Consider the following 57,329-nt stretch of genomic DNA (forward strand, 5'->3'; position numbering starts at 1 on the left):
TGGTGAACTCGGCATGATGGCGGTAAGGCGCGATATACAGCCGCTCGCCGCGACGGATGGACAGCCACTGTCTGATGGTCTCGACCACCGATGCACTGCGGAAATGCGCGTCGCGCAGCGCACGGCGTGCAAAGCGCAGCACCTCGGGCGTAAACCGTCCGCCCTGTCCGTCCTGCACCTGTGCTTCGATCGACAGGTACACACAGCTCGACTGCTCTTCCAGGCCGCCTGTAATAACATCATTGAGCGAGTGAATGCCCTCAATGATGACGATTTCGTCCTTGGAAAGGCGCATGGGGGTCACGTTCAGCGTCTGCCGTCCGGTCACAAAATCAAATGCCGGGACGAGGATCTCCTCACCCTTGGCCAGTCGGTGCAGATGATCGCTCAAAAGCTGCAAATCCATGCAGAGCGGCGATTCCAGGTCAACCACGTCGTTTTCCTCGTCGTAGGGCATGGAATAGCTGTCGCGACTGAGGTAGTAATCGTCCATGGAAATGCGCTGGCTGCGAATGCCCCGGCGCTCAATCGCACGGCACAGACGGTCAGCGGTCGTAGTCTTGCCAGCCGACGACGGGCCGTTGAGCAGCAGAATGGGACGATCGGCCAGCCGTTCCCCGAGCAGCTCGGCGGTGTCGTCGATCTGCTTTAAGTACGCGGCTTCGCTCTCCTCGATGAATCCCTTGGGGTCGTTCTTTGCGCGGGCATTCAGCGTCGCGAGGTCGTAGGTTTTCAGCATGTGTTAGTCCTCACTTTCGCGGAGTAACCGGCGTTTTCCGGCTTGGATGCGCTCGCCGGCTTCCAGATATTCCCGCGGGTACTTGGGCGGTGTAAATCGTGTGATGCGTCCGGTGTCCCGGTCTACGCGCTTGGATACCCCGCCTGCGCCGCAGGACAGGATGGTCTGGATTTCTTCCATCATCGCAATGTTGTAAAAGCTCTCGGTGTCCGGCTTGCACCAGCCCACGTTCTCAAATCCACCAGCCGAAAACTTTTGGCGGTAGAGGTAGTACGGGCCGTATCCTGCACGCGGCAGGTGCTCCATGGCAAAGTCCAGCATCTGGCGCACTGCGTCATGCTGTGCGGCATTGCCTGCCCGGTCGGACAGGTCTGCGCCGCGCTTGATTGCCAAAGTATGCACAGTGATGTTCTCCGGGTCGAGCGCGATCAGTTTGGTGATGGTCTCAGCAAAGCTCTCGGGTGTGTCGCCGTCCAGTCCGGCAATCGTATCCATATTGATGACCCGGAAACCAGCACTTCTCGCCTGCTCATAGGCGCGCACCACATCGTCCGCCGAGTGTCTGCGGCCAATGCGTGCAAGCACTTCGTCGTTCATGGTCTGGGGATTGATGGACACGCGATCTGCACCGCCTGCACGGATGGCGTGCAGCTTTTCCGGGGTGATGGTATCCGGACGTCCTGCTTCCACAGTATATTCACGCAGCGCGGAAAAATCCATTGCTTTTGCTGTCACGTCCATCAGACGCGCCAGCTGGTCGGCCGACAGCGTGGTGGGCGTGCCGCCGCCAATATAAATCGAGGTGACCTTCTTGCCCATCTCACGCAGCAGCGCACCGGTGCCCTGTACGTCGGCGCACAGCGCATCGACATAGGGTTCGATCAGTCCGGCAGACTTTTCGATCGAGCTGGACACGAACGAGCAATAGGCACAGCGCGACGGACAGAACGGAATGCCCAGATAGAGCGAGACCTCGTCCTCTCCCAGTCCGTCCAGCGCCTGTTCGGCATACGCGGCACAGCGTACCGCCAGTGCAGTACGCGCAGGCGAGACAAAATAGCGGTCACGGAACTGCTCTGCGACCTGTCCGCGGGTCATGCCGCGGTGCAGCAGCGAGCGCACCAGCTTAGCCGGTCGTACACCGGTCAATGCGCCCCAGTCGGGCGGTGTCTGCAAGCCGGGTGCGACCGTGTCGTAAATGCCCAGCTTGACGATCTCGGACAGCGCACGCTTACGCGCCATCTCGTCCAAGCCAGTGCTCTCAGCCGTGCGCGTGCTCGTGCGCGTCACGCCTGCCAGCCGGGTCTCTGTCTGCACGGTCATCACGCCGTCCCGCTCGGTCAGCGCCGAGCAGCAGAAATCGTCCGTGCCGTCATCCTCCTGACGGCGTAACAGCGCCGCCGGGAGCAGCTGAAAAAGCATCTCCTCAGCGGCGTGTATGAGGTCATGTCCGATCAGCGTGTAATTCATTTGCCGACCGCCTGACGCATATACGGGTTCATGCGGCGTTCTTCTTCCAGCGTGGAAGCGCCCTCGTGTCCGGGCAGCACATGCATGTCACCGGGCAGGTCATGCAGACGCTTGAGCGACTTGAGCATGAGCGAAAAGTCACCGCCCTCAAGGTCACAGCGTCCGCACTCGTGGCGGAACAGGGTGTCGCCGGTAAACAGCACGTCACCGACGCGCAGGCAGCTGGAACCTGGGGTATGACCGGGCGTGTGCAGCCAGGTGACGGTCAGGCCGCCCACCTGAATCTGGGTGCCCTCCTTGGCTAAGATGTCCGGTTTGATTCCCTCGTATGCAGTGCTGGGCAGGCCAAAGCGGCGCAGCGAGGCGGACAGCGCCTCCGGGGTGAGCATCCACAGGTCATCCTCATGGATGGCAAGCTTAGCGCCGGTCTCACGCAGAACGTCCTTAACGCCCAGAATATGGTCAAAATGACCGTGGGTGAGCAGCACCCAGGTGATCTTGACCCCATGTTCCTTGGCAGCGTTCACGATGGCCGGGCCGTTATCGCCCGGATCGACGACCGCACCCTCCATGGTGTTTTCATCGTAAAAAATATAGCAATTTGTGCCGACCATGCCGACACACAGTTGTAAAATCTTCATGTTTTCCTCCAGCTCGCGGGGTGTTCGATCAGCCGCGCATTTCAGCGGTATCCATCCAGATAGTGACCGGGCCGTCATTGATCAGGCTGACCTTCATATCTGCGCCGAACTCGCCGGTCTCGACCGGCAGCCCGCTCGCGCGGCAGCGCTCCAGAAAGCGCTCATAGAGCGGAATCGCGGTCTCCGGACGGGCTGCACGCATAAAGTTCGGGCGCTTGCCCTTGCGGCAGTCGCCGTACAGGGTAAACTGGGATACGACCAACAGTCCGCCGCCGACATTGGCACAGGAAAGGTTCATTTTATCGTTTTCATCGGTAAAGATACGCAGTCCGACACACTTGTCAGCCAGATAATCGGCCTCGGCCTCGGTGTCGCCCTCGCACACGCCCAGCAAAATCAGCAGGCCGTGCGAAATACTGCCGTGCACTGCGCCGTCAATCGTGACCGACGCGTCTTTTGCACGCTGAATGAGTGCTCGCATGGTATTTGGTTTCCTCCTCAGCGTCCGGTATCGCTCGCAATACGTGCGACATCAACGACGCCCTTTGTGTTCTTGATACGGGTCATAATGTGCTTGAGCTGACGCACGCCGCTGACGTCGATGACCGCATTGATCACGCCGTAGCCATCTTCCAGATCGCGTGCGTTGAGGTCACGTACATTGACCTTGGCCTGTGCCAGCAGCACGGCAATGTCAGCCAGCACGCCGGTGCGGCTGCGGGTAGAAATTTGCAGCGCGGTCGAGAACTTGTTGTTGCGCTCGAGCAAATCCTCATCCCACCAACAGTTGACCCAGCGGCTGCGGTCCTTGTCTTCCTCGTTGATGCGCACGTTGACGCAGTCACGGCGGTGAATGGACACGCCGTAGCCGCGCGTGATAAAGCCGATGATGTCATCGCCCGGAATCGGGGTACAGCAGCGAGCAAACTTAATCAGGCAGTTGTCAATGCCCTCAACGATAACGCCCGAATCGCTGTGCTTATTCTTCTTCTGCGGCTGCTGTTGGGTCTGGTTTGCCATCTGCTCGGCCTTCTCCAGACGTTCGGCAGCACGGCGTACCCGTCCGACCTCATCCTTGACCTTATTGAGCACCTTGGTCAGCGTGATACCGCCGTAGCCCAGCGCTGCATACATCTCGTCGATGGTCTGATAGCTGAACTTATTCAGGGTATTCTGAATGACTTCCTCATTCTCATAAAAACCGTTATACAGCAGGTTTGCGCGCAGTTCGCGGTCCAGGTCTTCCTTGCCCTTGATGATATTTTCCTCACGGCATTCCTTTTTGAACCACTGTTTAATCTTGTTACGTGCCTCGGTCGTGCGGACGATCTTGAGCCAGTCACGGCTGGGGCCGTGCGCTTCCTTGCTGGTCAGAATCTCGACGATATCGCCATTTTTAAGCTGGCTGTCGATAGGTGCAATGCGTCCGTTGACCTTGGCACCGGTCATACGATTGCCGACTGCCGAGTGGATGGCGTACGCCAGATCGATCGGGGTTGCACCGGCAGGCATGTTGACGACGTCACCCTTGGGCGTAAAGACGAATACCTCGTCAGCGAACAAATCGACCTTGATGGCCTTGATGAAGTCCTCTGCCTCGGTGTCCTGCTGGGCTTCGAGCAGCTGGCGAATCCACGAGAACGCCTGCTCGTTGCCTACCTTATCCAATCCCTGCTTGTACTTCCAGTGCGCCGCGACACCGTACTCTGCCATCTTGTGCATTTCCTCGGTGCGAATCTGGATTTCAAACGGGATACCATCGCGGCCAATAACCGTGGTGTGCAGCGACTGGTAGCCGTTGGGCTTGGGTGTGGAAATATAGTCCTTAAATCGTCCCGGAATGGGCTTATACAGGTCATGCACATAGCCCAGGACGTTATAGCAGTCGGCCACGGTATCTACGATGACGCGCACGGCGCAGATGTCGTAGATTTCGTTCATGGTCTTGTGCTGGGAGTACATCTTGCGATAAATCGAGTAGATATGCTTAACGCGCGCCGAGATATCATGACGGATACCAGCCTCGTTGAGCTTGAGCGAGATGCTCTCCTTGATGTGATCGAGGAAATCCTCGTATCGCTCGGACTGCTGTTCCAGTCCGTCCACAATTTCCTGATAGCCAATCGGGTCAAGGATACGCAGACACAGGTCTTCCAGCTCCCACTTGATGCGGCTCATGCCCAGTCGGTGCGCGATGGGCGCGTAGATCTCCATGGTTTCGAGTGCCTTGTCGCGCTGCTTGCGCTCGGGCAGATACTGGAAAGTGCGTGCATTGTGCAGGCGGTCGGCCAGCTTGATGAGGATGACGCGGATGTCCTTGGCCATCGCCATGAACATTTTGCGCAGATCTTCAAACTGCTCCTGCTCCTTGGAATAGCGCAGCATACCCAGTCGGGTAACGCCGTCTACCAACTCGGCAACCGAAGTGCCGAACTTATTCTCAATTTCACGATAGCCGAACTCGGTGTCCTCGATGCAGTCGTGCAGCAGGCCGGCACAGATCGAGTCGGTATCCAGTCCCATCTCCACGATGATCTCAGCCACCGCGACCGGATGGATGATGTAGGGTTCGCCGTTGCGGCGCTTCTGACCTTCATGCGCCTGTGCCGCGCACTCGTAGGCGGCACGGATCTTCTTGACATTGGCCGAGGGGTTCTGCTTTTCCACCCGCTCGATCAGAAAATCAATCCTGTTTTTCATCGGAGCGCTCATAACTTTGACACTTCCTTTATTCTCAAATCACACTGCCCTGCATCGTATTGCAGTCCTTGCTCATGGATTGCAGGGTCTTGAGGACAACCGACTTGGAAATATCGGCCTTGCCCTCGATATGTTTTAGCACAATATTCAGCTGTCCTTCCCGGAAGTGATAGCTGAGCAGACGGCTCTCGCTGAACACGTCCAGGCAGACCAGCAGCTTGCCGATGTTGATCTCGCGGCGGCTCTCCCACGATACCCGGCGCGACAGTGCACCGTCGGGCACCGACAGCCAGCCATCTTCGCTGCGGCTCAAAATATGTCTCCAGACCGCGACCAGATCACGACGCTCAGGCAGCAGCACGCGGGCTTCGCGTGCGGTCAGCGCACCGTCAGACATGAACCGATTGTACAGGTTCAAAATCTTCTGGTCGGCCATGACCTCGCAGGTGCTCAGCTGAATATCACGGATGACCAGCTGCACGCTGCACCGTCCGCGGTACTCATTGATCTCCAGACAGAATGCCGCGTCTACATAGTTGCCCTGTGCAAATCCGCATCCGCCCTGTCCGGTACCGAACAGCATGGCCGTGTAGGTCTGACCATCCTTGGACAGCGTCAGCCGCACATGGCGGTCGGACGAAATGGGCGTAATCTCCTCGACCAGCAGATCGCACATGGAAAAGACCGGCTGCGGGTTGCCCATGCCAAACGGCTCGAGCACATCCAGCCCACGGGTTGCCTCGGTTGAGATAAACTCAGGTGCAATCGGGCAGTCAATGTGCAAAATGGGCATGAGTTCCTGCGGGTTGACATGCTCCCGCGCCCAAGCCTCCATATTCTCATGGAACTGCTGAATATTTTCCTCGCGGATGGTCAGTCCGGCGGCCAATTCGTGTCCGCCGAAGCGCTCGAGCAGCGGTGCGCTGTCGCACAGCGCTTCGTACAGGTTAAAGCCCTTGACCGACCGTCCCGAACCCTTGCCGATGCCGTCTTCCAGTGCAATCAGCACGGTTGGGCAGGCGTAGCGATCACAGATGCGCGACGAGACAATGCCGATCACGCCATGATGCCAGTCCTCTCCGGCCAGCACGATGACCTGATCTTCCAGCGGGTCATACTCCAGGCGCAGCTTCTGCAAGGCCTGTTCCAAAATCTGGTTCTCGGTCGCCTGCCGCTGCTTGTTCTGCTCGCACAGCGCCATCGCCAAGGTCTGTGCACGGCGCGGATCGTCGGTCAGGAACAGCTCTGCGGCCATGTCCGCATGACCCAGACGGCCTGCGGCATTGATACGCGGCGCTAAAATAAAGCTGATGGTCGAAGCGGTCAGGCGCTTGCCCTGCTGTCCGGACTCGTGCAGCAGCATGGACAGACCAACGTTTTGCGTCTCTGCCATGCGGCGCAGACCTGCTGCGACAATAATACGATTTTCCCCGACCAGAAGCATGACATCAGCCACCGTGCCCAGTGCGACCAGGTCGGCGTACTGTTCGAGTACGGCGCGCTGCTGGCCGTCTCCCGCCAGTGCGCATGCCAGCTTGAACGCCACACCGACGCCTGCCAGTTCGGCAAACGGGTAGGTGCTGTCGGCACGCTTGGGGTTGACGACCGCGTTGGCGTCGGGCAGTTCTTCCCGGCATTCGTGATGATCGGTCACGACCACTTCCATGCCGAGTTCACGTGCGCGGGCGATCTCCTCGAACGCCGAAACGCCCGAGTCCACCGTGACAATCAGTCCGATGCCGTCCTGTGCCAGACGATCCATCGCACCCATGCTCAGGCCATAACCCTCGCTCAGGCGGTCGGGAATGTAATGGCGCACATCCGCGCCCAGACTGCGCAGCACACGCGTCATCACACAAGTGGAAGTCACGCCGTCCACGTCGTAGTCGCCGAATACTGCGATCTTCTTTCCCTGTTCGATCGCTCGGCGGATGGTATCCCGCGCTTTGGCCATATCAGGCAGCAGCATTGGATCATGCAGCTTTGCGGGATCGGTTTCCAGAAAGGCGCGGGCAGCCTCAGGGGTGTCAATCCCGCGCGCGCATAAAGCGGCGGCAGCAAGCGGCGTAAAACCACAGCTGCGTGCCAGTGACCGCACAGTTTCCAGGTTGGGTTTGGCGGTCACCCATCGTTTCATTTTCATGGTTATCCCTCGAAGTATTCTTATTCAGACTTATCATAGCAGAAAACACATGAAATCTCAACATATTTTGCCGTCCTTTCTTGCCCTGTATCCATGAAACGCAGAAAAGACGTCTGAAAGTCTGTCTTTATATGCTGTAAGCACGAACACGCAGTCCGCATGCGTTCCCGTAAACTGCACACATTTTTTAGAGCTTTTGGCACTCCAAAGAAAAAGACCGCTTCAAAAAGCGGTCTTTGACATAGAACTGATATTTTATTCGGCTTCGCGGCGTTTGCGGTCGCGTTCGAGTATCTTTTTGAGATATCTACCGGTGTAAGACGTTTCGCACGCGGCAACGTCCTCCGGTGTTCCGGCAACAACCACCTCACCGCCGCCGTCACCGCCCTCTGGGCCGAGGTCAATGATATAGTCAGCGGTCTTGATGACATCCAGATTGTGCTCGATGACCACAACCGTATTTCCAGTATCAACCAGCTTTTGCAGCACGTCTACCAGACGGTGCACATCGGCAATGTGCAGGCCGGTGGTCGGCTCGTCCAGAATGTAGATGGTCTTGCCGGTCGCACGCTTGGACAGCTCGGTCGCCAGCTTGGCACGCTGTGCCTCACCGCCCGACAGCGTGGTCGACGACTGGCCGAGCTTGATGTAGCCCAGACCAACGTCCTGCATGGTTTGCAGCCGACGTGCGATCTTGGGCACATTTTCAAAGAAGATCAGTGCCTCATCCACGGTCATATCCAGCACTTCATAGATGTTTTTGCCCTTGTAGCGCACTTCAAGGGTTTCCTTATTGTATCGCTTGCCCTTGCACACGTCACAGGGCACGTAGATATCGGGCAAAAAGTGCATCTCGATTTTGAGCAGGCCGTCGCCCGTGCACGCCTCGCATCGACCGCCCTTGACGTTAAACGAGAATCGTCCGGGGCCGTAGCCGCGCATCTTGGCATCCTGCGTCGAGGCGAACAGGTCACGGATGTCGTTGAATACGCCGGTATAGGTTGCCGGGTTGGAACGCGGCGTGCGTCCGATGGGCGACTGGTCGATATCGATGACCTTGTCCAGATTTTCCATGCCCTCAATGGAGTCGAATGCACCCGGTCGGGTCTTTGCACCGTTCAAATCAGCAGCCAGCTTCTTGTACAGAATCTCGTTGATGAACGACGACTTGCCCGAACCAGACACACCGGTCACACAGGTCAGCGTGCCGAGCGGGATGGAGAAATCGGTATGCTTTAAGTTGTTGACCGCCGCACCGCGCACGGTCAGCCACTTGCCGCTTCCCTTTCTGTGCACCTCGGGCACCGGAATGAACCGTCTGCCCGACAAGTATGCGCCGGTGATGGACTTTTCATCCTCAAGCATCTCGTCGACCGTACCCTGGAACACGACTTCACCGCCATGTACACCTGCACCCGGACCGATATCGACGATATGGTCGGCAGCGTACATGGTATCCTCATCGTGCTCGACCACAATCAATGTGTTGCCCAGATCGCGCAGACGCTTGAGCGTATCGAGCAGCTTATCGTTGTCGCGCTGGTGCAGACCGATGGACGGCTCGTCCAGAATATACAGCACGCCCATGAGCGACGAACCGATCTGCGTCGCCAGACGGATGCGCTGGCTCTCACCGCCCGACAGCGTACCCGAAGCACGCGACAGGGTCAGGTATTCCAGACCGACCGACTGCAAAAATCCCAGACGGTCCAAGATTTCCTTGATGACACGATCACCGATCTTGTGCTGCATCTCGGTCAGTTCCAAATTATGCATGAAATCCAATGCCTTGGTGACCGACAGTTCACAGTACTGGGCGATGTTCAGACCGCCCACCGTGACCGCAAGAATCTCTTTTTTGAGGCGATGGCCGTGACAGTCCGGGCAGAGGATCTCACTCATGCAGTCCTCGATCTCGGCACGCATGTAATCGCTGTTCGTCTCGTGGTAGCGGCGTTCCAGATTGTTGATGATGCCCTCGAACGGCTGGCTCATCGTACTGCCCGAAAAGCGCTTGACCGACAGTTCCAGCGGTTCTCCCTTGGTACCGTACAGCAGCGCGTCCAGCGCATCTTCGGAGAAGTCGCACAGCGGGGTATCCATGGTGAACCCAAAACGCTTGCCCAATGCATCATAGTACATGCGCGAAATCGAGCCAGGTTCGGCGTTCGACCAGCCCGATGCCCGGATGGCACCCTCGGCAATGGACAGCTTGCGGTTGGGAATGATGCGGTCGGGGTCAATCTTCATCTGGATGCCCAGACCGGTACAGGTCGGGCAGGCACCATAGGGATTGTTAAACGAGAACATGCGCGGCGTCAGCTCTTCGATCGAGATGCCGCAGTCCTCACAGGCATAGTTCTGGGAGAAAGTCAGCGTTTCCCCGCCGATGACATCGGCCAGTACCAAACCGCCCGACAGTGCGGACGCGGTCTCGACCGAGTCGGTGATACGCGAGCGCGCGTCCGGGCGCACGACCACGCGGTCGACCACGACTTCGATCGAGTGCTTTTTATTCTTCTCCAGCTTGATTTCTTCGGACAGATCGTACAGATTGCCGTCCACTCGCACGCGGACATAGCCCGACTTGCGGGCATCATTCAAAATCTTGACGTGTTCGCCCTTGCGCTGGCGCACGACCGGTGCCAGAATCTGCATTTTGGTGCCTTCGGGCAGGCTCATCAGCTGGTCAATGATCTGGTCAATGGTCTGCTGGTGAATTTCCTTGCCGCACTTGGGACAGTGCGGCGTGCCGATACGCGCCCAGAGCAGACGCAAATAATCATAAATCTCGGTAACCGTGCCCACCGTCGAGCGCGGGTTCTTGGAGGTGGTTTTCTGGTCGATGGAAATCGCCGGGGACAGACCGTCGATATAATCTACATCGGGTTTTTCCATCTGTCCGAGGAACTGACGTGCATAGGAGGACAGCGACTCGACATAGCGGCGCTGTCCCTCGGCGTAAATGGTATCGAACGCCAGTGAGGATTTACCCGAACCGGACAGTCCGGTAAAAACCACCAGCTTATCACGCGGGATGGCGATATCCACATTCTTGAGGTTGTGTTCTCGCGCTCCCTTGATATAAATTTGCTCTTGCATAGATCTTCCTTTCGCACCGATATCCGCTCACACAAAGGTGGCGTTGTCCGCTCTGCGGGCGTAGCCAAGTTCCAGCTCTTCCTTGTGGTACAGATATCCGGGATCGTCGTAATATTTCGCGCCGGTGGGACATTTCTTCACACAGGCGCAGCACTTGATACAGACACCGGGAACCAGCGACGGGTCGCTCTTGTCAATCGAGCCCATCGGGCAAACGTTCACACAGATACCGCAGCCATCGCACTTATCCGGGTCGGTTTTGGGTTTCACTTTTAAAATGTTGATGGGATTTCCCGCACGGTCACGGGGTGTATAGTATGGACGGACGGGGTCTTGACCACCAACCTGTGCCGGCGTGACATAGGTTCCTGCGGTCAGTTTCTCCCAGACTGCGCCCGCAAATGCACGCGCCTCGACAAGGTCATCCGCATCCGGCCGTCCAGCTGCGAGGGTACGCGAAAAAGCGTGTTCTCCGACAAAGGCCGCACCCGCGATGGTATGAAATCCATCTTGCTCCAAAATGTTGCGCAGTTCCATCAAACCGTCGTCGTAATTGCGGTTGCCGAACAGCACGACCGGCACGGCCAGCGCACCGCCGCCCACGACCGTATGTAAATACTTGACCAGCAGATTGGGTACACGTCCGGCGTAGACCGGTGTGCCAAAGACGACCAGATCATCCGGGCCAAAGGTCTTGACCGTCTCGCGGGACGCGGGCAGGGTAAAATCGAAAACTTGGTAATCGGTTCCGGCGTGCTGCGCCAGCGTCTGCGCAATCGTGCGCACGACCATCTTGGTCGTATCAGTCGCACTCCAGTACATCGCGTGAATGGTTCTCATCTGTCTCTCCCCTCTCGTCATAGGTCGACCTGACTGCCTGCGGGCAGATATCCGATCTGATCGCCCAGCATATCGTGCAGTACCGCGTAAGCATGCTCACCGGTACAGTGTCCGGTCAGATAGCGTGCGCCCGTTTTGCCCAGCCGCTCACCTACCGCACGAATCAGTTCGTCCGGTTCGCTCTTCTTCTGACTGGGACTGTACAGATGCATGCCGCCCACCACGACATCGGGCATCCGTCCGGCGTGCTCAGCCGCACGCTGCACCAGATTGACCACACCGCGATGCGCACAGCCGGTAAACAGGATGCACTTGCCCTTGTCGTACACAATCAGGCTCTGTTCGTGGGCAAAAGCATCAGGTACATAGGTATCGCCCACCCGCTCGAGCAGGTTTTTGCCGCCTTCAGACTGGCATTCGGTGCCGGTCACGTCGGAAAACAGCAGCAGATTGGGGCTGACCTCGTACACGTCCCCGGTAGGAACCAGACGCGGATGATGTTCCAGTTCAGGGTCCAAGCCGATTGGCCGCACGCCCTCAGGTTTGCGTGAAAAATGCGGCTCAAACGCCCGGGAATGGACGTAGACCGGCGCGTGATCGTTCTCTCTCAGAAAGGCGGACAGTCCACCGCCGTGGTCATAGTGTCCATGGGACAAAAACGCGCGGTCAACACGGGCAATGTCCAGCCCCAGCGCATGCGCGTTGCGCAAAAACAGTTCACTCTGTCCGAGGTCGAACAGCAGGTGCTCGCGCTCGGTCTCAAGATAAAAACTCAGTCCATGCTCACAGCCGAATGCCGGATCGGCTGCATGCTCCTCGACCAGCGTATACAAGCGCATATCTGCGCCTCCTCTCTCTATTTCCCGCTCTCGAGTGCCTTGATCTGGTCACGCAGCTCGGCTGCCAGCTCGAACTCGAGCAGCTTTGCCGCCTCCTTCATCTGGCGGGTCAGACGGGCGATCTCGGCCGTGCGCTCGGTCTTGCTCATGCGCTTTTTGCCGGGCGTCTTGCTCTCGGACGAAATCTCGATGATCTCGTGGACGTTCTTCTGGATGGTCTTGGGCACGATACCGTGCGCCTTGTTGAACGCCATCTGCTTTTCTCTGCGACGTGCGGTCTCGTCGATGGCACGGCGCATAGAATTTGTGATGGTATCCGCGTACATGACGACACGACCCTCGGCATTTCGCGCCGCACGGCCAATGGTCTGGATGAGCGAGGTTTCCGAGCGCAGGAAGCCCTCCTTGTCCGCATCCAGAATGGCAACCAGCGAGACTTCGGGCAAGTCCAGACCCTCACGCAGCAGGTTGATGCCGACCAGCACGTCGTACAGACCCAGACGCAGATCGCGGATGAGCTCCATGCGCTCGATGGTCTTGACATCGTGGTGCAGATAGCGCACGCGCACGCCGGCATTTTCCAGATAATCGGTCAGATCTTCGGCCATCTTTTTGGTCAGCGTCGTGACCAATACGCGCTCCTTGCGTGCGGTGACCGCGTGAATCTCACCCAGCAGGTCGTCGATCTGACCCTCAACCGGGCGCACCTCGATGATGGGGTCAAGCAGACCGGTCGGCCTGATGACCTGCTCGACGATCTGACCCGAGCGCTCGCGCTCGTAGTCGCCCGGCGTTGCCGAGACGTAAATGACCTGGTTGATGCGGTCGTTAAATTCCTCGAAGTTCAAAGGACGGTTATCAAAGGCCGACGGCAGACGGAAACCGTTGTCAATCAGGCTCTTTTTGCGTGCGTAGTCGCCGTGATACATGGCGCGCACCTGCGGCAGAGTCACGTGACTCTCGTCGACGATGAGCAGGAAGTCCTTGGGGAAATAGTCGATAAGGGTAAAAGGTGCCGAACCGGGTTCACGTCCGGAAATAACGCGGGAATAGTTCTCGATACCGCTGCAAAAGCCGATTTCCTGCATCATTTCGATATCATAGCGGGTGCGCTGGGCAATGCGCTGGGCTTCGACCAGCTTGCCATGCTCCTCAAACCACTTGACCCGCTCGTCCAGTTCACGTTCCAGTTCCTCGACCGCGCGTGCCATCTTCTCTTTGGTCGTGACGTAGTGGCTTGCCGGGTAGATGGCGACGTGCTGCACGTCGCGGGTGGCTGCGCCGGTCAGCGGGTTGATCTCGCACAGGCGGTCAATCTCATCTCCAAAGAACTCCACGCGGAAGGCCATATTCTCCGCGTATGCTGGCCAGATCTCGACCACGTCGCCGCGCACACGGAAACGGTTACGCTCGAATGCGATGTCATTGCGCTCGTACTGAATCTCGATGAGCTTGCGCAGCAGCTCGTCGCGATCGCGTGTCATGCCCGGACGCAGCGAAATGACCATGTTCTTGTAATCGATCGGGTCACCGAGCGAGTAGATGCACGAGACCGAGGCCACGATGATGACGTCTTCCCGCTCGAACAGTGCACTCGTCGCCGAGTGGCGCAGGCGGTCAATCTCCTCGTTGATGGCCGAATCCTTCTCAATGTAGGTATCAGTCGAGGCAATATAAGCCTCAGGCTGGTAGTAATCGTAGTAAGAAACGAAAAATTCCACCGCATTATGCGGGAAAAACTCGCGCAGCTCGGAACAAAGCTGCGCTGCAAGGGTCTTATTGTGAGCAAGCACCAACGTCGGGCGCTGGGTGCGCTCGATGATGTTTGCCATGGTGAAGGTCTTACCCGAACCGGTAACGCCGAGCAGTGTCTGCTCGGTCAGACCGTTTTCCACACCGGCAGACAGGGCTGCAACCGCCGTGGGCTGATCGCCCGCCATCTGGTACGGGCTGACTACCTGAAATTTTGGCATAGGGGATGTTCCTCCTAGTATTTTGCAAAAAATCCGCACTCGGACAGGGAGACAAAGTCATGTTCTCCGAAAATCAGGTGCTCGATCAGATCGATACCGACACCGCGTAGCAAGGTCCAAAGCTGTTCGGTCGTGCGGATATCGGCCTGTGACGGACGCGCCGGACCGCGTGGATGATTGTGCGCGAGCACAACGCTGTCAGCCTTATGGCGCATGGCCAGTTCGTTGATGGCCTGCACACTGACTTCGCTTGCGCTGACCGCACCGTGACACAGCAAATCACAGCTGATGGGACGGCGTGCCGCATCCAGACAAAGTAAAACCGCGATCTCCTGCCGCAGTCCCTTGAACTGCGGACGCAGGTAATCGGCCATGCGCTCGACCGTATCCAGCTGCGCACGGGAGTTTTGCTGAATGGTGCGGCTGCGGTCGCAGCGGCGCTCATGTGCACCCAGGGTATACAGATAGAGTGCAACCTGATCGCCCACACCATCCACCTTTTTGAGTTCCTCGATCGAAGCCTCGAACACGCGATGATACCCGCCAAAGGTGCGAATCAAGCGATGCGCCAAGGGGTTGACATCGCGTCTGGGCACGGCATAGTACAGCAAGACCTCGAGCGCCTCATGCGGCTGCAAACTGTCAAATCCCTGCTGTACCAGACGCTCACGCATGCGCGTGCGGTGGTCAGTGTGCACGGGCACATCTTTCTTCTTTTCCTGTTTTGTGCTTTTCTTCGGTTTCTCCGCCGATGACTTGGACATCGCGGTCTCACCTCCTGCCTGTTACGCCTGCATCACGCACCGTGTACGCGGACGGTCTCGTCCAGACGCACGGTCTTGGCCTGCGCCTCGAGCACAGCCTTGGTCTGCGCTTCATCCCGAATCTCCGGAAAGGGTACGGTCGGCACCGGTGCCATCTCATGCGGACGCAGGCTCTTGGCCATCCAGAGCACATCGCGCCACTGTCCAAACTTGTACATGCTGTTCTGATACGCACCCGAGATGGTAAATCCCATCGCGGTATGGAACTTGATGCTGCGCTCGTTGGGCGAAGTGATACCGACAAAGATATTGTAATAGCCCTGACGCACGAGCAGCGAAAAGAGTGCACGATAGAGCGCTGCCGCGACCCCCTGACGGTGAAAATCAGGGGCAACATAGATCGAAGTCTCGACCGACCACTGATATCCTGCACGGGAGCGATGGGGCGAGGCGTAGCCATACCCAGCGATCCGTCCATCGATCCGGCAGACCAGCCAGGGCAGGGTCTTGGTATAGGTTTCGATGCGTCGGCAGAATTCCTCATGGGAAGGTGCTTCATATTCGCTGGAAACCGTGGTGTTGGTCACATATGGGCCATAAATTGCAAGCATTTCGTCAGCGTCTGCCAGTGTGGCAGGCTGAATGGTGACTTGGGACATATCGTTTTCTTCCCCTTTGCGCGCAGATGCGCCAGATGTTCTTTTTCATCCTATATCATAGCACAAACGAACGTCTGTTTGCAACCGTTTTTTCCCCTTCTCTTTTTGTCATTCTGCCCGTTTCCCTGTCCGATAAAACGTGGTATACTGTATTTGACTATGAGCGCAAGGAGGACACGCCATGGCCCGCTATGGTTTTATCAAAACAAAAGAGGACGTCAAGTTCCTTATTCTATATTCGATGTGTTATCTGCCCGATCCCGCAACTTTCGAGATCATGCTCGACGTATGCACCTGGTGTGATGACGGCTTTACCTGGTTTGACTTCAAAGAGGCATTCGACGAGCTGGTTGCGACCGGTCACATCACAGTCGCCGACCCCTGTGCCGACACCACCTACCAGATCAGCGAAAAAGGCCGGGAAGCGCTGGCAGCGTTCGAAAACCGCCTTCCCTACACCGTCCGCGAGGCCGCACAGCGTTCTGCGCTGCGTGTCGTACGGCAGGCGCACCGCGATGCGGTCATCTCGACCCACAGCGAAGCCGTGCAGGAAAATGATTATCTGGTGCGCATGGGCATCGACGAGGTATTTGCACTGGAAATGCACGCAGCAAACGCCGAGCAGGCATCTCTGCTGGAAAAGACTTTCCGCGCACACGCCGAGGAAATCTATCAGACGCTGCTGCACGCCATGACCCGCGACTACGAAACCAAAGAATAAACAGAAAAGACCACCCTTTCGGGTGGTCTTTTTATATTGCGCGATTTTACTTAACTGCGACGCACTCAACTTCCAGCTTTGCGCCCATCGGCAGCGCTGTAACCTGGAAGCAGGAACGAGCCGGTGCACCTTCGGGGAAGTACTTGCCGTAAACCTCGTTGAATGCTGCGAAATCAGCCAGGTCAGCCAGGAAGCAGGTGGTCTTGACGATGCGGTCCATGCCGACACCGCCCTCAGCCAGAACAGCCTTCAGGTTCTGCATCACCTGCTCAGCCTGCTCCTCAATGGTGGTACCCTCGATCTTGCCGGTCTTGGGGTTCAGCGGAATCTGACCAGAAGTAAAGATAAACTGCTCGGTCTCGATGGCCTGAGAGTAGGGGCCGATCGCAGCCGGTGCGTGCGCAGACGAAATAACATTCTTTTTCATAATGAACAAGTTCCTTTCCTGGACCATTTGACTCACAAATGGTCGGATTTATTTGCTCTTATGATGATACCGGAAATGTGCTCATTTTTCAAGCTTAATCTGCGCACAATTTAACCAAAATTTATCCTCAGCTATGCAGCTTTTTCATACGCAGCTGATTCGAAAGGATCTTTTTGCGGATGCGGAGGTTGTTCGGGGTAACTTCGAGCAGCTCGTCCTCGCCCAGGAACTCCAGTGCAGCCTCGATGGACATCTGGCGCGGCGGAATCAGACGCAGTGCGTCATCCGAACCGGATGCACGGGTGTTGGTCAGCTGCTTCTTCTTGCAGACGTTGACCGAAATGTCCTCGCTCTTGGGAGTGCAGCCGATAACCATGCCCTCGTAAACCGGGGTGCCGGCGCCGATGAACAGCGTACCACGCTCCTGTGCGTTGTACAGGCCGTAGGTAATTGCCTCACCGGTCTCGAATGCGATCAGGCTACCCATGCTGCGCTTCTGAATCTCGCCCTTGTACGGCTGGTAGGAGTGGAATACAGAAGACAGAACGCCCTCGCCCTTGGTATCGGTCAGGAACTCGTTGCGGTAGCCAAACAGGCCGCGTGCGGGTACCAGGAACTCAACGCGCATGCGGTCACCCTGCGGATTCATGGTAACCAGCTCGCCCTTGCGCGCGCCCATCTTCTCCATGACAGAACCCAGTGCATCCTGCGGAACGTCTGCAACCATGCGCTCGATCGGCTCGCACTTGACGCCGTCAATCTCCTTCATCAGCGCCTTGGGCGCGCCGACCTGGAACTCATAGCCTTCGCGGCGCAGGTTCTCGATCAGAATGGACAGGTGCATCTCACCACGGCCGGAGACGCGGAATGCATCGGTGGTCTCGGTCTCGCTGACGCGCAGCGAAACGTCCTTCAGCAGCTCACGGAACAGACGCTCACGCAGGTGGCGCGAGGTGACGAACTTACCGTCCTTGCCTGCAAACGGGCTGTCGTTGACCATAAAGTACATCTCAACGGTCGGCTCGGAAATCTTAACGAAGGGCAGCGCCTCCACGCAGTCCTGTGCACACAGGGTCTCACCGATGGTGATGTTTTCAATACCAGAGAAGCAAACAATGTCGCCCGCGGTGCAGGTGTCAACCGGCTTACGTGCCAGACCCTCGATGGTGTACAGCGAAACGATACGACCGTTATAGGGCTTGACGCGCTCGTGGTAGTCGGTTACGGTAACCGGCTGGTTTACCTTGATGCTGCCGCGCTCGATACGACCGATACCGATACGACCAACGTACTCGTTGTAGTCGATGGACGATACCAGCATCTGCATCGGGCCTTCGGTGTCTACTTCGGGTGCCGGGATGTGCTCGAGAATCTGGTCAAACAGCGGAACCAGATCGGTGCCCGGTACGGTCGGGGACATGGAAGCCGTGCCGTCACGACCCGAGCAGTAAATGATCGGGCTGTCCAGCTGCTCGTCGTTTGCGTCCAGGTTGAGCAGCAGCTCGAGAACCTCGTCGCCAACCTCGTTGAGGCGTGCGTCCGGACGGTCGATCTTGTTGATGACAATGATGATCTTGTGACCGAACTCGAGTGCCTTCTGTAGCACGAAACGGGTCTGGGGCATGGGGCCTTCTGCCGCGTCGACCAGCAGAATAACGCCGTCTACCATCTTCAGGATACGCTCGACCTCACCAGAGAAGTCTGCATGGCCCGGGGTATCGACAATATTGATCTTGGTGTCCTTATAATGTACCGAAGTGTTCTTTGCCAGAATGGTGATGCCGCGCTCGCGCTCGATGGCGTTGGAGTCCATGACGCGCTCCTCTACGACCTGGTTCTCGCGGAAGGTGCCCGCCTGCTTGAGCATCTGATCGACCAGGGTGGTCTTACCGTGGTCAACGTGTGCGATGATGGCAATATTTCTTAAATCGTTTCTAACCATAATGCCTCCTGAAGATAGGAACAATCAAAAATTTTTCAACAGCTACTATTATATCCACTCTGCGGCCAGATTTCCAGCCTTGAAATGGTCAAAATTTGTAAGTATGTGCGACTTTTTTTGGTGGAAAATAGAAAGACCACTGATTTCTCAGTGGTCTTTAGTGGCAGCCGGACAAGGATTCGAACCCAGACAAACAGAGTCAGAGTCTGTCGTGCTACCATTACACAATCCGGCTGTACAGGTTGTCTGCCGTAGCTGACGATGATTATTATACCGAGTACAGCCGGAAAAGTCAAGCATAAATTTCAAAATCCTGCAAATTTTTTATACCGCTGTTTTTCAGGCCTCGTACAGGCCGGCGCGGTCACCCACGACCAGCACCTTGAGGGTGTCCTCGCTCAGGTTGAGCACACCGTCACCCTCGCCTTTGAGGTATCCTTTGTCCATCAGTTTCTTGACGGTCGGCTGTGCCCAATCGGGCATGTCATCATAGTACTTATAGCGCATATCGTCTTCCTCCTCTTGTTCCGTTTGGGTCAGTTTGGCACGAAATGCCGTCCACAGTGCCGGGTCATCAACCATCGGCCCCGGACAGTGCTTGCCGGTCACGTCATAATGACGCAGTACACGGTCAACCGGGATGTCGTACTTGGCCATGAGCGCACGCACGAGCAGCACGGCACGGTCAATGCTCGCCTGACGCACCTTGCCCTGCTTGTCGTTCATGCAGATTTCCACACCCAGCGCGTTGCTGTTGCGACACTCAGGATGCCGGTAGCTCTTGGCACCACAGTGCCAGGCTACGCAGGCTTCGGGTACGCTCGACCAGGTTTCCTTTTCATCGACGAAAAAATGCGCGCTCGCGCCCACATTTTCCCGCGCGAAGTAATCAACATTATTCTTGGCCGTATCGCCCCGGTTGGATGTGTAATGTACGACGATATACCGGGTTGCAGCACGTGTACCGCCGTAATTGACACGATTGCATTGCTTTGTCTGAATGGTCACTTATCGTTGTCATCCTTTCTGGTAAAATAATAGGTTACGATCGCCGTCACGATGGATGCGACATATTCAGACGGCATATCCACATTCCGGCGAATGGCCTGAATGCACACAACCGCAATCAGCGCAAATGTGACAAGCGACTTCACATCCAGCAGTCTCATCAGTCTCTCTTTCACATCGTTCCCTCCTTTCGTTCGGCTTTTTGTTCCAGATCGGCAATCCTGTGGTTTGCAACCCGAATCTGTTCTTCCACCACAGGCATACGCCGTGCAAAATTGTTGTGTTCACGTACTTCACGTTCCAGCTGTTCCAGACGGAAGTTGGTCAGACGCTGGGAGACCAAAATGCCTCCCAGTGTGCCCACCAGCGTACCGATCAGGCTGAGCAGACTGGTCAGAACGTTCTGTTCCATCAAATCATCTTCTCCCGAAAACGGTCGCCATCCTGTACGCCGCGATAGAACACATAGTCGCCAGACTCCAGCGCGGCCCAGTTGATATACTCTGCCGTCTCCGCATTGGTCTGCTCAACATCATAAGCTGTGTTAAAAACCGCGACCATGTCAAGCGGCGGAAAACCCTGATAGATCGGTACCGACTGCGTTTGACCGAACGTGTCCTCCAGCGTGCACGTGCCGACCACGGTCTGTGCACCGCCTCCACCGCCGCCGGATAAAATCGGATTCAAGATCATAACGTCTGCACCTCCACCTGATAATTGAGATCGCTGGACGGTTTTTCCAGATAGGCCGTAAACGTCAGGGTATCCGCTCCCTGTGCGGTTGCCAGTACCCGACAATCGGCTACCGCTGCAATCTGGTCGGCATCCGCCCAATTGGGACATGCGGTCAGGATGGTCTTGGACGTATCCGTCGTCGCGCCTGCACAGGCAACCGTCTGGGTGTACGGTGCCTGCTCTCCCGTCCACCCCGATGCGGGAAGGCTGACCGAAACCAGCGTCGGACGGCTCAGTTTATTTCCTACCGCTGCAAGTGCTGTGTTAAATGCCTGCTCGGTGTCCGAAAAACCGGCCGACTGTGCCGCCTGATAAGCGCTCACACCGTCTTTTCCGGTCGCCCCCGGGTCTCCCGGGTCGCCTTTATCGCCCTTGGCACCCGGCTCTCCCGGATCACCCTTTTCTCCCTGCACACCGGGATCACCTTTATCACCTTTGGCGCCCTGTTCACCCGGATCGCCTTTTTCGCCCTGTGGTCCCTGCGGACCGGTCGGACCGGGATCACCCTGCGGACCTTTGAGCTGTCCGAGATCCTGCCAGGAGGCAAATTCATCCGACCAGTTGTAGATGGTGTTGTTTTCGGCTGTGCCCACCGCATAGGCTTCACCGGCTGTACCGGTTGGGTGCGCTTGCAGCAAGGTTTCGAGGGTATCGTATCGCGCACGGATAGTGAACGAAGCACCGTCTGCACCATCCTTACCGTTGGTACCGTTGATGCCGTCCTTGCCATCCCGACCGTCTGCACCCGGTTCACCCGGATCGCCCTTGTCACCTTTCTCGCCTTTTTCTCCCTTCTCACCCGGCGCACCGGCCGCGCCCTGCGGGCCCTGTGCCTGCACGCCGCTGTCCTTGTAAGCACCGGAAACACCATCGAACACCCACCAGGTTCCGTTCTGAATCTTGGGTGGATTGACCGTCGCCTGCTGTGCCAACGTTGCAGCCTGCTCGGCCTGTCCCGCAGATGCGGCAGCCTGATCTGCCGATGCACTAGCCTGTGTCGCGGCATTCTGCGCGGTTGCGGCATGTGCGGTCAGCGTCTGTTCCATCTGCGCGAACTCGTCAGGCTCGAGCGGCTCAAACTCATCCAGCGCATTGATGCTGGGGCCGATGTCCAGATAAAAAATATTGCTTCTGCACTCCCGTTCGCCGTCCAGACCGCGTACCTGTGCACGGCACAGTCCACTGACCGCCACATGCGCGCGTGTCAGTTCGACCGAGAGCACGTCTTCCTGTTTTTCCAGCGCAAGCACATTTGCCTTGCCCTCTTGGTTGCACAGATCCAGCTTATACTGCCAGTTTCCCGGCACATCGACCAAAATCTTGAGCGTACGCGACAGATTTTCGCCCTGATAACCGATCCGTGCATCCTGCGGGTTCTGCATTTGCACCTGCCAATTCTTCATTGTGATCATTTCATTCCTCCATTTCTAAACGACCGTTTACTCCATGATATGCACATTCCACCGGCCTTTCCACCCGGCGTATGTCATATTGACATGTCCATTTCTTTTTTTTGCCGCTTTTTTGTAAAGCACCCTTGACATTTATGTAAAGCAAGCTATACTATAAGTAAAGTAAGCTTTACTTTGAAAGGAGGACTGTCCCCTGTGAAAAACCGCATTCAGGAACTGCGAACGCTGCGGCGCATCACCCAGCAGGAACTGGCCGACGCGGTATCGGTCACCCGACAGACCATTATTTCCCTGGAAAACGGACGCTACAATGCATCGCTCCTGCTCGCACACAAGATTGCACGATATTTTGATACCGCCATTGAAGATATTTTTTTATTCGAGGAGGAATGATCTATGAAGACTCTGACATACACTGCACGCAAGCGTTTTACCATGTATTTTGGTCTGATCGAAAGTCTTGTCGCCTTATGTATCCTGATCGCCGGCATTATCTGCCGCAATACTGCAAACATTCTGCAAAATTCCGATACCTTCAGCGCCTTTATCGGCATCTCTGCCGGTATGTTCGGCGCAGGTCTGGCAACCTTCCTGCGTACCCGCAGCCTGCTACACGATGAAAAACGCCTCAAAGCCAGCGAAGTGTGCGAAATGGACGAGCGCAACCAGTACATTGCCGGACAGTCGGCACGGCTGGCGTTCTGGACGACCATGGTTCTGACCTACATCACCGCCTTTTTCGCCCTGTTTTTCAGCACCGCCCTGTACTTTTTCCTGTGCTTCCAGATTTTGGTGATGCTGGTGATCTATCTGGTCTTCGCTCGAATCATCGGTAGAAAATTTTGCTGAGTTGCAAGGAGGTCATATCTGATGTTTGCCGCACTCTCTCTTCTGGCAGCCGGTCTGCTCGCACTATCCCCAAGCGCTTATCTGCCGCCAGTCACGCAAGCCGCACCCGCTGCCACGGGCACAGTCGAAGCCCTCACCATTCCCTCTTTCGATGCATATCCACTTCAAGGCCGCCTCTACCTACCATCCGACCAGTCACCGCGTGCTCTGGTCATCTATGTCAACGGCTCCGGCCCCAACACCAACCAAAATACCCGCCAGCTTTCAGCCGATGCGACATTTTCCTACTTTGATCTGGTTGCAAGCGGCTTCAATGAGGTTGGCGCCGCTTTTCTCAGTTACAGCACCCGCGGCGTGACTGCCAGTGACACACCGCCCTTTTATCATACGATTGACCCGCAAGCATACCAGACTTATCTTCCCGAACATTCCGTGCAGGACGTCGCCGCGATCGTCCGTACGCTGCGCACAGACTCCCGTCTGCATGACTGTCCGATTTATCTGCTCGGCTGGTCGGAAGGTACCATGATCGCCCCCAAGGTTGCTCAGCTCGTCCCGGTCGATGGTCTGTTGCTGGCCGGATATGTCAACGGCACCATGCAGCAGGTACTCGACTGGCAGCAAACCGGTGGCAGCAGCATGGTAACTTACTGCCTGTATTTTGATGCCGACGGTGACGGAAGGGTCTCGCAAGCCGAGTATGAAAACGATCGGTACGGCGTGCGTCCTGCGTTGGGACTGGAGCAGGTTGCATTCCCAGAACTAGATGCAGACGGAGACGGCCAGCTGACCGCCTCGGACTTTGCCGCCCTGCTCGCACCTTCGCGGCAGGCGCTCTATGATGCCATCGCCCGCAGCGACGACGCATGGCTCACAGAAAACTACCCGGTTCGTCTGACAAGTGCCTGGTTCCAGGCCCACGCACACTTTACACCCAATCGAGATATGCTGACCGAGTTAGACCTTCCCATCGTCATTTTTCAGGGGCAAGCGGATGCCAACGTTCCCGTACAGGATACACTAGACATACAGGCACAGTTTGTTGCGTTGGGAAAGGATAATCTGACCGTCCACCTCTATCCCAATGCCGACCATGATCTCAACTTTGCGTCTTACCTTTCGACTGGTGTCTGGCCGCAGGCATGGTGTGATCTATTTGCCGCAGTTGCGCCAAAATAGTATAAAAAAACCGCCCTTTCGGGCGGTTTTCTATTTACTTCTGAAGAAAATCGGCGGGCAGTGCATCGGGACGATCGCAAGTAGTGGTCATGCGCACCCACTTTTCTTCCTGTGCGGCATTGACCAGACCCTCCAGCACTTCCAGCACATGCAGCGCCATCTGACCGTTGGCACGCGCCTGACGGCCTTCCTGAATGGCCAGCACCTGATCGACCAGACCGATGCCGCGGCTGTTGCGGTCATGACCGGTCTCGTTGAACGGACGGTCGCACGGAACGGTCTCGAACGGGATATCGTTCACACCTTCCGGGCGCGGCATCTTGCCCCAACGGAAATCCTGCTTGCGGCGCAGCCAGAGGTCGCCGCCGAAGATATTCGGGCCACCGTTGGAATCTGGCTCTGCCATGATGAACACACCATCGGTGCCGTACAGCTCCATACGCGGACGAATGGAATCCCACACGTCAAAGCTGAAGGTTGCAGTGACGATCGCACCCGATGCAAAGCGCATGACACCGGTGACATGGGTGTCGATCTCGACCGGTACGGTCTTGTCCATGAGCGGCAGGTAGCGCGTCTCGGTCGAGCGTCCGGACATTGCCGTGACCGCTTCCACCGGGCCGAGCAGCGAGACCAGAGCGGTCAGGTAGTAGGGACCCATGTCCAGAGTCGGGCCGCCACCCGGACGATAGTAGAATGCCACATTGGGATGCACAAATTCCCAGCCATGGCACAGCATGGACACCTCACCGCCGGTAATCCGTCCAATGATTCCTGCGTCAATCTGCTCGCGCATGGTCTGGAGACGGCTGCCGAAGAAGGTATCGGGTGCACAGCACACGGTCAGACCCTTTTCTGCTGCCAGATCCATGATCTGCTTGCCCTCGGCAAAGGTTGCTGCGAGCGGTTTTTCGGTGTAAACGTGCTTTCCTGCGCGCAGGGCTGCCAGATTGTACTTGGCATGCACTTCGGGAACGGTCAGATTGAGCACAACATCGACTTCCGGGTCGGCCAGCAGTGCATCGACCGATTCATAAACGTGGTCAATGCCCAGTTCCTGCGCACGCTTAACCGTTTTTTCGTAGTCGCGTGCAGCGCATCCCACGATCTCAACGATCTTGGGGTACTGTTTCAGGTTATCGACATATTTGTTGCTGATATCGCCGACACCGATCAGTGCAACTTTCATTTTTTTCATACAGCCGTTTCCTTTCTTTTACACGGGGATCTTGTTATATATAAAACGGTGATTGACACAAAAAAGTCAGGTAAAAACCTGACTTTTTGTTTGTTCCGGTTTAGAATACGCAGTACTGCGCCATGTAGGACTCCATCAGCGGCAGGATCTCCTCGTAGGTGCCCTGCTCCTTGAGGTACTCGTAGATATCCTGAACGGTGATCAGCGCGTGTACCTTGATACCGAACTCCTCGCCAACTTCCATGACAGCGGTCTTGCCGGGGGTCTGGCCAACTTCGCAGCGGTTTACCGAGATGAACATATCGGTTACCTTGACATCAGCGCAGCCCTGCAGTACGGGCATGGTCTCACGGATTGCGGTACCAGCGGTGATAACGTCCTCGATGATGATGATGCGGTCGCCGTCCTTGGGCTTGTAGCCGACGATGTTGCCGCCCTCGCCGTGATCCTTAGCTTCCTTACGGTTGAAGAAGAACGGCTTGTCGATGCCGTAGTTGCGAGCCAGTGCACCGGAAACCGAGGTTGCCAGCGGGATGCCCTTGTAAGCGGGACCGAACATTGCGTCGAAGTCCTCGCCAACGGTCTCCTTGACCAGAGCCGCATAGAACTCGCCGAGCTTGGAGTTCTGCAAGCCGGTCTTGTAGTTACCGGTGTTGACGAAATACGGGGTATTTCGACCGCTCTTGGTTACAAAATTGCCGAAGCGCAGCACGTCTGCTGCCATCATAAATTCGATAAATTCCTTTTTTGCCGGAGTCAGCATAATAAAATCTCCCTTTCCTGTTTCTTTGGTATTATTTTATCATATCCGGCATAGCGGGGCAAGAGTCAATCCCCTGCCTGACCGATGAAATGCGAAAAATGCGGGATGAGAGATAAAAAAAGAGACAGGCTTTATGCCTGTCTCTTGAAGGACACAAGTATAGATTACTTCAGGGTAACCTTTGCGCCAGCCTCTTCCAGCTGAGCCTTGATGGACTCTGCATCTTCCTTAGAAGCAGCTTCCTTGATGATTGCCGGAGCGCCGTCAACCTTCTCCTTAGCCTCCTTCAGGCCCAGGCCGGTGATAGCACGAACAACCTTGATAACGTTGATCTTGGAAGAACCAGCGTCGGTCAGCTCAACGTCGAACTCGGTCTTCTCTTCAGCAGCCGGAGCAGCAGCGCCGCCAGCAGCACCTGCAACAGCAACGGGCATAGCGGATACGCCGAACTCTTCCTCCAGAGCCTTAACCAGCTCAGCCAGCTCCAGGACCTTCAGGCCCTTTACAGCTTCCATAATCTCTGCAACAGTCATGGTATAAACCTCCAATTACAAATTTAAGTTAGAAAAAATTGAAATTTATGCTGAATTATTCAGCAGCAGCCTCTTCCTTGGGTGCAACCAGGGTAGAAACCAGAGCTTCGCCATCCTCGGTCTTCTTAGCGATATTGTCAAGCGCAATAACCAGCTGAGTGATCGGGAAATTGAAGCCATACAGAACCTGAGCGATGAGGCCTTCCTTGGACGGCATCTCTGCCAGCTTCATGACCTCGGCAACCGGGATTGCCTCGCCCTCCAGGTAACCAGCCTTGATCTTGAAGTTGTCATGCTTCTTAGCATACTCGTTCAGAATCTTAGCGGGTGCAACGACATCGTCGGTGGTGCTGATCGCCAGAGCGGTCGTACCATTCAGGTGCTCCTCAAAAGCGTCGAAGCCCAGCTCCTTTGCAGCGAAACGGAGCATGGTATTCTTTACAACAGCGTACTCAACGCCGGCAGCGCGCAGCTCGCGGCGCAGCTTGGTATCGTCCTCAACGGTGATACCCTTGTAATCGACCAGAACGCCAGCGGGGCTGTTCTTGATCTTCTCGACCAGAGAAGCGACCAGAGCCTTCTTTTCTTCCAGAACCTTTGCGTTAGGCATCTTGTTTCACCTCCATCAAAAATAAAGTACCCTCTTGTGCAAAGACACAAGAGGGTACACAAAACATCAAATCTGTTCGTGCTGACCTCGGCGGGCGGCGACGGAACGCCTTTCAAGCCTCGCGGCTGCCTGCTGTCTTTGACCAAGCTATTAAATTATAGCATGGAAAACATGCCTTGTCAACACGTTTTTTTAAGTTTCGAGTAAAAAATTACTCAGAAACCTTAGCCGCGTTGATCTTAACGCCGGGGCCCATGGTGGACGCAACGACGCAGGAGCGGACGTACTGACCCTTTGCAGCAGCCGGCTTAGCCTTGATGATAGCGCCCATCAGTGCGTTGAAGTTGTCCTGCAGCTTCTCAACGCCGAAGGAAGCCTTGCCGATCGGGCAGTGGATAATGTTGGTCTTGTCCAGACGGTACTCGATCTTACCAGCCTTAGACTCCTTAACAGCCTTAGCAACGTCCATCGAAACGGTACCAGCCTTCGGGTTCGGCATCAGACCCTTGGGGCCCAGGACCTTACCCAGACGGCCAACAACGCCCATCATGTCAGGGGTTGCGATGACAACGTCGTAATCGAAGAAGTTCTCGTTCTGGATCTTAGCAACCATATCCTCAGCGCCAACGTACTCTGCACCAGCAGCAACAGCCTCGTCAGCCTTGGGGCCCTTTGCGAATACCAGGACGCGAACATCCTTACCAGTACCGTGCGGCAGAACGATCGCGCCGCGAACCTGCTGGTCAGCGTGACGGGAGTCAACGCCCAGCTTTACATGCAGCTCAACGGTCTCGTCGAACTTAGCCTTAGCGGTAGAAACAACGGTTGCAAGCGCCTCAGCGGGATCGTACAGCTTGGTACGGTCTACCAGCTTTGCGCTCTCTACATACTTTTTACCTTTGCGCACAATAATATCCTCCTTTAGTGGTACTGCGGGAATTTCCCTCCCACTTAGACGGCCGTGTCCGCCGTCAAAAAACGTGAAACTTCAGCTTATGAAAAATTACTCTTCTACGGTGATGCCCATAGAGCGGCAGGTGCCTGCGATCATGCTCATAGCAGCCTCTACGGAAGCAGCATTGAGGTCAGGCATCTTCATCTCTGCGATCTTCTGAACGTCAGCCTTGGAGATCTTAGCGACCTTGGTCTTGTTCGGAACAGCAGAGCCAGACTCGATCTTGCAAGCCTTCTTGATCAGAACAGCTGCCGGGGGAGTCTTGGTGATGAAGCTGAAGGAACGGTCTGCATAAACCGTGATGACTACGGGGATGATGAGACCCGCGTCATTCTTGGTGCGCTCGTTGAATTCCTTGGTGAAAGCCATGATGTTGACACCATGCTGACCCAGAGCCGGGCCAACCGGGGGCGCAGGGGTTGCCTTGCCCGCAGGAATCTGGAGCTTGATATAGCCTACTACTTTCTGTGCCATGTTGAGGTATCCTCCTTAAAAAATGTGGTGGCTGGCGAGTCGGACGACTCTCCCACTTGCCATGAAACGCATCCTCTGCGTCTCGTTGACTGCCTGTCCGGTATTACTGACCGTCCAGGGGTCAGTCGCCCAGCGTCTCGACCTGATCCAGTTCGAGTTCGACGGGCGTCTCTCTGCCGAACATCGATACGACAACGCGTACCTTGTTCTTTTCGGGCTCGAGCTCATCGACAACGCCGATGAAGCCTGCCAGCGGGCCGTCGATGACGCGCACGCTGTCGCCCAGCTGATAATTGATTTCGATTTCTCGCTTCTCCACGCCCATTTTCAGCACTTCCTCATCGGAAAGCGGGAGCGGCTTGTTGGAGTTCGGGCCGACGAATCCTGTGCAGCCGCGCGTATTGCGCACGAGGTACCAGCTTTCATCGGTCAGGATCATCTTGACCAGTACATAGCCCGGGAAGAGCTTGCGCTCGATCTCGCGGGTCTTGCCGTCCTTTACTTCGGTCACGCGCTCAACAGGGATGTTGACAGCGGTGATGAGGTCGTGGAGCTTACGATTTTCCACCGCTTTTTCGATGGACGAGGCTACTTTATTCTCGTAGCCCGAGTATGTGTGAACCACATACCATTTTGCTGCATCTGACATAGTATCCGGCCCCTCTCAAAATCAAGCGGCGAAGAAGCCGACGAGTGTCTGGAAACCGAAGCCGAAAATTGCGTCCAGTACCCAGATGAACACACCGAGCACCAGGCAGCAGGCCAGGACAACGAGCGTGTTGTTAACGGTCTGCTTACGGGTCGGCCAAACGATCTTCTTGATCTCAGCCTTGAGCTCGTGGAACCAGTTACCGATTCTCGCGAAGAACGAAGGCTTCTTGGCCTTTGCCGGCTTGTCAGTCTGCTTCTTTACAGCGGGAGTGGATTTTTCCTGCTCTGCCATGAAGCGTACTTCCTTTCTCGTCGATTACTTAGTCTCGCGATGCAAAGTATGCTTTTTGCAGAAGCGGCAGTACTTGTTCATCTCAAGACGGTCGGGATCGTTCTTCTTGTTCTTCATCGTATCGTAGTTTCTTTGCTTGCACTCAGTGCAGGCCAGCGTTACCTTAACGCGCATAACGGCACCTCCTTGAATTGTGTTTATGTCCGTCGGGTGTTCCGGCAGACTTGATTGCCTCCCTTTGCAGGCTCAGCCTCAAAAAAACAGGCATAAAAAAAGAACCTACATAGGTGTAATTATTGTATCACGACCCCCCTGTGCAAGTCAAGCATCATTTTTTGAGTTTTATGTACAAATTCCGCCGTTCTATGTTATAATGATTGCACACAAACGATAACCGATCCAAACAGGAGGCGAATACAGCGTGAAGATTTTAGGCGTAGATTACGGCGACGCGCGCACCGGCCTTTCGGTTTCCGACCCGACCGGTCTGCTGGCCGGTTCCCCGTCGGTCATTTCCGAATGGAACCGGGACAAGCTGCTCGAAAAGCTCGTCGCATACATTAAAGACAACAAGATTGAGACCGTTGTACTGGGTTATCCCAAGAATATGGATGGTTCGGTCGGACCGCGTGCGGAAAAGTGCGCCCAGCTGGCCGAGGATATTCGGGAGCAGACCGGCGTGCCGGTAGTATTATGGGATGAGCGTCGGACGACGGTGGAAGCGCACCAGATTTTGCATCAGGCGGGCAAAAAGGCCAAGCAGCATCGTAAAAATGTAGACGCGGTTGCGGCGACGCTCATTTTGCAGGGCTATTTGGATGCGCAGCGGATGAGATAACAACCTCATAAAAGCAAAAAGCGTTCCAGGGATGGAACGCTTTTTTATTGCGCGTCTGCGGACGCGCTTGAGTTTTTATTTTTAGTTGATTTTCGCAAGGCGAAAATCAAAAAGGGGATTTCGCTCTCTGCGGAGAGCGACTCAGGGCGCTGCCCTGAGAACCTGCAAACCTTTGAAAAGGTTTGATCCAAACTTCAGTTATGGGTGCGGTGATTGTTTAACCTTCCCAGATGAAGTCGTCAGACTCCTCTGCGACCGATTCAACCTTGATCTTCTTGACCATCTTATCGTGCAGGCCTTCCGCTTTCATCACTTCGCCCTGATTGTGGAAGCCGTATTTGTCATAGAAACCGTGTGCACGGGCATTGTTCTTTGCGACATAAGCGCATAAGTAGTCCTTACCGAGTGCGCGATAGACCGAAATGGCCTGACCCAAGATCTGACCGCTCAGGCCCGTACCGCGGTAATCTTCGCTGATGACAAACGAGCCGACCTTACCGATCTCCGGTTCGCTTTCGTCACATACATTCATGCGCACCAGCGCGACCGGCCGATCTTCGACCATGCCGATCGTGACTGCGCGATCATGCTTTGCCGCCATTGCATCGGTGTCAGCCATCCAGGCATCCTCGTCGAGCATGTTGGTCGAACCGTAAGCATTGCGGTAAAACTCACGCGCAAACCCAATGAGCAGCGCACGATCTTCCGCACTTTCCGGGTCATAGGGCCGGAACCATGCCTGTACGGACATCGGCACGCCCCTGCTGTTCGTCCAGCCGATCTTGGCGAAGGTAGACAGGTCTTCGGGCAGATGGGACGCATCGTTCCAGTAAATCGGGCGGATGGTATCGCCGTCAAACTCGAACTTTGCCACACAGGTATTATCGCCCCAGCCCACCTGACCAATCTGCTCGGGTTCATAACCGAGTACCCGACACAGAATACCGCGAATAGCCGAACCATGACTGACCACCGCGATAGACTTGCCGTCCCATTCCTGTGCAAGCTGACGCAGACCGCCTAACACACGGTCGCCGGTATCCAGAACACGTTCACCGCCGGGAACTTCACATTCCCACGGACGTGTCTGCCACTTGGCGTACTGCTCGGGAGCTTCTCTGGGCAGGATTGCCCAAGTCTTGTCCTCCCACTCACCCATCGCAATTTCACGCAGCACCGGACGCACATGCACCTTTATGCCCTTGCGGTCTGCAATGGCTTTGGCTGTGTGGCGCGCACGATAGAGGTCGGACGCATAAATCGCATCCAGCGGGACATCTGCAAAGCGGTCAGCCAGATAAGGCAGCTGCTGGTATGCCCGCTCGGTGAGCAGACTGTCGTACTGTCCGTGACAGCGGCGATATACATTGCCTTCTGCCTCGGCGTGACGAATCAGATAGACTGTTGTCATACCTCTACCGCCCCGGTCAGGTCGGTGACCTTCTCGATGCCGTGCTGGATCATATATTCCTTGAGCTCATTGAGCGCCTTGACCGGAGCCATCGGGTCGGCAAACATAGCGGTGCCGATTGCGATTGCGTCCGCGCCTGCCAGCATCATTTCTGCAATGTCACGGCCGGTACGAATACCACCCATACCGATAATCGGCACGTCAACCGCCTTGCGCACCTGATAAACCATGCGTACCGCGATCGGGAAGACTGCCGGACCGGACATACCGCCCATGATGTTAGACAGAATTGGGCGACGGGTATCGACATTGATGCGCATGCCGAGCAGCGTGTTGATGAGGCTCAGTGCATCCGCACCCGAAGCAACTGCCGCACGTGCAATCTCGGTAATGTCGGTGACATTGGGGCTGAGCTTGACAATCAGCGGCTTCTTTGCGTACTTCTTGGCCGCAGATACAACTTCCTCAACCATCTTGGGCTGGGTGCCGAAGGCCATACCGCCGCACTTGACGTTCGGGCAGGAAATGTTCATTTCGATCAGGTCAACGTCTGCATCAGAGATCTTCTCGATCATGCCGCAGTATTCCTCGACCGTGTTGCCCGATACGTTCGCAATGATCTTGGTATCATACTGGCGCAGGAACGGAATCTGCTCCTCGATGAAGCGATCAATGCCGGGGTTCTGCAGGCCGACGCAGTTGAGAATACCCATCGGAGTCTCTGCGATACGGGGCGCGGGATTGCCCAGACGTTCGGTCGGGGTCAGCCCCTTAACGCCGACACCGCCCAGCTCAGACAGATCAAAGAACTCGCCGTACTCGTGACCGAAGCCAAAGGTACCCGACGCGGTCGTGATGGGGTTTTTGAGCTCTACCCCGCAAATATTTACGCGCAGATCCATTACCAAACGACCTCCTTGCTGTCAAATACCGGGCCATCCTTGCAGACGTGGCCGTATCTTACGCCTTCCTGACCGTCCTTGAGCTTGAGCTCGCAGGCGCAGACCAGACATGCACCGATGCCGCAGCCCATGCGCTCCTCCATGGAGACCTGACACGGGATGCCCTGTGCCTCTGCGATCTCCGCGATGGCGCGCAGCATGGGCTTGGGGCCGCAGGCGCAAATCGCGGTTGCTTCCTGTACGTGCAGCTTGAGCACATCGGTGACAAAACCGTGCACACCATAGCTGCCGTCGTCGGTGCAGACGTGGGTCTCACCCAGTCTACGGAAGGCATCTTCCAAAATAACCGCATTCTGATTGCGGAAGCCCAGAATTGCCTCGGGCTTTGCACCGTTTTCCTTAGCTGCACGCATGGTCATGAGCATGGGCGGAACGCCGATGCCGCCGCCGATGAAGATGGGATGGTCACCCAGCTCTTCCATGCGGAAGCCGTGACCGAGCGTACCCAGTACATCGAGTACATCGCCCTCGCGGCGCTTGGACAGCCACGCGGTACCGTCACCCTTGACCTGGAAAACAACGATCATCTGACCGTCCTGTACATTGCAAATCGAGATGGGACGACGCAGCAGATTGCCCTCTCCGCAGGTGATATGAACGAACTGACCGGGCTGTGCCTGCATACACAGTACCGGTGCTTCCATCGTCAGCTCAAACAGACCGGCGCCAATCTCCCGGTTGCCGACGACACGACACATTTCCTGAGTCGCCATATTAAATCCTCCTGTAAACACAGATTTCCTGTTTTTTATTGTACTGGAAAACAACCCAAAACGCAAGACGGGAAATCCCGTACCGCTCCCCCGTCCACTTGTTCACCGCTGTCCGATATGTTACAATACAAAAAGATTTCAAAACAGTTATAAACAGGAGTTGTTTCCCATGAAGCCGATGAAATTACGCCTGTCGGCGCTGAGCATGCTCACCGCTGCCGCCCTGGCGTTCTCTCCCATGATACCGCAGGCCATACCCGCTGCCCCGGCTGCTTCCACGTCATCTTCCTTCCAGTCGCAGGATGAAGCCATCACCCCAGCACAGTATCAGAGCATGCTCGGACATGGTATGGATGTGGACTGGTCCAAAACCAGCGAGGGCCGCGCCAATTACCAGCCCCAAACAGTCATCGATTTTGCAGAAGCCGGCATCAAGCATGTGCGCATCCGTGTCAAAGATGACCTGACCCCGGATGTGCTGGCCAGCCTTGACCGCCAGATCGATGATTGCCTGTCTCACGGACTCATTCCCGTGCTCGCCTATCAGGCAGACGCCTTCAAAAATGACCCTTCCGAGCGTAATCTCGAGCATGTCGTCGCGTGGTGGAGTACCATTGCCGCACGATATCAGGACAAGTCGCACGCGCTGTCATTTGATCTGCTCATCGAGTGCACCGACGCGCTCAACCAGCAACCCGACCGGCTCAATGAGATGATCGAGCGTGTAACCGCAGCCATTCGCCAGACCAATCCCGACCGCATCATTATGATGTCCCCGCGTCTGCGCTCCAATCCGGCTTATCTGTCCGAGCTTCAGGTGCCCTCGCAGGCAAACGGCTATCTGATGGCCGAGTGGCATTTCTATGCAGCCGGTCCGAGCAAGACCAACGAGAAAAAGCTGTGGACGACCGGAACGGCAGCCGAAAAGCAGCTGGTTCTCGATCAAATCCAGCTGGCACTCGACTGGCAGGCACAGACCGGCATTCCCACCTGGGTCGGTGCCTGGATGCCCGGCAATTACAACGACGGAGACGACTACACCTTGTCCGAGCAGATGACCTTTGCCGCCTTTCTCTGTGACAGTCTGGATGCGGCAGGTATCCCCTTCGCCGTCAACTCAGACACCAAGTTCTACGACCGGCAATCCGGCCAATGGGTCACCGAGATGGAGCCGCTGCGCGACCTCATTTTCTCACCTTCCGCAAACTGACCGATGCAAAAAATCCCGCGTCTATTAAGACGCGGGATTTCTTTTTTAGATATCGTTAATGTCGACCATCTTGCAGTTTTTGATTTCCATACCGCTTTCCATGCACTCCAGCAGTGCATTTGCGGTGTCAATCGCGGTCAGGCACGGAATTGCGTGCTCGGTTGCCGCACGACGAATCTTAACGCTTGCAAGCTCGGGATGACGGCCCTTGACCGAGGTGGAGATGACGTAATCGACCTCACCGTTCTCGATCATGTCCAGAATGTTGGGATGCATTTCGGGCTCGAATGCATTGTAAACCACGTTGGCTGCGACCATCGCGTTGTTGAGCGTGTTGGCCGTGCCGCGGGTTGCGTAGATGTCGTAGCCGAGCTTCTCGAACTTCTCAGCAATCGGAATTGCCTCCTGCTTATCAGCCGGACGGACGGAAATGACGACCTTGCCGGTCTTCTTGTGCATGGCAAAGCCAGCACCGAGCAGACCCTTGTACAGAGCTTCCTTGAAGTCCTTGGCAACGCCCAGAACCTCACCGGTCGACTTCATCTCAGGTCCGAGCTGGGTGTCCAGATCACGCAGCTTCTGGAAGGAGAAGACCGGAACCTTGACTGCGTAGTAATCGCGCTCGGGGTACAGACCGGTGCCGAACTCCATGTCGCGCAGCTTCTCGCCGAACATGCAGCGGGTTGCCAGATCGATCATCGGAACGCCGGTGATCTTGGAGATATAGGGCACGGTACGGGACGAACGGGGGTTAACCTCGATGATATAGACCTGACTGTTGTACAGAACGAACTGGATATTGACCAGACCCAGAACCTTGAGGCTCTTAGCCAGCGCACGGGTATAGCGGATGATGGTGTCCTTGTGCTTGGACGAGATGTGCAGGGACGGATACATGGAAATCGAGTCACCAGAGTGTACACCGGCACGCTCAAAGTGCTCCATGATACCCGGAATCAGGATGTCCTCACCGTCGCAGATTGCGTCGACCTCGATCTCCTGACCCATCATATACTTATCGACGAGTACCGGGTTCTCGACCTTGTGACGGGTGATAACCTGCATATACTCACGGATATCCTGCTCGCTGTATGCGATTTCCATACCCTGACCGCCCAGAACGTAGGACGGACGCACGAGAACCGGATAGCCCAGACGGTCAGCGACGCTGACAGCCTCTTCCTCGGTGAATACAGTCTCTCCCTTGGGGCGCGGAATGCCGCACTCTTCCAGAATCTCGTCGAACTTTTCACGGTCTTCTGCCGCGTCGATCGACCAAGCCTGGGTGCCCAGAATCGGCACGCCCAGCTTTTCCAGATGTGCTGCCAGATTGATAGCGGTCTGACCGCCGAACTGTACGATGGCTGCGTCCGGCTTCTCAGCATTGACAACGCCTTCAACGTCCTCGGGCGTCAGCGGCTCGAAGTACAGACGATCAGCGGTGTCAAAGTCGGTGGAAACGGTCTCAGGGTTGTTGTTGATGATAATGGTCTCACAGCCCAGCTCCTTGAGTGCCCAGACAGAGTGAACCGAGCAGTAGTCGAACTCGATACCCTGACCGATACGGATGGGACCGGAGCCCAGAACCAGTACCTTCTTCTTACCGGTGGACGGCTTGACCTCGTTTTCGTCGTCGAAGGTCGAGTAGTAGTACGGGGTCTCGGCATCGAACTCTGCGGCACAGGTATCAACCGTCTTGTAGACCGGCAGGCGCTTGAGCGCACCGACCTGCTTACCGGACAGCTGCTCGATGGTCTTGTCGAGGAAGCCCATCTTCTTGGCACGCAGGTACAGCTCCTCATTCAGCTCGGAAGCCTCAGCCAGCTCATGCTCCATGTCTACAATGTTCTTGTAGCCGTGCAGGAACCAGGTGTCGATCATGGTGATGTCGTGAATCTCGTCGATGGTCATGATGCCGCGGCGCAATGCCTCGCAGATGACCAGCAGACGCTCGTCGTTAACCTTGGCAACACCAGCCTTGATCTCCTCATCCGACCAAGTCTTGAGCTTGGGCATGATGAAGCTGTCCAGCTTCATCTCAACGCCGCGGATGGCCTTCATCATGGCCTGCTCGAAGGACGGTGCAATCGCCATGACCTCACCGGTCGCCTTCATCTGGGTACCGAGCGAGTTGTCTGCGTAAACAAACTTATCAAACGGCCAGCGCGGGAACTTGGCAACGATATAGTCCAGGGTCGGCTCAAAGCAAGCGTAAGTCTTGCCGGTGACCGCGTTCATGATCTCATCCAGACCGTAACCGATTGCAATCTTGGCGGTAACCTTTGCGATCGGGAAGCCGGTCGCCTTGGATGCCAGTGCGGACGAACGGGAAACACGGGGGTTTACCTCGATGACTGCGTACTCGAAAGAGTTCGGGTTCAGTGCGTACTGTACGTTACAGCCGCCCTCGATGCCCAGCTCGGTGATGATGTTGAGCGCAGAGGTGCGCAGCATCTGGTATTCCTTGTCGGACAGGGTCTGGCTGGGTGCGACAACGACCGAGTCACCGGTGTGTACGCCGACCGGGTCAACGTTCTCCATGTTACAGATGGTGATGGCGTTGCCCTTGCTGTCGCGCATGACCTCATACTCGACTTCCTTCCAGCCTGCGATACACTTCTCGACCAGAATCTCGTCGACACGAGAGTACATAATACCGGTCGCAGCGATCTCGCGCAGCTGCTCCCAGGTGTACGCGATACCGCCGCCGGTACCGCCCAGGGTGTATGCCGGACGGATGATGACCGGCAGACCGATCTCCTCGGTGAATGCAACCGCATCCTCGACCGTGTGTACGACCTTGGAAGCGATGCACGGCTCTCCGATCTTCTCCATGGTGTCCTTGAACATCTGGCGGTCTTCGGCCTTGGCGATGGTGTCCGGGTTTGCACCCAGCAGCTTAACGCCGTACTCGTCGAGGAAACCGTCAGCGGACAGGTCCATTGCCAGATTCAGACCGGTCTGACCGCCGAGGTTGGGGATCAGGGAGTCCGGACGCTCTTTCTTGATGATTTCCTTGACCGCGTCCAGGGTCATCGGCTCAATATATACCTTGTCAGCCATGGCCTTATCGGTCATGATGGTTGCCGGGTTGGAGTTTACCAGAACAACCTCCAGACCCTCTTCACGCAGGGCACGGCATGCCTGAGTGCCTGCGTAGTCGAACTCGGCCGCCTGACCGATAACGATGGGGCCGGAGCCCAGTACCATGACTTTGTGGATATCTTTTCTCAGCGGCATTAGAACTGGCCTCCCTTGTGCTTGTCAATGTTTTCGAGGAATCGGTCGAACAGGTACGAGGTATCCTGCGGACCGGGGCAGACCTCGGGGTGATACTGCACGGTGAAGATGGGCTTGCCGATGTGCTCGACGCCCTCGACCGTGCCGTCATTCAGGTTGACAAAGCGCACGCGTGCAATCGCCGGGTCAATGGTATCGCCAACGACCGCGTAGCCGTGGTTCTGGCTGGTAATATAGGTGCGGTCTTCGTCGAGATCCTTGACCGGGTGGTTGACACCGCGGTGACCAAAGCGCATCTTTTCGGTCTTGGCATTGATGGCCAGCGCCATGAGCTGATGGCCCAGGCAGATGCCGAAGATGGGCAGACCGGACGCGATGAGCTTTTTGAGTTCTTCTACAATGCCGACGTTTTCAGCCGGGTCACCGGGGCCGTTCGACAGCATGATGCCGTCGTAACCGGCAGCCAGAATGTCCTCTGCCTTGGTGAAACCGGGCAGGACGGTGACCTCACAGCCGCGCTTGCAAAGTTCACGGACGATATTGTACTTGACGCCGAAGTCCATCAGACCGATGCGGTACTTGCGCTCGCCCTGTGCCGGGTGTACCTCGGTCTCGGAAAGCGTAACCGACTTGACTGCATCCTTGACGACGTAAGACTTCATCTCTTCGATGGTCTTTTCGTCGGGCTCGTGGCCTTCGGTATAGATGACACCGTTCATAACGCCGCTGTTGCGCAGGATACGGGTCAGGCGTCGGGTGTCGATGCCCTGCAGGCCGACCACCTTCTGCTCCTTGAGATAGGCGTCCAGGCTCTTCTGGCAGCGGAAGTTCGAGGGATATTCACACATTTCACGCATGATATAGCCCGAAACCCAGCTCTTCTTGGACTCGCCGTCGTCGAAGTTGATGCCATAGTTACCAACCAGGGGGTAAGTCATGCACACCGTCTGGCCATAGTAAGACGGGTCGGTCAGAACCTCCTGATAACCGGCCATACCCGTATTGAATACGACCTCGCCGATGCTGCATCCCTCATAGCCGGCAGCCTTACCCTCGAACAGGGTACCGTCGGCGAGCAGCAGATACGCTTTCTTCAAATCTATCGTCACTCCTTGCAAACTTTACGATGGGGAAAGGGGAAAAATGGTTTAGCGGATAGCGGACACGATGTCGTCACGCATGCGGATTGCCTCTGCGCGTGCAGCCTCCATGAAGTCTGCGCCGTCCTTGCCGGTCTTCTTCCAAGCGCACATGATACCGCGGGAAGAGTTTACGATCGCACCCAGACCGTCATCGTTAAAGGCATTTGCGATGTCCTTTGCGGTCGCGCCCTGTGCACCGTAGCCCGGTACGAGGAAATATGCCTTGGGGATGATGGAACGGATGATCTTCTGCTCTTCGGGGTAGGTCGCACCGACGACCGCACCAACCTGATTGTAGCCGGACGGGGTGTCCAGACCCTCGCCCCACTTGGCAAACTGCTCTGCCACGCGGACGAAGAGCGGCTTGCCCTCCATGTCGCGGTTCTGGAACTCACCGGAAGACGGGTTGGAGGTCTTGACCAGGATATAGATGGCCTTCTCGCGTGCGCGGCACTCCTTCAGGAAGGGCTCGATGCCGTCGGTGCCGAGGTAAGCGTTGACCGTGCAGGAATCTGCATTGTAAACCGGCAGCTCCTTGTCGCCGACCTTGGTGCAGCCCAGATATGCCTCAGCGTAAGCCGATGCGGTTGCGCCGATGTCGTTGCGCTTGATGTCAGCGATGACATACATGCCCTTCTCGTGCGCATAGTCGATGGTATTCTTGAGCACTTCTGCGCCCTTGGGACCGAGCAGCTCATAGTATGCTGCCTGCGGCTTGATTGCGGGTACGATGTCGTGCAGGGCATCGATCAGGCTGATGTTGAACTGCTGCATGGCAGCCGCTGCTGCTTCCAGAGTTTCGCCGTAGCGCTCAACGCACTGGGATACGATAAAGGACGGGATATACTCCAGGCGTGCGTCCAGACCGGCAACGGTCGGGTTGTTCTTCTGGCGGATGCATTCAACGAGTTTTTGTACGGACATGATTTGTCTCCTTTCACACGGGCCGGAAGGCTGTCCGGCGCTGGTTGATGACTTTTATGAGAATCGACTTGCTATATTGGAATCTTACTCTGACGCGGCAGTCCCGGACTGCTTGACGATGGTCACCCGGTCTTCTCCGTCGGTCTCACGCAGACTGACGCATACGCGCTCGTTCTGGGAGGTTGGCAGGTTTTTGCCGACGTAATCGGGTCGGATGGGCAGCTCTCGATGACCGCGGTCAATGAGGACGGCCAGCTGGATGCGAGCCGCACGTCCCATGTGGGAAACCGCCTCGATGGCAGCGCGTACCGAGCGACCGGTATAGAGCACATCGTCCACGATGACCACCGTACACCCGGCAAGCCCAGGAATATCGGGCAGCACCGGAGGCGCTGTGTGCGGCAGATCGTCGCGGAAGGGTCCGATGTCGAGCGGCAGGACGGGCGGGCGGAAGCCCTCGACCTCACCGAGCTTATCTGCGATGCGTTCGGCCAGCGGTACGCCTCGCGTCTGAATCCCGGCGAGCAGCAAACTGCGGCTGCCATGATTTTTCTCGATGATCTCAAACGCGATGCGGGTCAGCGCACGGCGGACGGCTGCTTCGTCCATGATCTCTGCTGTCTGCTGCAACACTGGCATACTCCTTTCCTGCTTACGGCACAAAAAAAGCTTCCTGCCCAAAGGCAAGAAGCCGCACGAAGCCATGCCTTGTGTGCGAATCTGGTGACACAAGACAATTTTTGCTCTCATTCGATCGTTCAGGCACTTTGGGAACTCACGGGTTCCGATTAAAAGTCTGATTACAGTTGTTCACTTATCGTTTGTATTATTATATCCTAGAATACCCGGTTCTGTAAACCGCCATTCTTACAAAAGGCAAACGAAATTGCTCGAAATTTTGTAAAATTTCGGCAACTAAAGAAATTTTGTTAGGTCATCGTAAATTTTTTCTGATTTTCCAAGGGCTAAATCATGGTCTGCACCGCCATACTAACAGCAAAAGGAGCGTGAAAAAACATGAAACTGACCCCCATTCTGTCCAGCATGGCCGCCGGTATGGCCGTCGGCGCAATCGCCTCTGCAATGGCTTCGAGCGCAATGTCCAGTCCGTCTGTCAAGCGCAGCGTCAAGCAGGCCGCAAACCAGGTGACGAACACCGCAAAGCACATGGGCGATATGTTCTGATCTCCCCGATCTCAAGACCCTCCATCCGAAATCATGTGAAAAGAGGACGTTTATCAAAACGTCCTCTTTTTCTATCCCTGTCTCATGCGCAGTTTGTCCCAAAGCGGAATCAGCCATGCACCGCAGGCGTTTCCCAGCGAACAAACGAGCAAAAATACAATGATTTTTCCAATCATCCCCTGCTGCACGCCAAGCATCAGATAAAACATATCAGCGACTACGTGCTCAAACCCAGCGATAATGAAAGCCGGGACGCAGAGTAAAATGCCGACGAAGCGCCCGAAATCACCCTGCCAGGTACGGAAGTGATCGACCGCAATGTACATGAGCAAACCGCACATCACACCGAGCAGAAAGATCTGCACTGGCGACTCAGACAGCTTGCGTGCCGTCAGCTCGCACGCCATCTCCCGATAAGCCGGTTTTGCATACGCAACCGCCAGCGCCGTTGCCGCACATCCAACGAGGTTTCCCAGCCAGATGACCAGCAATTCCCCGATACAGACCATGCGATCGTTTCGCGTAATGAGATACCCAACGCGCCCGGTAAACAACGCCATGCCGCGGGTACAAATGGTGAAGAGTGCCACCGAAAACAGCACGGCTCCAAACGGTATCTTTCCGCTTCCCAGATAAATGGCGCCGCTCACACCGATGAGCAGTCCGGCCAGTATGGACGAAACCAGTAATTCCAATTTTTTCACAGGCTGTGCACCTCCGCCGGTCTTTTTTCTTATCCTATCACAGCTATACCGTGCTTGGCAACCACGGTTGACGGTGCCGTCCCACATTTGTATAATAAAGACCAGAACAGGAGGCAATCCACATGGATCTTACATATCAGGCCGGTGCGCTGTGCGACGTTCTGCGCGACCGCCAGCCGATCATTCACTGTATCACCAACTATGTGACGATCAACGACTGCGCAAACGCAGCCCTCGCCATCGGTGCATCTCCTATCATGGCCGATGCACCCGAAGAGGCCGACGCGGTGACCACACATGCGCAGTCGCTTGTCCTTAATATTGGTCAGCTATCGCCGCGCAAGCTGGACGCAATGCTGCTGGCCGGTGCGCAGGCCAACCGCATGGGCATCCCGGTCGTGCTCGACCCCGTGGGGGTGGGCGTATCCGCGCTGCGCACCTCGGCTGTGCGTCAGCTTCTGGAAACCGTCCATATTTCCATCTTGCGCTGCAACCGCTCGGAAGCCGCCTGCATTTATGGCATGCACGTAAACCAGCACGGTATCGACAGCGATCACTCCATTTCCATTTCGGACGGCGAAGCACTGGCACGCGCACTCGCGGCACGCTATCACTGCACGGTCGCACTGACCGGTGAAACCGATCTCGTCGCAAACGCCTTTCATTTATATCGACTGGAAGGTGGTCACAAAATGCTGTCCCGCGTCACCGGTATGGGCTGCATCGCTACCGTCCTGTGTGCCGTATTTGCCGCCGCTTCCGACGATCACTTACCTGCCGCGATCGCCGCGCTGGGCACAATCTCTGCCGCCGGCGAAATCGCTTTTGAGAAAGCCGGACATCTCGGTACAGGCAGCTTTCACATCGCGGTCATCGATGCGCTGAGCCAGATGGACGCGCAGACACTTTCCTCTCATCTCAAACTCACGGAGGTATCCCATGCGGACACTCAATGACCTGACCGGCTTTATCTTCGATCTGGACGGTACCCTGCTCGACTCCCTTTGGGTGTGGAGCGAGGTGGATGAAGTATTCCTGTCCCGCCGCGGTCTGCCCCTCCTTCCCGACTATGCACAGTCCATCGCACATCTCGGTTTTGCCGATGCCGCACGCTATACCATCGACCGCTTTGGTCTGGCCGAAACACCCGAGCAGCTCATGCAGGAATGGTATGACCTCGCTCGTGCCGCTTACCGTGACCGCGTACCACTCAAACCGCACGCCGAAGAATTTCTGCACAAACTTTGTGCACAGGGTGTGCATATCTCGGCGGCAACCTCATCCGAACCCGAACTGGTTCTGCCCTGTCTGGATCGTCTGGGCATCACTGGATTGTTCGACAATATCACAACCATCCACGAAGTGAACTGCGATAAGTCCTCCCCAGATATCTATCTGCTGGCTGCTGAGCGTATGCAGACTGCACCGAACCAGTGTGCCGTTTTTGAAGATATCCTGCGCGGTATCCAAAGCGCAAAATCTGCCGGTTTCTATACGGTCGCTGTGGAAGAACCCGCATCGGCACTCGATCAAACCGAAATTGAACTCACTGCCGACCGCTATATCCGCTCTTTCGCTGAACTACTCTAAACCACCGCAGCCCATAAACGGGTCCGGGCCTGCGGCCCGGCGCGGTCCAGCCGCGCAGGCTGGTCCGTCCAGGTGAAACCTGGTCGCCGTCCGCAGACGGCGAAATCTCCTTTGAAATCCGGTGTCCGCCCCGGATTTCAAAAATACTTACCCACAAAAAAACCGCCCTCTCGGGCGGTTTTTCTTGCTTATCATCGGTTTACGTCGTATGATCGGGCATTCCTTCCCAGATGCGTCCAACACTCCATAACTTCAGCCCACCTTCATCGGTAAACTGATGCATAGTAATGTAGACCTCTCCGCCATCCGGGAACGTCACCTTGAGATCTTGGTCAACTCCCTGACCGACCACAATCTGCTCGCCAACGCGCGTCACCGGATACGTTTTCTCATCATAGAACATACCGATCGCCGCACGCAGCGCGTCTTCCGGCGTCTGGAACTTATCCGAGCGTTCCCGCATGTATTCCATATCCGGGTTCACCATCAATCCAGACACATCATCCGGATACAGCTGCAAAAACTGCTCTCGCGTCAAGCTGTCATCCCAAGTTGCCTGCAATGCATCGCACCCGGTCACAACCGGAATGCCATCCTGCTCGCCCACGGTCAAACGCTCGGCATAACGGTACTGCTCCCCACCAGCTTCCAACTGATACACTACGGTCACACTGTCCTCGGTCAGATCTCGCAGCATCCAGTCGGTCACATCCGGGCTGGAACCCCAGCCAATCTTCCAGAAAATGCGCAGATGATTGCCCATCCGTTCCTGCTGCTGTATAAACTGCTGCTGCAGCGCCGTGCTCATAAACGGATAGCGGAACATTGCATTTTCCCAAAGATAGCCTTCTGCCCACTGGTTTGCCGCCTCGATGATCGGTACAAACTGCGTCAGATGTTCCTGCGGCTCGTTGTTTTCCGGCTCGACCACACCAGTTAAACGATAGCTGTCCGAACCTTCAACCGGATTGTGCTGCGGCTCATACTGGAAATAGATCATCGTGCCGTCGGCAAAGTCATAGGCGATCATATCATCTACCTTGCGATACCGTCCACCGGCAACCGGGAAGTTCCTATAGATGAGCTCTTCAAGCGAAGTAGTAGTCATAGGTCGCTCGGGCATGCCAATCTTAATGACATCATCTGCCGTCCAGCAAATCATATCAGGGTCATCCAACACCATGGCCTGATCGATCGTGCAGTCGGCAATGCGCAAGCTGTCATCCTGCCATCCAAAATTCAGCGTCTGCACCTGCGTGATGCCGCTGAACCAGGTTCGAGTTGTCTTTCCGCTTGCTGGCTCTGCCGGTTTACCATGCACACGAACGATCACCGTACCAGCCCCGGCATCGACCGTATATTCAGCCTTGTCCGCAGTCATACCGATCGGCAGATTATTCAGTTCCATCGGTGTCTGCGCATCACTGTCGCCATACCAGCTGGCATACTCGTCAAACATCTCCAGCAAATCTGTGCCAAGCAGGGTTTTGGCCTGCTCTGCCGAGAGACCATCCACCTGTGCATTACACCAGCGCTGTGCGAGTGCTTCCATCTGCTTCTGCGTCTCGGCCTCGACCGGCTTTGCATCCTTCTGTACGACCGTCCAGCGGTCAAACTTCCATCCGTCTCCTTCCGGTCTGGTCAGAATGGAAATTTCCTGTCCATTGAAGAAGGTATAGTGGAACGTGGTCTCTCCCTGCTTTTCCAGTCGTCCACCGGTCAGTCCCAGCAGGGTTTCGATCTGTCCCGCTGCATCATCCAGCATGGCCGGGCCGGTTTCGGGCAGACCGAGATCACCATAGAGCATCTGGAAGGTGTCCAGATCGCGCACGCTGCACACGTCGGTCGGCTGCATGGTGCATGCCGCGTCCACGCTGTCTACATCCACTTTCAGCACTCCATCCTCCCGGATAAACTGCATCCACTGTACGGTGCGCTGATCGGGTGCAGCCAGCGAGCTATGCAGTGCCTGCGACCAGTTTTTGACCACATACGCGCCTGCCCGCTCGGCATCGGGATAAACCGCATACGCCGTCACGTGCGGGTTGGCCTCAAGCAGTATCTTCTGCATTTCCTCCTGTGTGCGAGACGCAAAAGCATCCTTAGGCAAAACCGTAGTCAGCGTCTGTACATCTCCGTCCACAATCGCCTGTAAATAGGTCTCGGCTGTCGTGCGGATTTCCTGTTCCAGCGCCGCATTGTCCGTTCCCTTGGGCGTGACGGCAAAGCATCCGCCGACCAGTGTGAGTGCAAATGCAGCTGTCAGAATGAGCGCCACGCCGCGGCGCTTTTTATTGGGGCTGAATAACGCCTGCAAACGGGTTTTCATGGCTTTTCCTCCTCCCGTCAGTCTGGTTGTGAGCATGGTGCCGCCGTACATGCGACGTGCGACATCATTTAAGATACACTGTCCGTACTGTCTCTTTGCATCGGTGTCCAGTCCGTGCACGACCGACTGGTCACACGCGATTTCGAGGTCCTGTGCACCCTGCCACGCCAGCAGATGCACGACCGGATTGAACCAGTGCACGCACCGTGCAAGCAGAAAGACCATCTTGCACAGCACATCCTTATGCTTTGCGTGCGTGAGTTCATGCCGTAAGATGAGCGGCGCATCGGCAAGCGGAATGCCACTCTTGGGCAAGAGCAAAACCGGATGCACGAGTCCCACCAACATCGGCCCATCGGCCTCCGGTGTCTGCCGCAGCGGAATGCGCTGCCGCAGTCCCAGCCGTTCGCGCTCGCTCTCATAAATACGCAGCAGCTCCGGGTCGCGCACATCACGCGCCGTGCGGCGCACCCGATACACAAACCGCCGATAGGACAGCATGGAACCTGCAAAGAACGCAGTTGCTCCAACCGCCCAAACGATGGCCAGAATTTCATCAAACGCAATGGATTTCTGCGTCTCAGCGCTCACGATCGTCCCGGCAGGCACCCAATGCCGCTCAATAATCGGCTGCGGCTCTGCGATAACCGATTCGTTTTCCGTCCCGCTCGTCTCCGGGACGCTCTCACTTACCTGTGTCGTCTGCACCTCAACCAGTGTCGTCCGGGGTGTGACCTGAACGGGTGCGTCGGGAAAGCTATTCTGTACCGGAACAAGCAGCCGAACAGCAAAGATCACCCACAGCGCACAGACCACTCTTGCCGGATACCGCCGGCGCAGAACGGCGCACAGGAGCAAGATGGGCAGCAGCACCACCGAAGTGGTCAGGCTGACCTGAATGAGATTCCAAAAGATGGTCGTCATCTCTCATCCCTCCCCTGTTCGTCCAGAAAATCACGCAGTTCGTCGAGGTCTTCCCGCGTCAGCGCACCGGTGTGGGACAGCGACGCAACCAGATCGCGCACCGAACCCCGATAAAACCGGCGCAGCAGACTGACGCTCTCGCGCTCTCCATAATCATCCTGACTGACGAGCGGCGTGTAGACATTCATTTTTCCCTGCTTGTCACACTGTAAAAACCCTTTTTCGCACAGTCTGGACAAAAAAGTCAGCACCGACGTTGTCTTCCACCGGTCAGCTAACCGTTCGGTCACCCAGGCAGACGGCACCGGACGCTCGGGTGCGCTCCAGACCTCCTGCATTACGGCCAATTCGGCATCGGGCAGGCGTTTGGTCTCACGCATATCTTCACCTCCTACATTTGTAGAACTTCTTAGGTTGACTTTATTCTACATCCGTAGAACATGAAAGTCAAGCGCCTGCGGATGACAATACGGATACAAGAAAACCCGCAGGCGACCAAACTCGCTTGCGGGCTTCAGGGGAAATAAAGATAGGATTATGACTGTTTCATGTCCCAGAGCTGGGCATCGCCTGTGCCGCTCGTCCAGCGTACTCCCCAGGACGTGGGATAGCACCGGGTGGACATGCAGGTCGCGCCGCCGTCGACGAACACCTCAACCGACGAGGTGTCTGCCAGAATGCGCAGGCTCATAGGAGCCGCACAGTGCGCAACGCGCGTGGTACGGCCTGCGCCGCCCTGCGGCACGGACAGGGTCAGTACCCCATCCTGCCAGTTCAGGCGCACGCTGTCGTGGATGGTCAGTTCAAACGGCTGGCCTGCGGTCTGATACTGCAGGTCAAAGGTCTTGACCGACTCACTCACACCCGGTGTGACGGATAACTGCCGCAGCGTGCCGTGCAGTGCATTCAACTCCGGAACCGGATTGCGCAGAATCTTGCCATCCTTTGCCGTCAGGACACAGGGTACGGTCATGCAGTGCTGCCAACCGTACGCCGTGGTAGGATTGGTATACTCTGCATCGGGCATACCCATCCAACCAAACTGAATGCGGCGGGTGCCGTCCAGGAAGGACTGGGGCGCGTAGAAGTCAAAGCCCTTGTCCAGCGTCTGGAACTCACCCAGCGTACAATCTCCGCGAAAATCCCCATACAGCGGGAAATAACCGCAGGCGTAAACATTCTGGAAGCGGTCGTCGGTCTGTGCAACGCCCTGCGGCGATACGCACAAGAACCACTGACCATCGATCTCAAACAGATCGGGACACTCCCACATATAGCCGAAAATCTCAGGCGTGGTGATGGTGTTGCAGTGCGTCCAATGAATCTTATCCTCGGACTGGAAAATCAGCACTTCACCGCGATCTTCCAGCGTGCGCGCACCCTGCACCATATAATACTTGCCGTCCATCTTCCATACCTTGGGATCGCGGACATGGCAGGTCAGACCGGCCGGATAGTCCTTGTTTTCCATCAGGCACTGCTTGGATGCCATGGTCTCGCCATCCTCAGAGATCGCCAGACAGGTATTGTGTCCGCGACCGGTACGGATGTAATCATGGTCACCCTCGTGCTTGACGTTGCCGGTGTAATACAGGTACATCTTACCGTCCTCAATGTAAGCCGAACCCGAGTAGACACCGTGGATGTCATAGGGCTGATCGGGACAGAGCAGAATGGGCAGGTACTCCCAGTGCACCAGATCACGGCTCTTGCAATGACCCCAGTGCTTGACACCGCCCGTGCAATCGAACGGGCCGTACTGGAAGAAGACATGGTAGTCTTCTCCGTACTTGCACAGGCCGTTCGGATCGTTGAGCCAACCGGTCGGCGGCTGAATGTGGAAGGTCAGTCTGTGCGGGTCCTGAGCGGCCTTGGGGCCGTCCTCCCGCTCGACGCGTGCCGCCATACGCAGCAGGTCGCGCTGTAATGCATTGCTCATGTAAAAACTCTCCTTGTTCAGCGGCGCAGCGTCAGCAGCTGATCGCCTACCTGAACCGTACCAAAGTGACGATCAACCGAAGCAAAGTCCTCGCCGTTGGTGACGATGATTGCGGTGATGGTCTTGTATCCGGCAGCGCGGATGCCGTCCATGTCGAACGTCAGCAGGGTATCGCCTGCCTTGACGCGCTGGCCTTCGGTGACCGAACCAGTAAAGCACTTGCCGCCCAGTTCTACCGTGTCTACACCGACATGGATGAGCAGCTCTGCACCGTTATCGCAGGACAGGCCAACTGCGTGACCCATCTGCGCGCTGATGATTGCGTCGCAGGGTGCGACAACCTTGCCGACCGTGGGCTCGATAGCGATGCCGGGGCCGAGCACTTCCTGTGCGAAGGTCTCGTCGCCGGTCTCGGTGAGCGATACGGCGTTACCGGTCAGCGGTGCAGTGATGGTCAAATCATTTGCAATTTCTGCTGCCTTGGGTACAGCTTCCACTGCCGGGGTGGATTCAGACGACTGCTGCGGTGCAGCCGGTGCGGTCTGGGGCTGAATCTGCTCAGGCTTGAGGCCGAACAGCCAGGACAGAACGAAGGCAACCGCTGCCGCAATCAGCATTGCGATGATGTACTGTACCGGACGGTGCAGGTGCAGCAGGATACCGAAAATACCGGTAACGCCGGTGCCGGTTGCGCCCAGACCAACGATCGAGGCGTACAGTGCACCGCATGCACCACCGATCGAACCGGCGATGAAGGGACGCAGGAAGCGCAGGTTGACACCGAAGATTGCAGGCTCGGTGATGCCCATGAATGCGGACAGAGAAGCCGGCAGAGCCATAGACTTGAGCTTCTTGTCACGGGTGCGCAGCGCAACTGCCAGAGCAGCTGCACCCTGTGCAACGTTTGCTGCCGATGCCAGCGGCAGCCAGTAGGTCAGACCGTAGGTACCAAGCTGACCAAGGTCGATGATGGTGTACATGTGGTGGATACCCGAAACAACCGTTGTCGCATACAGGCCGCCCATGACAAACGAGCCGAGGCCGAACGGAATGGCGATCAGCCACTGGATACCATTGATGATGTGGGTCTCGATGGTGGTAAAGACCGGGCCAATCGCTGCCAGAGTCAGATAACCGGTGACGAAAACCGAGACCAGAGGCGTGACGAACAGGTCGAACATCGGGGGTACAACCTTGTGCAGACGCTTCTCGATGAAGCACATCAGCCATACCGCGATCATAACCGGGATAACGTGACCCTGATAGCCGACCAGCGGAATTTCATACAATCCACCGAATACCGGCTGCATGGTCTGAACGCCGTCTGTTGCGACCGTCCATGCGTTCTGCAGGTTGGGGTGAATCATAATCATACCGATAACCGCACCGAGGTAGGGGTTACCGCCGAATACCTTGGCTGCCGAATATGCAATCAGGATGGGCAGGAAGGTGTACGCCGTGTTGGCAAACAGCGTTGCAAACACATAGATTGAACTACCGGTATCAATGTGCGCAAAACCGTTGTTGTTCATAAAGTTCAGGGCATCCATGATACCCATGAGGAAGCCCGAGGCAACGATTGCCGGGATGATGGGAACGAAGATATCACCCAGGGTCTTGATGAACCGCTGGAACCAGTTGCCCTTCTGTGCTGCGGCAGCCTTAACATCTTCCTTGCTGCCTGCCGTGATGCCGCCCTCCTTGACGAAAGCGTCAAACACCTTGTTTACAATGCCTGTGCCGAAGATGATCTGTAACTGGCCCTGTGCCTCAAAGACGCCCTTGACGCCCTCACCGTTCTCCAAAGCCTGTTTGTTGACCTTCTTGTTGTCCGCAATGACCAACCGCAAACGGGTGGCACAGTGCGCCGCTGAGACTACGTTTTCTTTGCCGCCAATCGCCGCGAGTACGTCCTTGGCTGCCTTCTGGTAATCCATCGTGACACTCCTTTCAAGTTTTCAAATTTCTTTCACCCTGTAATATGGAATCGATTCCACATCCTATGCAATTATAATAGCACTCCTCTTCCCTTCTGTAAATGGGACATATCTTCCAAACTTTACCCGGTCACTTTGCGCACTTTGACGGCTTCACGGGCAAATCGCGCAATTTAGCACACACCTCTTTGTGAAAAATGCAAAAAAGACGGCTGCATCCCATTTTACAGGAATGCAGCCGATATTTCTTTTGTTGTTTTAGTGACCGGTGCTCTCTCTGCGCACGATTTCGTATCCAAGCTTGATCTGCTGGTGCATATCCACGCCATCACGGATGATCTCCAACAGGATTCTCGCCGCTTCTTCACCGCTCTTTTCATAAAAATAGTGTGCAGTTGTCAATTTTGGACGAACCAGTCCGGAAATTCGTGCATGACCGACACCTACGACCTTAACCTCGTCCGGCATCTTGATTCCCGCCTCATGCAGAGCTTCCATCGCACCAATCGCTATGGAATCGGTTGCGCAAAAAATACCGTCAAATGCAGTCCCATTCTGCAGGAGATTCCGACACGCCTCGGTGCCGCTCTCAACCGAGAAGTCACAGGTCTGCATCAGTGCATCGTCCGCCGGTATCTCTGCCTCTGCAAGGGCTTCCAGAAAACCGTGCCGACGTGCCAAACCAGCCGCCTTATCGCGCGTTGTGACACCGAAATAGGCAATCTTGCGGCAGCCCGCTTCAATGAGTTCGGTGGTCAGTGCGTGCGCTGCACCTTGATCGTCGTGATACACACAGGAAGCGTCCGACAGGCACTGTCCCTCAACCACGACAGGCACCTGACATTCTCGAATGGCTTTGCGGTGTGCTGGTGTGAGCATGGTCGCAACCAGCAAAATACCGTCCACACGTCCTTTGCGGAATACTTCCAGATATTCCAGTTCCTTTTCTGCGTGGTTATCGGTGTTGGCCAGCAGAAGCTGGAACCGGCTGTCACCCAGCACACGCGAAATACCGCGCACGATGCGTCCGATCGACTCGGAGTTGATACGCGGCAGAATGACACCAATCAGACCGCTCTGTCCGGTACGCAGCATCTGTGCCTGTCTGGACGGCACATAACCGGTCTCCTCGATTACCCGACGAATGGCTTCCCGCTTTTCCGCGCTCACATATCCGTCGTTGAGATAGCGCGACACAGCGGTCTTGGAAACGCCCGCGCGGGCAGCGATTTCCGCAATCGTCATGCTTTCCCCTCCTTTTTTCCTCTCCATTCTCTCTTACTTCGACATTATTTTTATTTTAACATGCCCAGCCGCCGCCGTCAAACCAGCCCTTCCCCACCAGAACTTTTCCCGCTTTCCATTGCTTTTATCGCGCTGTCCTGTTAAAATGGAGGTAACAATTTCCGGTTTTCTTTCGAGGAGACCGGGCGGCGTGCGCCGCCAATTCCCATACTGGAGGTTTTTTCTTATGTATACACCCATCCGGCTGCCAAAATTGCTGATGCCGCGCGAAGGAATCGACCTGTCCAAGTGGGCGGTTATCGCGTGTGACCAATACACATCCCAGCCCGATTACTGGAACAATGCCGACACCATCGTCGGTGATGCGCCCTCCACCCTGCGCCTGACGCTGCCCGAAGTCTATCTCGAACAGCCCGACGTCAAGGAGCGCACGGCAAAGATTCAGGATGCCATGCAGCGCTATCAGCAGGACGGCACGCTGACCGAGTACGAACCGGGCATGATGCTGGTCGAGCGCACCACCAAGTCGGGCACGCGCCGCGGCGTTGTCCTGTCCTTCGATCTGGAGGCGTACGACTATCAGGCTGGTTCCCAGTCGCTCATCCGTCCGACCGAAAAGACCGTCGTCGAGCGCATTCCGCCCCGTCTGGCTGTCCGTGAGGGTGCATCGCTCGAGCTGCCGCACATCATGCTGCTGATCGATGATCCCGACCGCAAGGTCATTGAGCCGCTGTTTGCCGACAAGGACGCATTCCGCAAGGCATACGACACCGACCTTATGCTGGACGGCGGCCACCTGTCCGGTTGGTTCGTGCCCGAAGGCAAGGAGACTGCTGCACTGATCGAGCGTCTGAACGGCCTTGCCGATTCCGAAACCTTCAACAAGAAGTATGGCCTGACCGGCGAGCACGCCGTTCTTCCCTACGCGGTCGGCGACGGCAACCACTCGATGGCAACCGCAAAGGCAAACTGGGAGCGCATCAAGCAGGATCTGTCCGAGGAAGAGCGTCAGGATCATCCCGCACGCTTTGTACTGGCTGAGGTCGTCAACATCCACGACGACAGCCTGGAAATCGAGGGTATCCATCGTGTCCTGTTCCACATCCACCCGCGTGAGGTCTTCCAGGCTGCAGACGAGTTCTTCCGTCTGCACGGCGGCATGGCTTACTGCGGCGATCCCAAGAGCGCACCGAGCACGAACGTCCAGTCCTTCCCGTGCATGTTCCACGGTGAGCAGGTCACCCTGTGCATCGTCGACTCGCCCTGGGCTCTGCCGGTTGCAACCCTGCAAAACTTCCTGGATGATTTCCTGGAGAAGAACCCCAAGTCGCATATCGATTACATTCACGGCGCAGACGTTGTCCGTGAACTGTCTCAGGATGCGCGCAATATGGGCTTCCTGCTGCCTGACCCGGCGAAGGAAGACCTGTTCCGTGGCGTCATTCTGGATGGCGTCCTGCCGCGTAAGACCTTCTCCATGGGCGAAGCACAGGAGAAGCGTTATTACATGGAAGCACGCAAGATTGTAAAGTAAACCACCGCACCCCTAATTGAAGTTTCGATCAAACCTTTTCAAAGGTTTGCGGAGTCTTGAGGCAGAGCCTCAAGTCGCCCGTCGCAACGGGCGAAACTCCCCTCTTGATTTTCGCAAAGCGAAAATCAACAAAAAGAGAAAATAAAAGCGCGTCCCATAGGACGCGCAATCTCTGGAAAGACCGTCCTTTCGGACGGTCTTTCCCTTTTGTTTGTTTAAATTGATTCCCGGGCCGAACACCGGGAATCAAGAGGGGATTCCGGACTCTGCGGAGTCCGGCCAGCCTGCGCGGCTGGATCGCGCCGGGCCTCAGGCCCGGACCCATTTTCGCCGCGGGCGGGATGAGACGACCGCAAGACGATTCATTTCTTTTCCCGATAAAAAATCTGTTCCTTCTTGATAAACGCAGTCATGTACTCCGCATCTCTCCACTGCGACTGGAACGATTCCAAGGTTTCCAGAAAATCCTTCTGATCTTCTACCGGAACACTCACACGACTCTCCCACTGGCTTTCATCCAGATTCAGCGGTTTTTCAAACACATCGCCGGTACGATTGGGCCAGCGCTCGTCATCGCCGCCATGTACATGATAGCGGTAAATGGTCGGCGTATAGTCTGCCATCTGATCGATCGCCGCACAGACAAACAGCGGTGCCGCTGCATGATCACCATGTACGTCATCCTCATTCGTCACATAGATCGTACCCGGTCGGATATCCTCAAGCACACCACGCACATCGGCAAGAACTGCCAGACGGGTATACGCCGCATGTGCACCCCAATGCGCAAGGTGATATTCCTTTCCGCCGTCCGGGTGATAGGTATGTGCGCCGACATGCGACGGAACCAGCGTCTGATCGCCTTCATGCCACAGTCTCCACAAAAAACTAACCTCACGCGGCATACCGGTATCTGCATAGCCCAGTGCGATCATGTGGTCTTCGGGTACACCCAGATGGGTCAATGCCTTGCGACTCTCATGCCAGCGCGTTTTTGCCACTTCCGCACCCTCATAGTCACCATTGGTCAGAAAAACGACATACGTATGCTCGGGCTGCTGGCGAATGATCTCATACGCACCCAAAATCTCATCGTCCTGATGCGGTGCAAAAATTACAATATCCTGCTGCATATTTTGCAACACCTCTCTTGCCTTATTGTACCGCCATTATACCCGCGCCGGGTGCATGTGCGCAAGTCAATTTTTGTTTCCTGCAATCCACTTAAGCAAGGAAAAGAAAAAGACCGCTGAACGAATCAGCGGTCTTTTCAGTGGCAGCCGGACAAGGATTCGAACCCAGACAAACAGAGTCAGAGTCTGTCGTGCTACCATTACACAATCCGGCTATCAAGCGCCGCTCTCTCAAGCGGCGTATTTTATTATAAATGCACTCGTTCAAAAAGTCAAGCCTTTTTTGAAAAAATTTTTAAGACTCTTCTTCCTGCGAATCGTACTGTCCAAGCACACTGTCCATAAGCTGTACCAGTTCCAGAACACTGCGGAACGGCGTGACCGTACGGTCATCCATCCACTGAATGTTGCCCTGCCAGCTGGCATTCTGTCGGAACAGAACACTCAGACGGAAGCTTGCAATCGGCTTGTCTGCGTTCACGCTCTTGTGCGCAGTCGTCACTCGATGCGCGGTTCCCGCCTTAAAGCTGCGCATGCTGGTCGCACGCGGCGGAAATACCATGGAGTCGAGCAGCTCTTCCACCAGAAAAATCATCTGGGTCAGGTTGGAAAAATAGCGTCTGCCCTTAAAAAATGCGTTTTCCAGATAGCCTTCCAAGTTCTTGCCCTCATAGGACAGGATATGGATGATGCTGGTTTTCATCTCATAAGGCACAAATTGTTCGGTCGTCATATCTGTTCTTCTCTCCTGTCTATCTGCTGGGTTGTGCGCGCTCTATTATTTACCGTCCCATACGCCGTGCGAGCTGCTCGGGTATCATTGCGCAGCGCAGAGCGGTTTCCGCCGTAATGCGTCCGGCCTTGTACAGCCGCAAAATGGACTCGTCCATAGAAATCATGCCCTCAGCCGCCGAGGTCTGAATGACCTGATCGATCTGGTGGATACGGCTGTCGCGAATCATGCTGCGAATCGCGTTATTGAGATGCATAATCTCAAACGCCGGTGCCTGACCACCGCCAATCGTGGGCAGAAGCTGCTGCGAGATAACCGTGCGCAGCACCATTGCCAGCTGTACGCGGATCTGCTGCTGCTGGTTGGGCGGGAATACGTCGATGATACGATCCATCGTATTGACCGCACCTACGGTATGTAAGGTGGAAATGACCAAATGACCAGTCTCAGCCGCCGTCATGGCAATGCGGATGGTGTCCAGGTCTCGCATCTCACCGAGCATAATGACATCCGGTGCCTGGCGCAGACTGGCACGCAGAGCGGTCACATAGCTGTCGGTATCGGTCGCAAGCTCGCGCTGGCTGACGATACTCTTGACGTCACGATGCAGATACTCAATCGGATCTTCAATCGTAATGATATGTGCGCTGCGCGTGCGGTTGATGGCATCGGTGATACAAGCCATCGTCGTCGACTTACCGCCGCCCGCCGGACCAGTAACCAGTACCAGACCGCGCGTCATCGTGGCGATCTTCATGACCTCGTCGGGAATTTCCATCTGTTCCCGGTCGGGCACTGAAAAGCTGACCGTTCGAATGACTGCCGCGAGCGAACCGCGCTGACGATACGCGCTGACGCGGAATCTTGCCAGATTCTTGACCGAAACCGAAAAATCATCGTCACCCGTCTGCAAGAAGTGTTCCATCGACCGTCCTGCCAGCGTATACAACGCCGAAACCAGCTCATTTGCACGCTCCGGCATGACCTTTTCCTCATTTTCCGGTACAATCTCACCGTTGATCTTGAACGACACCGGCATACCGGAAACGATAAACACATCGGACGCTTTTTTATCCATCGCGCGTCCGAGATATTCCAAGATCAGTTCCATAAACAGTCTCCTCCTTACACTACGCTGCGCCGCCGTCCCAGACGGCAATCGACTGATCGGCCTGCCAGTCTCCGCTGTATGTCAGCTCCCATTTAAGAATATCATAGCTTTGATTTTGAAGCAAGAGGATGACCGAAAGGGTCTGATTTTCGCCCGCTGGGACGAAAAAAATTGCCTGCTGACCTTCTGCGTCGTTCGTATATGCAATCGCAATTCCATCGATTTCCTGCGCTCTGCTTCCCTGTCCGAGCTGCGCGGCAATCGCAGTTGCCTGCGCATCGGCTGCATAGTAATCGGCTGTGTGCTGCGCAGTCGCCTGTGCCAATTTGGACTCACCCACCGCAGTCGACAGCGTGAGCACCGAAAAGACCGTCAAACACAATACCGCAAAGATCATCACCAGCGACACTGCGCCGCTGACCGTTCCGCCCCGCCTCATGGCTGCACCTCCGCTGCCAGCTGCAACGCAAACAAGGTCTCATCGCTGCCCGTTTGCTGCACGGACAAATCGGCTTTGCGGTAACCGTCAGCTGGCTGCGGCGTAATGGTCATCTGGTATTGTCCTTCCGCCTGTACCGGCTGCCAATCGCTGTCAAACCAGAGCACCAGCGCACCATCTTCCGTGCAGGTGCCATCCAAGTCCTGTGCCAATTGCTCCAAATCTCCCTGTACCGTCTTGTATCGCTCGGCTGTGTTCTGCGACACGGTCACGGCCTGTCCCAGCGCCGCGCTGTCACGCGATACGCGGTCTGCCTGCACGAACAATCCCACACAGATTGCCGCACACAGCGCGAAAACACCGACGGCAATCACAAGCTCAATCACCAAAAGCCCCGATCTACTGCTGCGCACGGTCATCCACCTCACTTCTCAGATTGATATACGCCTGCTGTGTCCGACCGCTCG

57 protein-coding genes, 2 tRNA genes and 1 other annotated feature (2 of these 60 only partly in view) are annotated in these 57,329 nt (G+C 56.1%); of the genes, 10 read left to right on the top strand and 49 right to left on the bottom strand.

Annotated features, from left to right (window positions below; genetic code table 11):
• The 12 genes from B5D52_RS07575 to B5D52_RS07630 all read right to left on the bottom strand — a co-directional run.
• A protein-coding gene (locus B5D52_RS07575; RefSeq protein WP_016148143.1) for a uridine kinase family protein crosses the window boundary here: on the bottom strand, positions 1-739 show its 5' portion. It extends 188 nt beyond the left edge of the window; the window shows 739 of its 927 coding nt (coding positions 1-739); the start codon lies at positions 737-739; its stop codon lies beyond the left edge, outside the window.
• A gap of 3 nt (positions 740-742) precedes the next feature.
• A complete protein-coding gene (hemZ, locus tag B5D52_RS07580) occupies positions 743-2,209 on the bottom strand; it encodes a coproporphyrinogen dehydrogenase HemZ (RefSeq protein ID WP_016148144.1) in 1,467 nt (488 codons plus the stop codon).
• Positions 2,206-2,850: an MBL fold metallo-hydrolase gene (locus tag B5D52_RS07585; RefSeq protein ID WP_016148145.1), complete on the bottom strand. Its 645-nt coding sequence runs from the start codon at positions 2,848-2,850 to the stop codon at positions 2,206-2,208. The genes hemZ and B5D52_RS07585 overlap by 4 nt, the downstream gene beginning before the upstream one ends.
• A gap of 28 nt (positions 2,851-2,878) precedes the next feature.
• On the bottom strand, positions 2,879-3,331 hold the full coding sequence (dtd, locus tag B5D52_RS07590) for a D-aminoacyl-tRNA deacylase (RefSeq protein ID WP_016148146.1): 453 nt from the start codon (positions 3,329-3,331) through the stop codon (positions 2,879-2,881).
• A 17-nt stretch (positions 3,332-3,348) separates the two neighbouring features.
• Positions 3,349-5,550, bottom strand: a complete 2,202-nt coding sequence (locus B5D52_RS07595; protein WP_040332911.1) for a RelA/SpoT family protein — start codon at positions 5,548-5,550, stop codon at positions 3,349-3,351.
• A 34-nt stretch (positions 5,551-5,584) separates the two neighbouring features.
• Entirely contained in the window at positions 5,585-7,693 is a 2,109-nt protein-coding gene (recJ, locus tag B5D52_RS07600; RefSeq protein WP_016148148.1) for a single-stranded-DNA-specific exonuclease RecJ, read from the bottom strand.
• 255 nt (positions 7,694-7,948) lie between these two features.
• Positions 7,949-10,795, bottom strand: coding sequence for an excinuclease ABC subunit UvrA (gene uvrA / locus B5D52_RS07605; protein ID WP_016148149.1), 2,847 nt, complete (start codon positions 10,793-10,795; stop codon positions 7,949-7,951).
• Between the two features lie 27 nt (positions 10,796-10,822).
• Positions 10,823-11,635 (bottom strand): 4Fe-4S binding protein, encoded by an 813-nt coding sequence (locus tag B5D52_RS07610; RefSeq protein WP_016148150.1) that lies wholly within the window; start codon positions 11,633-11,635, stop codon positions 10,823-10,825.
• A 17-nt stretch (positions 11,636-11,652) separates the two neighbouring features.
• Entirely contained in the window at positions 11,653-12,474 is an 822-nt protein-coding gene (locus B5D52_RS07615) for an MBL fold metallo-hydrolase (protein ID WP_016148151.1), read from the bottom strand.
• A gap of 17 nt (positions 12,475-12,491) precedes the next feature.
• Complete coding sequence (gene uvrB, locus B5D52_RS07620; RefSeq protein WP_016148152.1) at positions 12,492-14,447, bottom strand: excinuclease ABC subunit UvrB; 1,956 nt, start codon at positions 14,445-14,447, stop codon at positions 12,492-12,494.
• A 14-nt stretch (positions 14,448-14,461) separates the two neighbouring features.
• Positions 14,462-15,211 carry a JAB domain-containing protein gene (locus B5D52_RS07625; RefSeq protein ID WP_016148153.1) on the bottom strand — a complete coding sequence of 250 codons (750 nt, stop codon included), beginning with the start codon at positions 15,209-15,211 and terminating at the stop codon, positions 14,462-14,464.
• 32 nt (positions 15,212-15,243) lie between these two features.
• On the bottom strand, positions 15,244-15,870 hold the full coding sequence (locus B5D52_RS07630) for a GNAT family N-acetyltransferase (RefSeq protein WP_016148154.1): 627 nt from the start codon (positions 15,868-15,870) through the stop codon (positions 15,244-15,246).
• 181 nt (positions 15,871-16,051) lie between these two features.
• Between B5D52_RS07630 and B5D52_RS07635 the strand changes: the two genes are divergently transcribed.
• Complete coding sequence (locus B5D52_RS07635; RefSeq protein ID WP_016148155.1) at positions 16,052-16,591, top strand: DUF4364 family protein; 540 nt, start codon at positions 16,052-16,054, stop codon at positions 16,589-16,591.
• Between the two features lie 46 nt (positions 16,592-16,637).
• Here the strand turns inward: B5D52_RS07635 and B5D52_RS07640 are convergent, their stop codons facing one another.
• From B5D52_RS07640 to B5D52_RS07675, 8 genes are all read right to left on the bottom strand, one after another.
• A complete protein-coding gene (locus B5D52_RS07640) occupies positions 16,638-17,018 on the bottom strand; it encodes a RidA family protein (RefSeq protein ID WP_016148156.1) in 381 nt (126 codons plus the stop codon).
• 127 nt (positions 17,019-17,145) lie between these two features.
• The gene (gene typA, locus B5D52_RS07645) at positions 17,146-18,960 is read right to left on the bottom strand and encodes a translational GTPase TypA (RefSeq protein WP_016148157.1); all 1,815 of its coding nucleotides are present in this window, start codon (positions 18,958-18,960) and stop codon (positions 17,146-17,148) included.
• Positions 18,961-19,121: 161 nt separating this feature from the next.
• A tRNA-Gln gene (locus B5D52_RS07650) sits at positions 19,122-19,195 on the bottom strand.
• Positions 19,196-19,299: 104 nt separating this feature from the next.
• Positions 19,300-19,968, bottom strand: coding sequence for a peptidoglycan recognition protein family protein (locus B5D52_RS07655; RefSeq protein ID WP_016148158.1), 669 nt, complete (start codon positions 19,966-19,968; stop codon positions 19,300-19,302).
• A complete protein-coding gene (locus B5D52_RS07660; protein ID WP_016148159.1) occupies positions 19,965-20,144 on the bottom strand; it encodes a hypothetical protein in 180 nt (59 codons plus the stop codon). Before B5D52_RS07660 ends, B5D52_RS07655 begins: the two co-directional genes overlap by 4 nt.
• Positions 20,141-20,380: a hypothetical protein gene (locus B5D52_RS07665; protein WP_016148160.1), complete on the bottom strand. Its 240-nt coding sequence runs from the start codon at positions 20,378-20,380 to the stop codon at positions 20,141-20,143. Before B5D52_RS07665 ends, B5D52_RS07660 begins: the two co-directional genes overlap by 4 nt.
• On the bottom strand, positions 20,380-20,661 hold the full coding sequence (locus B5D52_RS07670; RefSeq protein WP_016148161.1) for a hypothetical protein: 282 nt from the start codon (positions 20,659-20,661) through the stop codon (positions 20,380-20,382). The genes B5D52_RS07665 and B5D52_RS07670 overlap by 1 nt, the downstream gene beginning before the upstream one ends.
• A complete protein-coding gene (locus tag B5D52_RS07675) occupies positions 20,658-22,115 on the bottom strand; it encodes a collagen-like domain-containing protein (RefSeq protein ID WP_016148162.1) in 1,458 nt (485 codons plus the stop codon). The genes B5D52_RS07670 and B5D52_RS07675 overlap by 4 nt, the downstream gene beginning before the upstream one ends.
• 195 nt (positions 22,116-22,310) lie before the next feature.
• On the opposite strand from B5D52_RS07675, the gene B5D52_RS07680 reads away from it, so the two are divergent.
• From B5D52_RS07680 to B5D52_RS07690, 3 genes are read left to right on the top strand one after another with little or no spacing between them, the layout of a single operon-like run.
• Positions 22,311-22,508, top strand: a complete 198-nt coding sequence (locus B5D52_RS07680) for a helix-turn-helix transcriptional regulator (protein ID WP_016148163.1) — start codon at positions 22,311-22,313, stop codon at positions 22,506-22,508.
• A gap of 3 nt (positions 22,509-22,511) precedes the next feature.
• Entirely contained in the window at positions 22,512-22,964 is a 453-nt protein-coding gene (locus B5D52_RS07685; RefSeq protein ID WP_016148164.1) for a DUF2178 domain-containing protein, read from the top strand.
• A 21-nt stretch (positions 22,965-22,985) separates the two neighbouring features.
• Positions 22,986-24,143, top strand: a complete 1,158-nt coding sequence (locus B5D52_RS07690; protein WP_016148165.1) for an alpha/beta fold hydrolase — start codon at positions 22,986-22,988, stop codon at positions 24,141-24,143.
• A gap of 34 nt (positions 24,144-24,177) precedes the next feature.
• Here the strand turns inward: B5D52_RS07690 and B5D52_RS07695 are convergent, their stop codons facing one another.
• From B5D52_RS07695 to rpmG, 9 genes are all read right to left on the bottom strand, one after another.
• On the bottom strand, positions 24,178-25,341 hold the full coding sequence (locus B5D52_RS07695; protein WP_016148166.1) for a Gfo/Idh/MocA family protein: 1,164 nt from the start codon (positions 25,339-25,341) through the stop codon (positions 24,178-24,180).
• A gap of 100 nt (positions 25,342-25,441) precedes the next feature.
• Positions 25,442-26,104 carry an orotate phosphoribosyltransferase gene (gene pyrE / locus B5D52_RS07700; RefSeq protein ID WP_016148167.1) on the bottom strand — a complete coding sequence of 221 codons (663 nt, stop codon included), beginning with the start codon at positions 26,102-26,104 and terminating at the stop codon, positions 25,442-25,444.
• Between the two features lie 164 nt (positions 26,105-26,268).
• Entirely contained in the window at positions 26,269-26,637 is a 369-nt protein-coding gene (gene rplL, locus B5D52_RS07705) for a 50S ribosomal protein L7/L12 (protein WP_016148168.1), read from the bottom strand.
• A gap of 55 nt (positions 26,638-26,692) precedes the next feature.
• Positions 26,693-27,247, bottom strand: a complete 555-nt coding sequence (rplJ, locus tag B5D52_RS07710) for a 50S ribosomal protein L10 (protein WP_016148169.1) — start codon at positions 27,245-27,247, stop codon at positions 26,693-26,695.
• Between the two features lie 14 nt (positions 27,248-27,261).
• Positions 27,262-27,407 (bottom strand) — a sequence feature (ribosomal protein L10 leader region).
• A gap of 51 nt (positions 27,408-27,458) precedes the next feature.
• On the bottom strand, positions 27,459-28,154 hold the full coding sequence (rplA, locus tag B5D52_RS07715) for a 50S ribosomal protein L1 (RefSeq protein ID WP_016148170.1): 696 nt from the start codon (positions 28,152-28,154) through the stop codon (positions 27,459-27,461).
• 96 nt (positions 28,155-28,250) lie between these two features.
• Complete coding sequence (gene rplK / locus B5D52_RS07720) at positions 28,251-28,676, bottom strand: 50S ribosomal protein L11 (protein WP_016148171.1); 426 nt, start codon at positions 28,674-28,676, stop codon at positions 28,251-28,253.
• Between the two features lie 121 nt (positions 28,677-28,797).
• Positions 28,798-29,325 (bottom strand): transcription termination/antitermination protein NusG, encoded by a 528-nt coding sequence (gene nusG, locus B5D52_RS07725; RefSeq protein ID WP_016148172.1) that lies wholly within the window; start codon positions 29,323-29,325, stop codon positions 28,798-28,800.
• Between the two features lie 21 nt (positions 29,326-29,346).
• Positions 29,347-29,619, bottom strand: coding sequence for a preprotein translocase subunit SecE (gene secE / locus B5D52_RS07730; RefSeq protein ID WP_016148173.1), 273 nt, complete (start codon positions 29,617-29,619; stop codon positions 29,347-29,349).
• Positions 29,620-29,643: 24 nt separating this feature from the next.
• On the bottom strand, positions 29,644-29,793 hold the full coding sequence (rpmG, locus tag B5D52_RS07735; RefSeq protein WP_016148174.1) for a 50S ribosomal protein L33: 150 nt from the start codon (positions 29,791-29,793) through the stop codon (positions 29,644-29,646).
• A gap of 247 nt (positions 29,794-30,040) precedes the next feature.
• Between rpmG and ruvX the strand changes: the two genes are divergently transcribed.
• Positions 30,041-30,457, top strand: a complete 417-nt coding sequence (gene ruvX / locus B5D52_RS07740) for a Holliday junction resolvase RuvX (RefSeq protein ID WP_016148175.1) — start codon at positions 30,041-30,043, stop codon at positions 30,455-30,457.
• Between the two features lie 217 nt (positions 30,458-30,674).
• Here ruvX and B5D52_RS07745 read toward each other — a convergent pair whose 3' ends face one another.
• The 3 genes from B5D52_RS07745 to B5D52_RS07755 are packed head-to-tail and all read right to left on the bottom strand — an operon-like array spanning position 30,675 to position 33,543.
• Positions 30,675-31,868, bottom strand: a complete 1,194-nt coding sequence (locus B5D52_RS07745) for a bifunctional histidine phosphatase family protein/GNAT family N-acetyltransferase (RefSeq protein ID WP_016148176.1) — start codon at positions 31,866-31,868, stop codon at positions 30,675-30,677.
• Complete coding sequence (locus tag B5D52_RS07750; RefSeq protein WP_016148177.1) at positions 31,865-32,770, bottom strand: dihydroorotate dehydrogenase; 906 nt, start codon at positions 32,768-32,770, stop codon at positions 31,865-31,867. Before B5D52_RS07750 ends, B5D52_RS07745 begins: the two co-directional genes overlap by 4 nt.
• Entirely contained in the window at positions 32,770-33,543 is a 774-nt protein-coding gene (locus tag B5D52_RS07755; protein WP_016148178.1) for a dihydroorotate dehydrogenase electron transfer subunit, read from the bottom strand. The genes B5D52_RS07750 and B5D52_RS07755 overlap by 1 nt, the downstream gene beginning before the upstream one ends.
• Before the next feature lie 169 nt (positions 33,544-33,712).
• Here B5D52_RS07755 and B5D52_RS07760 point away from each other — a divergent pair, with 169 nt between their 5' ends.
• On the top strand, positions 33,713-34,753 hold the full coding sequence (locus B5D52_RS07760; protein ID WP_016148179.1) for a glycoside hydrolase family 5 protein: 1,041 nt from the start codon (positions 33,713-33,715) through the stop codon (positions 34,751-34,753).
• 45 nt (positions 34,754-34,798) lie between these two features.
• On the opposite strand, the gene carB is transcribed toward B5D52_RS07760, so the two are convergent.
• The 4 genes from carB to pyrR all read right to left on the bottom strand — a co-directional run bounded on the left by carB (position 34,799) and on the right by pyrR (position 40,698).
• Positions 34,799-37,993 (bottom strand): carbamoyl-phosphate synthase large subunit, encoded by a 3,195-nt coding sequence (gene carB, locus B5D52_RS07765; protein WP_016148180.1) that lies wholly within the window; start codon positions 37,991-37,993, stop codon positions 34,799-34,801.
• Positions 37,993-39,090, bottom strand: a complete 1,098-nt coding sequence (locus B5D52_RS07770; protein ID WP_016148181.1) for a carbamoyl phosphate synthase small subunit — start codon at positions 39,088-39,090, stop codon at positions 37,993-37,995. Before B5D52_RS07770 ends, carB begins: the two co-directional genes overlap by 1 nt.
• 51 nt (positions 39,091-39,141) lie before the next feature.
• The gene (gene pyrF, locus B5D52_RS07775; RefSeq protein ID WP_016148182.1) at positions 39,142-40,059 is read right to left on the bottom strand and encodes an orotidine-5'-phosphate decarboxylase; all 918 of its coding nucleotides are present in this window, start codon (positions 40,057-40,059) and stop codon (positions 39,142-39,144) included.
• Positions 40,060-40,143: 84 nt separating this feature from the next.
• On the bottom strand, positions 40,144-40,698 hold the full coding sequence (gene pyrR, locus B5D52_RS07780) for a bifunctional pyr operon transcriptional regulator/uracil phosphoribosyltransferase PyrR (protein ID WP_016148183.1): 555 nt from the start codon (positions 40,696-40,698) through the stop codon (positions 40,144-40,146).
• 378 nt (positions 40,699-41,076) lie between these two features.
• On the opposite strand from pyrR, the gene B5D52_RS16105 reads away from it, so the two are divergent.
• Entirely contained in the window at positions 41,077-41,244 is a 168-nt protein-coding gene (locus B5D52_RS16105) for a hypothetical protein (RefSeq protein WP_016148184.1), read from the top strand.
• Between the two features lie 71 nt (positions 41,245-41,315).
• On the opposite strand, the gene B5D52_RS07785 is transcribed toward B5D52_RS16105, so the two are convergent.
• Positions 41,316-41,948 carry a formate/nitrite transporter family protein gene (locus tag B5D52_RS07785; RefSeq protein WP_016148185.1) on the bottom strand — a complete coding sequence of 211 codons (633 nt, stop codon included), beginning with the start codon at positions 41,946-41,948 and terminating at the stop codon, positions 41,316-41,318.
• A gap of 122 nt (positions 41,949-42,070) precedes the next feature.
• Here B5D52_RS07785 and thiM point away from each other — a divergent pair, with 122 nt between their 5' ends.
• Together thiM and B5D52_RS07795 are read left to right on the top strand one after the other, a co-directional pair.
• Complete coding sequence (thiM, locus tag B5D52_RS07790) at positions 42,071-42,904, top strand: hydroxyethylthiazole kinase (protein WP_016148186.1); 834 nt, start codon at positions 42,071-42,073, stop codon at positions 42,902-42,904.
• The gene (locus tag B5D52_RS07795; protein WP_016148187.1) at positions 42,888-43,538 is read left to right on the top strand and encodes an HAD family hydrolase; all 651 of its coding nucleotides are present in this window, start codon (positions 42,888-42,890) and stop codon (positions 43,536-43,538) included. The genes thiM and B5D52_RS07795 overlap by 17 nt, the downstream gene beginning before the upstream one ends.
• A gap of 199 nt (positions 43,539-43,737) precedes the next feature.
• Here the strand turns inward: B5D52_RS07795 and B5D52_RS07800 are convergent, their stop codons facing one another.
• The 5 genes from B5D52_RS07800 to B5D52_RS07820 all read right to left on the bottom strand — a co-directional run bounded on the left by B5D52_RS07800 (position 43,738) and on the right by B5D52_RS07820 (position 51,912).
• Entirely contained in the window at positions 43,738-46,791 is a 3,054-nt protein-coding gene (locus B5D52_RS07800) for a M56 family metallopeptidase (RefSeq protein WP_016148188.1), read from the bottom strand.
• The gene (locus tag B5D52_RS07805) at positions 46,788-47,171 is read right to left on the bottom strand and encodes a BlaI/MecI/CopY family transcriptional regulator (protein WP_016148189.1); all 384 of its coding nucleotides are present in this window, start codon (positions 47,169-47,171) and stop codon (positions 46,788-46,790) included. The genes B5D52_RS07800 and B5D52_RS07805 overlap by 4 nt, the downstream gene beginning before the upstream one ends.
• A 155-nt stretch (positions 47,172-47,326) precedes the next feature.
• On the bottom strand, positions 47,327-48,730 hold the full coding sequence (locus tag B5D52_RS07810; protein ID WP_016148190.1) for a glycoside hydrolase family 32 protein: 1,404 nt from the start codon (positions 48,728-48,730) through the stop codon (positions 47,327-47,329).
• 17 nt (positions 48,731-48,747) lie between these two features.
• Complete coding sequence (locus B5D52_RS07815) at positions 48,748-50,667, bottom strand: PTS sucrose transporter subunit IIABC (RefSeq protein WP_016148191.1); 1,920 nt, start codon at positions 50,665-50,667, stop codon at positions 48,748-48,750.
• Positions 50,668-50,925: 258 nt separating this feature from the next.
• On the bottom strand, positions 50,926-51,912 hold the full coding sequence (locus B5D52_RS07820) for a LacI family DNA-binding transcriptional regulator (RefSeq protein WP_016148192.1): 987 nt from the start codon (positions 51,910-51,912) through the stop codon (positions 50,926-50,928).
• A gap of 226 nt (positions 51,913-52,138) precedes the next feature.
• Here B5D52_RS07820 and B5D52_RS07825 point away from each other — a divergent pair, with 226 nt between their 5' ends.
• Positions 52,139-53,446 (top strand): DUF1015 domain-containing protein, encoded by a 1,308-nt coding sequence (locus B5D52_RS07825; RefSeq protein ID WP_016148193.1) that lies wholly within the window; start codon positions 52,139-52,141, stop codon positions 53,444-53,446.
• Between the two features lie 362 nt (positions 53,447-53,808).
• Here B5D52_RS07825 and B5D52_RS07830 read toward each other — a convergent pair whose 3' ends face one another.
• From B5D52_RS07830 to B5D52_RS07860, 7 genes are all read right to left on the bottom strand, one after another.
• A complete protein-coding gene (locus tag B5D52_RS07830) occupies positions 53,809-54,579 on the bottom strand; it encodes a PIG-L deacetylase family protein (protein ID WP_016148194.1) in 771 nt (256 codons plus the stop codon).
• A 141-nt stretch (positions 54,580-54,720) separates the two neighbouring features.
• Positions 54,721-54,794, bottom strand: a tRNA-Gln gene (locus tag B5D52_RS07835).
• Positions 54,795-54,874: 80 nt separating this feature from the next.
• Positions 54,875-55,312: a hypothetical protein gene (locus tag B5D52_RS07840; protein WP_016148195.1), complete on the bottom strand. Its 438-nt coding sequence runs from the start codon at positions 55,310-55,312 to the stop codon at positions 54,875-54,877.
• 49 nt (positions 55,313-55,361) lie between these two features.
• A complete protein-coding gene (locus tag B5D52_RS07845; RefSeq protein ID WP_016148196.1) occupies positions 55,362-56,423 on the bottom strand; it encodes a type IV pilus twitching motility protein PilT in 1,062 nt (353 codons plus the stop codon).
• Positions 56,424-56,442: 19 nt separating this feature from the next.
• Positions 56,443-56,862: a hypothetical protein gene (locus B5D52_RS07850; protein WP_016148197.1), complete on the bottom strand. Its 420-nt coding sequence runs from the start codon at positions 56,860-56,862 to the stop codon at positions 56,443-56,445.
• Entirely contained in the window at positions 56,859-57,275 is a 417-nt protein-coding gene (locus B5D52_RS07855) for a hypothetical protein (protein WP_016148198.1), read from the bottom strand. Before B5D52_RS07855 ends, B5D52_RS07850 begins: the two co-directional genes overlap by 4 nt.
• On the bottom strand, positions 57,262-57,329 hold the final stretch of the coding sequence (locus B5D52_RS07860; RefSeq protein WP_016148199.1) for a DUF4860 domain-containing protein. 418 nt of this gene lie beyond the right edge of the window; 68 of the gene's 486 nt are visible here — the last part of the coding sequence; its start codon lies beyond the right edge, outside the window; the stop codon is at positions 57,262-57,264. Before B5D52_RS07860 ends, B5D52_RS07855 begins: the two co-directional genes overlap by 14 nt.

It is taken from the genome of Butyricicoccus pullicaecorum DSM 23266 (assembly GCF_900167005.1).
Classification (GTDB): domain Bacteria; phylum Bacillota; class Clostridia; order Oscillospirales; family Butyricicoccaceae; genus Butyricicoccus; species Butyricicoccus pullicaecorum.

Coding starts and splice junctions, on each gene's coding strand:
- B5D52_RS07635 (WP_016148155.1), top strand. CDS start 16,052: ATGGCCCGCTATGGTTTTATCAAAACAAAAGAGGACGTCAAGTTCCTT.
- uvrB (WP_016148152.1), bottom strand. CDS start 14,447: ATGCCAAAATTTCAGGTAGTCAGCCCGTACCAGATGGCGGGCGATCAG.
- recJ (WP_016148148.1), bottom strand. CDS start 7,693: ATGAAAATGAAACGATGGGTGACCGCCAAACCCAACCTGGAAACTGTG.
- pyrE (WP_016148167.1), bottom strand. CDS start 26,104: ATGCTGACTCCGGCAAAAAAGGAATTTATCGAATTTATGATGGCAGCA.
- B5D52_RS07750 (WP_016148177.1), bottom strand. CDS start 32,770: ATGGATCTGCGCGTAAATATTTGCGGGGTAGAGCTCAAAAACCCCATC.
- B5D52_RS07685 (WP_016148164.1), top strand. CDS start 22,512: ATGAAGACTCTGACATACACTGCACGCAAGCGTTTTACCATGTATTTT.
- typA (WP_016148157.1), bottom strand. CDS start 18,960: ATGGTTAGAAACGATTTAAGAAATATTGCCATCATCGCACACGTTGAC.
- B5D52_RS07695 (WP_016148166.1), bottom strand. CDS start 25,341: ATGAAAAAAATGAAAGTTGCACTGATCGGTGTCGGCGATATCAGCAAC.
- B5D52_RS07815 (WP_016148191.1), bottom strand. CDS start 50,667: ATGGATTACCAGAAGGCAGCCAAGGACGTACTCGCGGCGATTGGCGGC.
- rplK (WP_016148171.1), bottom strand. CDS start 28,676: ATGGCACAGAAAGTAGTAGGCTATATCAAGCTCCAGATTCCTGCGGGC.
- B5D52_RS07615 (WP_016148151.1), bottom strand. CDS start 12,474: ATGCGCTTGTATACGCTGGTCGAGGAGCATGCAGCCGATCCGGCATTC.
- B5D52_RS07585 (WP_016148145.1), bottom strand. CDS start 2,850: ATGAAGATTTTACAACTGTGTGTCGGCATGGTCGGCACAAATTGCTAT.
- rplJ (WP_016148169.1), bottom strand. CDS start 27,247: ATGCCTAACGCAAAGGTTCTGGAAGAAAAGAAGGCTCTGGTCGCTTCT.
- thiM (WP_016148186.1), top strand. CDS start 42,071: ATGGATCTTACATATCAGGCCGGTGCGCTGTGCGACGTTCTGCGCGAC.
- B5D52_RS07745 (WP_016148176.1), bottom strand. CDS start 31,868: ATGACAACAGTCTATCTGATTCGTCACGCCGAGGCAGAAGGCAATGTA.
- B5D52_RS16105 (WP_016148184.1), top strand. CDS start 41,077: ATGAAACTGACCCCCATTCTGTCCAGCATGGCCGCCGGTATGGCCGTC.
- hemZ (WP_016148144.1), bottom strand. CDS start 2,209: ATGAATTACACGCTGATCGGACATGACCTCATACACGCCGCTGAGGAG.
- dtd (WP_016148146.1), bottom strand. CDS start 3,331: ATGCGAGCACTCATTCAGCGTGCAAAAGACGCGTCGGTCACGATTGAC.
- B5D52_RS07805 (WP_016148189.1), bottom strand. CDS start 47,171: ATGCGTGAGACCAAACGCCTGCCCGATGCCGAATTGGCCGTAATGCAG.
- B5D52_RS07670 (WP_016148161.1), bottom strand. CDS start 20,661: ATGATCTTGAATCCGATTTTATCCGGCGGCGGTGGAGGCGGTGCACAG.
- B5D52_RS07595 (WP_040332911.1), bottom strand. CDS start 5,550: ATGAAAAACAGGATTGATTTTCTGATCGAGCGGGTGGAAAAGCAGAAC.
- rplL (WP_016148168.1), bottom strand. CDS start 26,637: ATGACTGTTGCAGAGATTATGGAAGCTGTAAAGGGCCTGAAGGTCCTG.
- B5D52_RS07625 (WP_016148153.1), bottom strand. CDS start 15,211: ATGTCCAAGTCATCGGCGGAGAAACCGAAGAAAAGCACAAAACAGGAA.
- B5D52_RS07810 (WP_016148190.1), bottom strand. CDS start 48,730: ATGAGCAATGCATTACAGCGCGACCTGCTGCGTATGGCGGCACGCGTC.
- B5D52_RS07610 (WP_016148150.1), bottom strand. CDS start 11,635: ATGAGAACCATTCACGCGATGTACTGGAGTGCGACTGATACGACCAAG.
- B5D52_RS07640 (WP_016148156.1), bottom strand. CDS start 17,018: ATGAAAAAGAATGTTATTTCGTCTGCGCACGCACCGGCTGCGATCGGC.
- pyrR (WP_016148183.1), bottom strand. CDS start 40,698: ATGCCAGTGTTGCAGCAGACAGCAGAGATCATGGACGAAGCAGCCGTC.
- B5D52_RS07845 (WP_016148196.1), bottom strand. CDS start 56,423: ATGGAACTGATCTTGGAATATCTCGGACGCGCGATGGATAAAAAAGCG.
- rpmG (WP_016148174.1), bottom strand. CDS start 29,793: ATGCGCGTTAAGGTAACGCTGGCCTGCACTGAGTGCAAGCAAAGAAAC.
- B5D52_RS07830 (WP_016148194.1), bottom strand. CDS start 54,579: ATGCAGCAGGATATTGTAATTTTTGCACCGCATCAGGACGATGAGATT.
- B5D52_RS07820 (WP_016148192.1), bottom strand. CDS start 51,912: ATGACGATTGCGGAAATCGCTGCCCGCGCGGGCGTTTCCAAGACCGCT.
- B5D52_RS07840 (WP_016148195.1), bottom strand. CDS start 55,312: ATGACGACCGAACAATTTGTGCCTTATGAGATGAAAACCAGCATCATC.
- B5D52_RS07755 (WP_016148178.1), bottom strand. CDS start 33,543: ATGGCGACTCAGGAAATGTGTCGTGTCGTCGGCAACCGGGAGATTGGC.
- B5D52_RS07800 (WP_016148188.1), bottom strand. CDS start 46,791: ATGACGACCATCTTTTGGAATCTCATTCAGGTCAGCCTGACCACTTCG.
- pyrF (WP_016148182.1), bottom strand. CDS start 40,059: ATGTCCGTACAAAAACTCGTTGAATGCATCCGCCAGAAGAACAACCCG.
- B5D52_RS07665 (WP_016148160.1), bottom strand. CDS start 20,380: ATGGAACAGAACGTTCTGACCAGTCTGCTCAGCCTGATCGGTACGCTG.
- secE (WP_016148173.1), bottom strand. CDS start 29,619: ATGGCAGAGCAGGAAAAATCCACTCCCGCTGTAAAGAAGCAGACTGAC.
- carB (WP_016148180.1), bottom strand. CDS start 37,993: ATGCCGCTGAGAAAAGATATCCACAAAGTCATGGTACTGGGCTCCGGC.
- B5D52_RS07850 (WP_016148197.1), bottom strand. CDS start 56,862: ATGAGGCGGGGCGGAACGGTCAGCGGCGCAGTGTCGCTGGTGATGATC.
- B5D52_RS07675 (WP_016148162.1), bottom strand. CDS start 22,115: ATGATCACAATGAAGAATTGGCAGGTGCAAATGCAGAACCCGCAGGAT.
- B5D52_RS07825 (WP_016148193.1), top strand. CDS start 52,139: ATGTATACACCCATCCGGCTGCCAAAATTGCTGATGCCGCGCGAAGGA.
- uvrA (WP_016148149.1), bottom strand. CDS start 10,795: ATGCAAGAGCAAATTTATATCAAGGGAGCGCGAGAACACAACCTCAAG.
- B5D52_RS07630 (WP_016148154.1), bottom strand. CDS start 15,870: ATGTCCCAAGTCACCATTCAGCCTGCCACACTGGCAGACGCTGACGAA.
- B5D52_RS07690 (WP_016148165.1), top strand. CDS start 22,986: ATGTTTGCCGCACTCTCTCTTCTGGCAGCCGGTCTGCTCGCACTATCC.
- B5D52_RS07760 (WP_016148179.1), top strand. CDS start 33,713: ATGAAGCCGATGAAATTACGCCTGTCGGCGCTGAGCATGCTCACCGCT.
- B5D52_RS07795 (WP_016148187.1), top strand. CDS start 42,888: ATGCGGACACTCAATGACCTGACCGGCTTTATCTTCGATCTGGACGGT.
- nusG (WP_016148172.1), bottom strand. CDS start 29,325: ATGTCAGATGCAGCAAAATGGTATGTGGTTCACACATACTCGGGCTAC.